Annotated in this window: 56 protein-coding genes (1 of these 56 only partly in view); 25 read left to right on the forward strand and 31 right to left on the reverse strand. The window is 71.2% G+C overall.

The window, feature by feature from the left end:
* Window positions 1-347: 347 nt before the first annotated feature.
* Window positions 348-998 (reverse strand): DNA-3-methyladenine glycosylase, encoded by a 651-nt coding sequence (locus ABZ642_RS12405; protein ID WP_360481350.1) that lies wholly within the window; start codon window positions 996-998, stop codon window positions 348-350.
* Window positions 999-1134: 136 nt separating this feature from the next.
* Between ABZ642_RS12405 and ABZ642_RS12410 the strand changes: the two genes are divergently transcribed.
* From ABZ642_RS12410 to ABZ642_RS12420, 3 genes are all read left to right on the forward strand, one after another.
* Window positions 1135-1917: a sporulation protein gene (locus tag ABZ642_RS12410; RefSeq protein ID WP_360481352.1), complete on the forward strand. Its 783-nt coding sequence runs from the start codon at window positions 1135-1137 to the stop codon at window positions 1915-1917.
* Between the two features lie 65 nt (window positions 1918-1982).
* On the forward strand, window positions 1983-2522 hold the full coding sequence (locus tag ABZ642_RS12415; protein WP_360481355.1) for a YbhB/YbcL family Raf kinase inhibitor-like protein: 540 nt from the start codon (window positions 1983-1985) through the stop codon (window positions 2520-2522).
* 167 nt (window positions 2523-2689) lie between these two features.
* Complete coding sequence (locus ABZ642_RS12420) at window positions 2690-3199, forward strand: HNH endonuclease (protein ID WP_360481358.1); 510 nt, start codon at window positions 2690-2692, stop codon at window positions 3197-3199.
* A 111-nt stretch (window positions 3200-3310) separates the two neighbouring features.
* Here the strand turns inward: ABZ642_RS12420 and ABZ642_RS12425 are convergent, their stop codons facing one another.
* From ABZ642_RS12425 to ABZ642_RS12435, 3 genes are all read right to left on the reverse strand, one after another.
* Complete coding sequence (locus ABZ642_RS12425; RefSeq protein WP_360481361.1) at window positions 3311-4267, reverse strand: SPFH domain-containing protein; 957 nt, start codon at window positions 4265-4267, stop codon at window positions 3311-3313.
* A 130-nt stretch (window positions 4268-4397) separates the two neighbouring features.
* On the reverse strand, window positions 4398-4829 hold the full coding sequence (locus ABZ642_RS12430; protein WP_360481364.1) for an NfeD family protein: 432 nt from the start codon (window positions 4827-4829) through the stop codon (window positions 4398-4400).
* 73 nt (window positions 4830-4902) lie between these two features.
* Window positions 4903-5694 carry an ABC transporter ATP-binding protein gene (locus ABZ642_RS12435; RefSeq protein WP_360481367.1) on the reverse strand — a complete coding sequence of 264 codons (792 nt, stop codon included), beginning with the start codon at window positions 5692-5694 and terminating at the stop codon, window positions 4903-4905.
* 150 nt (window positions 5695-5844) lie between these two features.
* On the opposite strand from ABZ642_RS12435, the gene ABZ642_RS12440 reads away from it, so the two are divergent.
* Window positions 5845-6630, forward strand: coding sequence for a hypothetical protein (locus ABZ642_RS12440; RefSeq protein ID WP_360481370.1), 786 nt, complete (start codon window positions 5845-5847; stop codon window positions 6628-6630).
* A gap of 50 nt (window positions 6631-6680) precedes the next feature.
* On the opposite strand, the gene ABZ642_RS12445 is transcribed toward ABZ642_RS12440, so the two are convergent.
* From ABZ642_RS12445 to ABZ642_RS12460, 4 genes are all read right to left on the reverse strand, one after another.
* Entirely contained in the window at window positions 6681-6920 is a 240-nt protein-coding gene (locus ABZ642_RS12445) for a chaplin (RefSeq protein ID WP_360481373.1), read from the reverse strand.
* A 270-nt stretch (window positions 6921-7190) separates the two neighbouring features.
* A complete protein-coding gene (locus ABZ642_RS12450; protein ID WP_351694577.1) occupies window positions 7191-7439 on the reverse strand; it encodes a chaplin in 249 nt (82 codons plus the stop codon).
* A 170-nt stretch (window positions 7440-7609) separates the two neighbouring features.
* Entirely contained in the window at window positions 7610-8251 is a 642-nt protein-coding gene (locus tag ABZ642_RS12455; protein ID WP_360481376.1) for a response regulator transcription factor, read from the reverse strand.
* On the reverse strand, window positions 8244-9422 hold the full coding sequence (locus ABZ642_RS12460; protein WP_360481379.1) for a GAF domain-containing sensor histidine kinase: 1179 nt from the start codon (window positions 9420-9422) through the stop codon (window positions 8244-8246). The genes ABZ642_RS12455 and ABZ642_RS12460 overlap by 8 nt, the downstream gene beginning before the upstream one ends.
* 225 nt (window positions 9423-9647) lie before the next feature.
* Between ABZ642_RS12460 and ABZ642_RS12465 the strand changes: the two genes are divergently transcribed.
* From ABZ642_RS12465 to ABZ642_RS12475, 3 genes are all read left to right on the forward strand, one after another.
* On the forward strand, window positions 9648-10343 hold the full coding sequence (locus tag ABZ642_RS12465) for an SDR family NAD(P)-dependent oxidoreductase (RefSeq protein ID WP_360481382.1): 696 nt from the start codon (window positions 9648-9650) through the stop codon (window positions 10341-10343).
* The gene (locus ABZ642_RS12470; RefSeq protein WP_360481385.1) at window positions 10340-11422 is read left to right on the forward strand and encodes an S-adenosylmethionine:tRNA ribosyltransferase-isomerase; all 1083 of its coding nucleotides are present in this window, start codon (window positions 10340-10342) and stop codon (window positions 11420-11422) included. The genes ABZ642_RS12465 and ABZ642_RS12470 overlap by 4 nt, the downstream gene beginning before the upstream one ends.
* A 298-nt stretch (window positions 11423-11720) precedes the next feature.
* Window positions 11721-12545: a transglycosylase SLT domain-containing protein gene (locus ABZ642_RS12475; protein ID WP_360481388.1), complete on the forward strand. Its 825-nt coding sequence runs from the start codon at window positions 11721-11723 to the stop codon at window positions 12543-12545.
* An 82-nt stretch (window positions 12546-12627) separates the two neighbouring features.
* Here ABZ642_RS12475 and ABZ642_RS12480 read toward each other — a convergent pair whose 3' ends face one another.
* Complete coding sequence (locus ABZ642_RS12480; protein WP_360481391.1) at window positions 12628-15159, reverse strand: FHA domain-containing protein; 2532 nt, start codon at window positions 15157-15159, stop codon at window positions 12628-12630.
* A 232-nt stretch (window positions 15160-15391) separates the two neighbouring features.
* Between ABZ642_RS12480 and ABZ642_RS12485 the strand changes: the two genes are divergently transcribed.
* Together ABZ642_RS12485 and serB are read left to right on the forward strand one after the other, a co-directional pair.
* On the forward strand, window positions 15392-17620 hold the full coding sequence (locus tag ABZ642_RS12485) for a streptophobe family protein (protein WP_360481394.1): 2229 nt from the start codon (window positions 15392-15394) through the stop codon (window positions 17618-17620).
* A gap of 249 nt (window positions 17621-17869) precedes the next feature.
* Window positions 17870-19078: a phosphoserine phosphatase SerB gene (serB, locus tag ABZ642_RS12490; RefSeq protein ID WP_360481397.1), complete on the forward strand. Its 1209-nt coding sequence runs from the start codon at window positions 17870-17872 to the stop codon at window positions 19076-19078.
* A gap of 107 nt (window positions 19079-19185) precedes the next feature.
* On the opposite strand, the gene ABZ642_RS12495 is transcribed toward serB, so the two are convergent.
* The 4 genes from ABZ642_RS12495 to ABZ642_RS12510 form a co-directional block, all read right to left on the reverse strand.
* A complete protein-coding gene (locus ABZ642_RS12495; protein ID WP_360481400.1) occupies window positions 19186-19704 on the reverse strand; it encodes a histidine phosphatase family protein in 519 nt (172 codons plus the stop codon).
* A gap of 79 nt (window positions 19705-19783) precedes the next feature.
* Window positions 19784-19990: a hypothetical protein gene (locus tag ABZ642_RS12500; protein WP_351733264.1), complete on the reverse strand. Its 207-nt coding sequence runs from the start codon at window positions 19988-19990 to the stop codon at window positions 19784-19786.
* 166 nt (window positions 19991-20156) lie between these two features.
* On the reverse strand, window positions 20157-20273 hold the full coding sequence (locus tag ABZ642_RS12505; RefSeq protein ID WP_089107830.1) for an SGM_5486 family transporter-associated protein: 117 nt from the start codon (window positions 20271-20273) through the stop codon (window positions 20157-20159).
* Window positions 20274-20409: 136 nt separating this feature from the next.
* Window positions 20410-21702 carry a CynX/NimT family MFS transporter gene (locus ABZ642_RS12510; RefSeq protein WP_360481404.1) on the reverse strand — a complete coding sequence of 431 codons (1293 nt, stop codon included), beginning with the start codon at window positions 21700-21702 and terminating at the stop codon, window positions 20410-20412.
* 91 nt (window positions 21703-21793) lie between these two features.
* Between ABZ642_RS12510 and ABZ642_RS12515 the strand changes: the two genes are divergently transcribed.
* Window positions 21794-22486 (forward strand): FCD domain-containing protein, encoded by a 693-nt coding sequence (locus ABZ642_RS12515; RefSeq protein ID WP_360481407.1) that lies wholly within the window; start codon window positions 21794-21796, stop codon window positions 22484-22486.
* On the opposite strand, the gene ABZ642_RS12520 is transcribed toward ABZ642_RS12515, so the two are convergent.
* From ABZ642_RS12520 to fabG, 3 genes are all read right to left on the reverse strand, one after another.
* Entirely contained in the window at window positions 22464-22814 is a 351-nt protein-coding gene (locus ABZ642_RS12520; RefSeq protein ID WP_360481410.1) for a hypothetical protein, read from the reverse strand. The genes ABZ642_RS12515 and ABZ642_RS12520 overlap by 23 nt on opposite strands.
* Window positions 22815-23024: 210 nt before the next feature.
* Complete coding sequence (gene fabI, locus ABZ642_RS12525) at window positions 23025-23792, reverse strand: enoyl-ACP reductase FabI (RefSeq protein ID WP_360481413.1); 768 nt, start codon at window positions 23790-23792, stop codon at window positions 23025-23027.
* A 5-nt stretch (window positions 23793-23797) separates the two neighbouring features.
* On the reverse strand, window positions 23798-24517 hold the full coding sequence (gene fabG / locus ABZ642_RS12530) for a 3-oxoacyl-[acyl-carrier-protein] reductase (protein ID WP_360481416.1): 720 nt from the start codon (window positions 24515-24517) through the stop codon (window positions 23798-23800).
* Between the two features lie 236 nt (window positions 24518-24753).
* Here fabG and ABZ642_RS12535 point away from each other — a divergent pair, with 236 nt between their 5' ends.
* The 3 genes from ABZ642_RS12535 to tyrS all read left to right on the forward strand — a co-directional run bounded on the left by ABZ642_RS12535 (window position 24754) and on the right by tyrS (window position 29015).
* Window positions 24754-26277, forward strand: a complete 1524-nt coding sequence (locus ABZ642_RS12535; RefSeq protein ID WP_360481419.1) for a TldD/PmbA family protein — start codon at window positions 24754-24756, stop codon at window positions 26275-26277.
* A complete protein-coding gene (locus tag ABZ642_RS12540; protein ID WP_360481422.1) occupies window positions 26274-27668 on the forward strand; it encodes a metallopeptidase TldD-related protein in 1395 nt (464 codons plus the stop codon). Before ABZ642_RS12535 ends, ABZ642_RS12540 begins: the two co-directional genes overlap by 4 nt.
* A gap of 78 nt (window positions 27669-27746) precedes the next feature.
* Entirely contained in the window at window positions 27747-29015 is a 1269-nt protein-coding gene (gene tyrS, locus ABZ642_RS12545) for a tyrosine--tRNA ligase (protein WP_360481425.1), read from the forward strand.
* Between the two features lie 56 nt (window positions 29016-29071).
* Here the strand turns inward: tyrS and ABZ642_RS12550 are convergent, their stop codons facing one another.
* Window positions 29072-29350, reverse strand: a complete 279-nt coding sequence (locus ABZ642_RS12550; protein WP_360481428.1) for a GlsB/YeaQ/YmgE family stress response membrane protein — start codon at window positions 29348-29350, stop codon at window positions 29072-29074.
* Window positions 29351-29595: 245 nt separating this feature from the next.
* Here ABZ642_RS12550 and ABZ642_RS12555 point away from each other — a divergent pair, with 245 nt between their 5' ends.
* Both ABZ642_RS12555 and ABZ642_RS12560 read left to right on the forward strand, forming a co-directional pair.
* Window positions 29596-29994, forward strand: a complete 399-nt coding sequence (locus ABZ642_RS12555; RefSeq protein ID WP_360481431.1) for a DUF3099 domain-containing protein — start codon at window positions 29596-29598, stop codon at window positions 29992-29994.
* 216 nt (window positions 29995-30210) lie between these two features.
* Window positions 30211-30432, forward strand: a complete 222-nt coding sequence (locus tag ABZ642_RS12560; RefSeq protein WP_360481434.1) for a hypothetical protein — start codon at window positions 30211-30213, stop codon at window positions 30430-30432.
* A 28-nt stretch (window positions 30433-30460) separates the two neighbouring features.
* On the opposite strand, the gene moaA is transcribed toward ABZ642_RS12560, so the two are convergent.
* From moaA to ABZ642_RS12575, 3 genes are all read right to left on the reverse strand, one after another.
* Complete coding sequence (gene moaA / locus ABZ642_RS12565; protein WP_360481437.1) at window positions 30461-31450, reverse strand: GTP 3',8-cyclase MoaA; 990 nt, start codon at window positions 31448-31450, stop codon at window positions 30461-30463.
* 154 nt (window positions 31451-31604) lie between these two features.
* On the reverse strand, window positions 31605-33224 hold the full coding sequence (locus ABZ642_RS12570) for a cation acetate symporter (RefSeq protein ID WP_360481440.1): 1620 nt from the start codon (window positions 33222-33224) through the stop codon (window positions 31605-31607).
* On the reverse strand, window positions 33221-33577 hold the full coding sequence (locus ABZ642_RS12575) for a DUF485 domain-containing protein (protein WP_360481442.1): 357 nt from the start codon (window positions 33575-33577) through the stop codon (window positions 33221-33223). The genes ABZ642_RS12570 and ABZ642_RS12575 overlap by 4 nt, the downstream gene beginning before the upstream one ends.
* A 335-nt stretch (window positions 33578-33912) precedes the next feature.
* On the opposite strand from ABZ642_RS12575, the gene ABZ642_RS12580 reads away from it, so the two are divergent.
* The 4 genes from ABZ642_RS12580 to ABZ642_RS12595 all read left to right on the forward strand — a co-directional run bounded on the left by ABZ642_RS12580 (window position 33913) and on the right by ABZ642_RS12595 (window position 39587).
* Window positions 33913-35439 carry a S8 family serine peptidase gene (locus tag ABZ642_RS12580; protein WP_360481445.1) on the forward strand — a complete coding sequence of 509 codons (1527 nt, stop codon included), beginning with the start codon at window positions 33913-33915 and terminating at the stop codon, window positions 35437-35439.
* Window positions 35440-35504: 65 nt separating this feature from the next.
* Window positions 35505-37055: a S8 family serine peptidase gene (locus ABZ642_RS12585; protein ID WP_360481448.1), complete on the forward strand. Its 1551-nt coding sequence runs from the start codon at window positions 35505-35507 to the stop codon at window positions 37053-37055.
* Between the two features lie 39 nt (window positions 37056-37094).
* On the forward strand, window positions 37095-38471 hold the full coding sequence (locus ABZ642_RS12590; RefSeq protein ID WP_360481451.1) for a CoA transferase: 1377 nt from the start codon (window positions 37095-37097) through the stop codon (window positions 38469-38471).
* 105 nt (window positions 38472-38576) lie between these two features.
* Window positions 38577-39587 carry a CopD family protein gene (locus tag ABZ642_RS12595; protein WP_360481453.1) on the forward strand — a complete coding sequence of 337 codons (1011 nt, stop codon included), beginning with the start codon at window positions 38577-38579 and terminating at the stop codon, window positions 39585-39587.
* Window positions 39588-39680: 93 nt separating this feature from the next.
* Here the strand turns inward: ABZ642_RS12595 and ABZ642_RS12600 are convergent, their stop codons facing one another.
* The 8 genes from ABZ642_RS12600 to ABZ642_RS12635 all read right to left on the reverse strand — a co-directional run bounded on the left by ABZ642_RS12600 (window position 39681) and on the right by ABZ642_RS12635 (window position 47456).
* Window positions 39681-40727 carry a zinc-dependent alcohol dehydrogenase family protein gene (locus ABZ642_RS12600; RefSeq protein WP_360481456.1) on the reverse strand — a complete coding sequence of 349 codons (1047 nt, stop codon included), beginning with the start codon at window positions 40725-40727 and terminating at the stop codon, window positions 39681-39683.
* Between the two features lie 36 nt (window positions 40728-40763).
* Window positions 40764-41429 carry a lysoplasmalogenase gene (locus tag ABZ642_RS12605; protein WP_360481459.1) on the reverse strand — a complete coding sequence of 222 codons (666 nt, stop codon included), beginning with the start codon at window positions 41427-41429 and terminating at the stop codon, window positions 40764-40766.
* Window positions 41426-42292 (reverse strand): sterol desaturase family protein, encoded by an 867-nt coding sequence (locus ABZ642_RS12610; RefSeq protein WP_360481462.1) that lies wholly within the window; start codon window positions 42290-42292, stop codon window positions 41426-41428. The genes ABZ642_RS12605 and ABZ642_RS12610 overlap by 4 nt, the downstream gene beginning before the upstream one ends.
* Window positions 42293-42402: 110 nt before the next feature.
* A complete protein-coding gene (locus tag ABZ642_RS12615; protein ID WP_360481465.1) occupies window positions 42403-43116 on the reverse strand; it encodes a VIT family protein in 714 nt (237 codons plus the stop codon).
* Between the two features lie 45 nt (window positions 43117-43161).
* On the reverse strand, window positions 43162-44391 hold the full coding sequence (locus ABZ642_RS12620) for an amidohydrolase family protein (RefSeq protein WP_360481468.1): 1230 nt from the start codon (window positions 44389-44391) through the stop codon (window positions 43162-43164).
* The gene (locus ABZ642_RS12625; protein WP_360481471.1) at window positions 44388-45674 is read right to left on the reverse strand and encodes an amidohydrolase family protein; all 1287 of its coding nucleotides are present in this window, start codon (window positions 45672-45674) and stop codon (window positions 44388-44390) included. The genes ABZ642_RS12620 and ABZ642_RS12625 overlap by 4 nt, the downstream gene beginning before the upstream one ends.
* 103 nt (window positions 45675-45777) lie before the next feature.
* Window positions 45778-46662, reverse strand: a complete 885-nt coding sequence (locus tag ABZ642_RS12630; RefSeq protein ID WP_360481474.1) for an SDR family NAD(P)-dependent oxidoreductase — start codon at window positions 46660-46662, stop codon at window positions 45778-45780.
* Complete coding sequence (locus ABZ642_RS12635) at window positions 46662-47456, reverse strand: acetoacetate decarboxylase family protein (RefSeq protein ID WP_360481477.1); 795 nt, start codon at window positions 47454-47456, stop codon at window positions 46662-46664. The genes ABZ642_RS12630 and ABZ642_RS12635 overlap by 1 nt, the downstream gene beginning before the upstream one ends.
* Before the next feature lie 206 nt (window positions 47457-47662).
* Between ABZ642_RS12635 and ABZ642_RS12640 the strand changes: the two genes are divergently transcribed.
* The 6 genes from ABZ642_RS12640 (at window position 47663) to ABZ642_RS12665 (ending at window position 53336) form a co-directional block, all read left to right on the forward strand.
* Window positions 47663-48658 carry a DEDDh family exonuclease gene (locus ABZ642_RS12640; protein WP_360481480.1) on the forward strand — a complete coding sequence of 332 codons (996 nt, stop codon included), beginning with the start codon at window positions 47663-47665 and terminating at the stop codon, window positions 48656-48658.
* A gap of 92 nt (window positions 48659-48750) precedes the next feature.
* A complete protein-coding gene (locus tag ABZ642_RS12645) occupies window positions 48751-48984 on the forward strand; it encodes a hypothetical protein (RefSeq protein WP_351326105.1) in 234 nt (77 codons plus the stop codon).
* A 48-nt stretch (window positions 48985-49032) separates the two neighbouring features.
* Window positions 49033-49830: an SURF1 family protein gene (locus ABZ642_RS12650; protein WP_360481483.1), complete on the forward strand. Its 798-nt coding sequence runs from the start codon at window positions 49033-49035 to the stop codon at window positions 49828-49830.
* A 65-nt stretch (window positions 49831-49895) separates the two neighbouring features.
* Complete coding sequence (locus tag ABZ642_RS12655; protein ID WP_360481486.1) at window positions 49896-51680, forward strand: glycoside hydrolase family 15 protein; 1785 nt, start codon at window positions 49896-49898, stop codon at window positions 51678-51680.
* A 5-nt stretch (window positions 51681-51685) separates the two neighbouring features.
* Window positions 51686-52441, forward strand: coding sequence for an SDR family oxidoreductase (locus tag ABZ642_RS12660; RefSeq protein ID WP_360481489.1), 756 nt, complete (start codon window positions 51686-51688; stop codon window positions 52439-52441).
* A gap of 118 nt (window positions 52442-52559) precedes the next feature.
* On the forward strand, window positions 52560-53336 hold the full coding sequence (locus tag ABZ642_RS12665; RefSeq protein ID WP_360481491.1) for an SDR family oxidoreductase: 777 nt from the start codon (window positions 52560-52562) through the stop codon (window positions 53334-53336).
* Window positions 53337-53449: 113 nt separating this feature from the next.
* On the opposite strand, the gene ABZ642_RS12670 is transcribed toward ABZ642_RS12665, so the two are convergent.
* The 3 genes from ABZ642_RS12670 to ABZ642_RS12680 all read right to left on the reverse strand — a co-directional run.
* Complete coding sequence (locus ABZ642_RS12670; RefSeq protein WP_360481494.1) at window positions 53450-54346, reverse strand: LysR family transcriptional regulator; 897 nt, start codon at window positions 54344-54346, stop codon at window positions 53450-53452.
* 138 nt (window positions 54347-54484) lie between these two features.
* Entirely contained in the window at window positions 54485-55063 is a 579-nt protein-coding gene (gene amaP, locus ABZ642_RS12675; protein ID WP_360481497.1) for an alkaline shock response membrane anchor protein AmaP, read from the reverse strand.
* Window positions 55064-55066: 3 nt separating this feature from the next.
* Window positions 55067-55104 carry the 3' portion of a DUF6286 domain-containing protein gene (locus ABZ642_RS12680; RefSeq protein ID WP_360481500.1) on the reverse strand. It continues 568 nt past the right edge of the window, so only the last 38 of its 606 coding nucleotides appear in the window; its start codon lies beyond the right edge, outside the window; its stop codon occupies window positions 55067-55069.

A 55104-nucleotide genomic window follows, 5' to 3' on the forward strand; every position in this document is an offset into this window, starting at 1 on the left:
TCTTTTTCCGATCCGATTTCCTCGGTGCTTTCCAGGTTCTCGCTCTCGCGTTTCCCTTTCCGGCGGTTCCGACTCTATCAGATCCTTTCGGCGTCCGATTCCCGGTCGGCGGGATTGTCTGGGGCTTTCCGGCTTTCGCCTGTCGGCCTTTCGACATTCACTACGCTAGCCGATTCCTGTCGAGACTCATAATCGAGTTCCGCGAGTTCGAATTCGGGCATGCAGGCATGACGAATCCGACCCCGCCAAGGGAAGTCGTAGGTAGTGGGTGGCCGCTTCCGGCTGCTGGCGAATGCCGTACCCGGTTCAAGCGGCTCGGGCTACGTTACGCACCTTCCAGGGACGCGTCAACTTGAGCGGCGCCGGGGTACATGGACCCGATACGGGCTGACTGTCGGGTCATCTGCAATCCAGTAACGCCAGGGATGGACCTCACCGTTGCCGCCCTCGCCGGCGACTCCCGTGCGCGGACCGTTGCGTACCTGGTCGGAGGGGACGGGGGAACCGGTCAGCATCCGCAGCGGTGTCTCGCCGGCGGCACACGCGTCCGTGCCGTCCAGGGCCCGGTCGACGCCCAGGGCGGTGGCCAGGCGGGCCGGGCCTTTGGCCAGTTCTCTGTCGTATCGGGCCGAAAGTCGACGTTTGCGTGCGAGGTCGACGCCCTCGACGATCTCGCCGGCGCGGAGCAGGACCGCGCTCGCGGTGCCGACCGGCCCGCAGACGAGGTTCATGCAGAACCACATGCCGTAGGTGAAGTAGACGTACACATGTCCGGGCGGACCGAACATCACCTCGTTGCGGGGTGTGGGCCCGCGATAGGCGTGCGACCCGGGATCGTTCGGGCCGTCGTACGCCTCCACCTCTGTGACGCGGACCGCGATCGGACCGTCCGGGGTGGTGCGCAGGAGGATGCGGCCGAGGAGGTCGGGGGCGACCTCCAGTACAGGGCGGTCGAAGAAGTCCCTGGGGAGTGACATACGGTCCGGGGGCGCGATCATGGCGTCCGAGCCTAGTCCAGGCCGAGGATGCCAAGGGGTGGTCAAGGATTCGTCTCCTTGCCAGGGTGTGGGCCGGAACCGGTCGCGGCCGGATCGCGTTTCTAGGGATCAAGGGTCCGTACGTAAAGGGAGAGTCATGGGGTTCAAGAAGCTGCTCGCGAGCCTGGGGGCCGGTGGGGCTTCCGTGGAGACGGTGCTCACCGAGATCAACGTCGTGCCGGGTGGCGTCGTCCAGGGTGAGGTGCGGATCCAGGGCGGGTCGGTGAGCCAGGAGATCCAGGGGCTGTCCGTGGGTCTCCAGGCGCGGGTCGAGGTGGAGAGCGGCGACGAGGAGTACAAGCAGAACATCGACTTCGGCAAGGTGCGCCTCGGCGGTGCCTTCGAGCTGCAGGCCGGGGCGGTGCACGCGGTGCCGTTCGGGCTGGAGATCCCCTGGGAGACGCCGGTCACGATGATCGACGGGCAGGCGCTGCGTGGAATGCACATCGGGGTGACCACCGAGCTGGAGATCGCGCGTGCCGTGGACTCCGGTGACCTGGACCCGATCAACGTGCACCCGCTGCCGGCGCAGAAGGCGATCCTGGACGCCTTCATCCAGCTGGGTTTCCGCTTCAAGAACGCGGACCTGGAGCGCGGCCACATCCGGGGCACCCGGCAGACGCTGCCGTTCTACCAGGAGGTGGAGTTCCACCCGCCGTCCCAGTACCGGGGGCTGAACCAGGTCGAGCTGAGCTTCGTGGCGGACGCGCACGCCATGGACGTCATCCTCGAAATGGACAAGAAGCCCGGGCTGTTCAGCGAGGGCAGTGACACCTTCCGGTCGTTCCAGGTGGGTCTGCACGACTTCCACGGGACCGACTGGGCGGCTTATCTCAACCAGTGGCTGTCCGAGGTCGGCAGCAAGCGCAACTGGTTCTAGGCTCGGGAACCGCGGAGTCCGTAACGGATTCCGTAAGCGATCAGTATCGATCAGGAGGTACCGAGGTGACCGAGCTCAAGCGGCGGCCGCTCCCCCATGACTTCCACCCGCCCGTCCCCTCGTTCACGGTGACGAGCGACGACGTCGAGGAAGGGGCGACGCTCAAGGACGCTCAGGTCTACGCGAAGGGCAACACCTCGCCGCAGCTGCGGTGGGAGGGCTTCCCGGCCGGGACCAAGAGCTTCGCCGTGACCTGCTACGACCCGGACGCCCCGACGGGCAGCGGGTTCTGGCACTGGTCCGTGTTCGACATTCCGGCCTCGGTGACCGAGCTGCCGGAGGGTGCGGGCAGCGGCAAGTTCGAGGGCCTGCCCGAGGGCGCCGTACAGGTGCGCAACGACTACGGGTCGAAGGACTTCGGCGGTGCCGCGCCGCCGCCCGGGGACGGACCGCACCGGTACGTCTTCACGGTGTACGCGGTGGACCAGGAGAAGCTCGGTCCGGACGCCGATGTGTCGCCTGCCGTCGTCGGGTTCAACCTGCGGTTCCACGCGATCGCCCGCGCGCAGTTGATCGGCGAGTACGAGAACCCCGAGAAGGGCTGACGCACCTCGCGAAATCAGCCAAGCGTTCACTGAACGTTTGCCCGTCCCTGGTCTTGGAAGTGATCAGGGGCGGGCAGTTTTTATTGCGTTGTCCATCTCGGCGCGCCCGTCCAGAGTTGATCCAAGCCCGCCGGGGGTGGGCACGGTGCACATGGGAGGTGGGCTGGATGCGTGACACGCTGGTGCTGAACGCGAGCTTCGAGCCGCTGTCTACGGTGACTTTGAATCGAGCCGTCGTCCTGGTGCTCCAGGACAAGGCCGTCGTCGAGCAGGCCCACCCCGAACTGCGCATGCGCGGTGCGGATGTGGACATACCCGCGCCCCGGGTGATCAGGCTGTGCCGTTATGTACGGGTGCCGTTCCGGAGACAGGCGCCCTGGTCGAGGCGGGGGGTGTTGGTCAGGGACCGGCACCGCTGCGCGTACTGCGGGCGGCGGGCGACGACCGTCGACCACGTGGTGCCTCGGGCCCAGGGCGGTCAGGACTCCTGGTTGAACACGGTGGCCTCGTGCGCGGAGGACAACCATCGCAAGGCGGACCGGACGCCCGAGCAGGCGGGGATGCCGTTGCTGCAGCGGCCGTTCGAGCCTTCGCCGCAGGACGCGATGCTGTTGGCGATGGGGGCCGAGGACTTGGCCGCGCTTCCTGAGTGGCTGTCCGGAGATGTTGCGGCCTAGTCGTCCGCCTGGCTGAGTCAGGCCGGCGGCCTCAGGTCGTTCATGGCTGTTCGCGCAGTTCCCCGCGCCCCCGAAAAGGCGGGCACGGGGAACGTTCGTCTTCAGGAACCGTCAGTCGATGTTCGGCTTCTCGCGGCGTTCCTGGGCCGGGACGCTGCCACTGCCACTGCCACTGCCACCCGAACCGCCGCCCAGGTTGCCGAAGTTGCCCATCGCGCCGGACAGGCCCTTGAGGGCGTCGCCGATTTCGCTGGGGACGATCCAGAGCTTGTTGGCGTCGCCCTCGGCGATCTTCGGGAGCATCTGGAGGTACTGGTAGGAGAGGAGCTTCTGGTCCGGGTCGCCCGCGTGGATCGCCTCGAAGACCGTGCGGACCGCCTGGGCCTCGCCCTCGGCGCGCAGGGCGGCCGCCTTGGCCTCACCCTCGGCGCGCAGGATCTGGGACTGCTTCTCACCTTCGGCGGTGAGGATCGCGGCCTGCCGCGTACCTTCCGCGGTGAGGATCGCGGCGCGCTTGTCACGGTCGGCGCGCATCTGCTTCTCCATCGAGTCCTGGATGGAGGTCGGCGGCTCGATCGCCTTCAGCTCGACTCGGTTGACGCGGATGCCCCACTTGCCGGTGGCCTCGTCGAGGACGCCGCGCAGGGCCGCGTTGATCTCCTCGCGGGAGGTCAGGGTGCGCTCCAGGTCCATGCCGCCGATGATGTTGCGGAGCGTGGTGACCGTGAGCTGTTCGATGGCCTGGATGTAGCTGGCGACCTCGTAGGTGGCCGCTCGCGCGTCGGTGACCTGGTAGTAGATGACCGTGTCGATGTTCACAACCAGGTTGTCCTGGGTGATCACCGGCTGGGGCGGGAACGGTACGACCTGTTCACGCAGGTCGATGCGGTTGCGGATGGTGTCTATGAACGGAACCACGATGTTCAGGCCCGCGTTCAGGGTCCGCGTGTAGCGGCCGAAGCGCTCCACGATGGCGGCGCTCGCCTGTGGGATGACTTGGATCGTCTTGATCAAGGCGATGAAGACCAACACCACCAGAATGACCAGGACGATGATGACCGGTTCCATCGTCGCTCCCCGTACCCTTCTCCGCCTCGGCGCTTCGGCAGATCTTATGGTTGTTGAAGATCTTGCTGGACGAGTCTGACAGACCCTCGCCCAACTCGGGAGTCCTTCCGCTGAGTTGCGTCGTACGAGGTCAGATGACGATGGCCGTGGCCCCCTCGATCTCCACGACATCGACTTCCGCTCCGGCTTCGTAGGCGCGCCCGGTGTCGAGCGAGCGTGCCGACCAGACCTCGCCGGCCAGCTTGATCCGTCCGCCGGAGCCGTCGACGCGTTCCAGTACGACGGCCTGCTTGCCCTTCAACGCGTCTACGCCCGTGGCGAGTTGGGGTCGCTGGGCGGCGTGCCGGGCGGCGATGGGCCGTACGACGGCGATCAGGGCGACGGAGACGACGACGAAGACGAGTACCTGGATGACGACGCCCGCACCGAGTCCGGCGGTGGCCGCGGCGGCCAGCGCGCCGACCGCGAACATGCCGAACTCCGGCATCGCGGTCACCACGAGCGGGATTCCGAGCGCCGCCGCGCCGACGAGCCACCACACCCATGCGTCGATGCTGTTCACATTGTCATGGTAGGGCCGCGGGTGCCGAACCCGACAGGGTGCTTTCCTGGGGCGGAACGCCCGTCAGGAGCCGTCAGGACAGGGGGAGTCCGTGGGCCGTCCAGCGGTCGCCGAGCTGCTCGACGACGAGCGGGAGGCCGAAGCACAGGGAGAGGTTGCGGGAGGAGAGTTCGAGTTCCAGCGGCCCGGCGGCGAGGACCTTGCCCTGGCGGATCATCAGGACGTGGGTGAAGCCGGGGGCGATCTCCTCGACATGGTGGGTGACCATGATCATGGAGGGGGCGATCGGGTCCCGGGCGAGCCGGCCGAGGCGGCGGACCAGGTCCTCGCGGCCGCCGAGGTCGAGACCGGCGGCGGGCTCGTCGAGCAGCAGCAGCTCGGGGTCGGTCATCAGGGCGCGGGCGATCAGGGTGCGCTTGCGCTCGCCCTCGGAGAGGGTGCCGAACTTCCGGTCCACGTAGTCGGTCATGCCGAGGCGGTCGAGGAAGGCGCGGGCGCGCTGCTCGTCGACCTCGTCGTACTCCTCCTGCCAGTGGGCGGTCATGCCGTAGGCGGCGGTGAGCACGGTCTCCAGGACGGTCTGGCGCTTGGGGAGCTTCTCGGCCATGGCGATGCCGGCCACACCGATGCGGGGGCGCAGGTCGAAGACGTCGACCCTGCCGAGGGTGTCGCCGAGGATGGTGGCGGTGCCCTTGCTGGGGAAGAGGTAGCTGGAGGCGATGTTCAGGAGGGTGGTCTTGCCGGCGCCGTTGGGGCCGAGGATGACCCAGCGCTCGCCCTCCTTCACCGACCAGGAGACCTGGTCCACCAGAGCCCGGCCCTCCCGGACCACGGATACGTCCTGAAGCTCCAGAACATCGCTCATGAGCGCGTTGTCTCCCCTTGCAGTGTGGCCTGTCTCGGCTGGCGCGTACGCCTGTGGCTCGGGCGGCGGCGTCGGTGGGCGCAGCCCTCATGAAATCTACGCCACGAGTGCGGCGCTCCATTCCATCGGTCCGGTCCTTAGGGTGGAGGCATGCTTTCGGAACCGCGCTCAGGACGCCTCGCCGCCTGGGGAAATGCCCTATTGGCCGGAGTTGTCTCTCCGGATGACGCCGTGCTCGCCATCGTCGGCGAGGACGCGGTGCATCGGGTGGAGGGGCTGCCCGGGGAGTCCGCTCCGGTCGGGCTCACGCTGGCGCTCGGGCGGCTGCGGACGCTCGGGGCGACCGGGCTGCGGGTCGCGCTGCCGGCGCCGGGGCATCCGCTGGGGCTGAGCGGTCCGCCGGAGTTCAACGCGCGGGCCCTGGAGACCGAGGAGGCGGTGCTCTGTCACAGCACCGCGTTGGGGCTGGTGCCGGAGGTGTCCGAGGCCGGTCCCGCCGGTGATGTGCATGTCGAGGTGGTCTGGCATGTGCTGCCGGTGCGGGAGGCGCCGCCCGCGGACGTGCCGTCGCTGGGCGAGGCCGAGCGGGAGCTGGCGGAGGCGCTCAGGGACGCGACCGAGATTCTGGCGAAGCTGGACGTCGCCGGGTCGGGTCCGGTGGCGGAGGCGGCGATCGACGCCTACCGGGCGCGGGCCGAGCGGGGGCGGGAGGTACTGGCCCCCGGGTATCCCCCTCGGGCGGTGCGGGTCCTTGAGCTGGCGCAGCGGGTCGGGATGCTGATCTCGCTGGCGCACGAGAACGGGCACGGGGGCGCGGTGAGCGCGTCGGAGATGGCGGCGCGGTCGCTGGCCCTGCGGCCGGTGGAGCGGACGGCCCGGCGGGCGCAGGTGGCGGCGTACAACTCGGTGGTGGAGGAGCGCGAGCGGGGGCGCTAGAGCGCTCGGGGGCTACGCCGGACGGCGTAGCCCCCTGCGGTGGTGCCGTCCTACTTGTTGGCCGCGGTGTTGCCGAACGCGGGGTTCAGGAGGCCGACCACGTTGGCGGAGAGACCGCTGACGTTGACCGGGACGTTGAGCGGGATCTGGGCGACCAGGCCGGAGGCAACGCCCGGGGAGGCGACAGCGCCGCCGTCGGCAACCGCGTCGGCGATGGCGGAACCGGCGGAGGCGCCCGCTGCGATACCGGCGACGGTGAGGGCGACGGCGGCCTTCTTGGCGATGTTCATGGGAAGGGTTCCTCCTGCGTGTGCGTATCCGACCCGGCCGTGGGTCGTGCGCTGATCAACGCCGGAGGGGTCCTGGGTGGTACGGGGCGTCCGGCCGTGACTGCCCGTTCGGATCATTGGGCGTAAGAGTCACTGGACGTAAGAGTCATTGGACCTAAGACCCGTTGGGCCCAAGAGTCGTTGGCCGTAAAAGCCGTTGGGAGTAAAAGCCGACCGGCCTTCCGGGGGCGCCCGGAAGGCCGGAGGTCGATGCCGCCGTGCGGCGCGGTCTCAGTGGTTGAGGCCGAGGTTGCCGAAGGCGGGGTTCAGCACGCCGATGACGTTGACGCTGTTGCCGACGGCGTTGACCGGGATGTGCACCGGGGCCTGGATGACGTTGCCCGAGACGACGCCCGGAGAGCCCTGGGCCTGGCCGTCGGCGTGCGAGCCACCGGTGTGGGCGGAGGCCATCCCCGCGCCCGCGGCCATGATCCCGCCGGCCACCATCGTCACGGCCGCTGCCTTCTTCAGGTTCTTCACTTCTTGAGCCCTCCTTGGCGATCGCCGCGGCGGTCGCCGCGGCACGCACTGAAGAACGCCGGCGGCCGGGAGAGGATGCGCCGTCCGGGTGACATTCCCACGACGGTATGAATCTCAGCCCGTAGGACGACCCTTCATGTTGCCGTCGGTAAAGCGTTACGGAGGGCGTTTCACCCGGTCACGCCATGGCGTACGGCCCACAGGGCGGCCTGGGTGCGGTCGGCGAGGTCGAGTTTCATCAGGATGTTCGAGACATGCGTCTTGACGGTCTTCTCGGAGAGCACCAGGGCGCGTGCTATCTCGCGGTTGGAGCGGCCGTCGGCGATCAGCCCGAGCACCTCGCGCTCCCGCTCGGTGAGCGACCCTCCCCGGCCCTGGCCGGAGTTGGCCTCCTCCTGGGAGAGCAGGGCGCCGGCCACCTCGGGCTGCAGCAGGACGTGCCCGGCGTACACCGAGCGGATGGCGGTGGCGAGCGCGTCGGGATCGACGTCCTTGTAGACGTATCCGGCGGCGCCGGCGCGCAGGGCCGGGACCACCGTGCGCTGCTCGGTGAAGCTGGTGACGATGAGCACGCGCGCGGGGTTGTCGAGTTCGCGGAGCTTGCGCAGCGCCTCCACGCCGTCCATGCCGGGCATCTTGACGTCCATGAGGACGACGTCGGGGCTCAGCTCCTGGGCGCGCTCGACCCCTTCGGCGCCGTCGGCGGCCTCGCCGACGACCTCTATGTCGTCCTGGACCTCCAGGAAGGTACGCAGGCCCCGGCGGACGACCTGGTGGTCGTCGACCAGCAGGACCCTGATCGCGTCAGCCACCGGGGACCTCCATCTCGATCGTGGTGCCCTTGCCGGGCGCCGATTCCACGGTCAGCGTGCCGCCGGCCCCGCTCGCCCGGTCCCGCATGGAGACCAGGCCGAGGTGGCGTCCGGCACTGCGGGTGAGGTGCGGGTCGAAGCCGCTGCCGTCGTCCGTGACCCGCAGCACCGCCCCGCCGCCGCGCCGGTTCACGGTCACGTCGACGTGCTCGGCGCCGGAGTGCCGCAGGGCGTTGTGCAGGGCTTCCTGGGCCACCCGGAGCAGCGCCTCCTCCTGGGCGGCGGGCAGGGCGCGGACGCCGCCGGCGGCGAAGGTCACGCGTGCGGCGTGGGCGCGGTCGAGGACCTGGATCTGGGTGCGGAGGGTGGCGACCAGGCCGTCCTCGTCGAGGGCGGCGGGGCGCAGCTCCACGACGGCCGCGCGCAGTTCGTCGGTGGCCTCGGCGGCGAGCGCGGCCACCTGCTGCATCTCGCCCTTGGCGCGGGAGGGGTCGCGGTCGACCAGGGCGGCTGCGGCCTGGGCGGTCAGGCGCAGGGAGAACAGTTTCTGGCTCACCGCGTCGTGCAGCTCGTGGGCGAGCCGGGAGCGTTCCTCGGCGATGGTCAGCTCGCGGCTGCGCTCGTAGAGGCGGGCGTTGGTGAGGGCGATCGCGGCGTGCTGGGCGAGGATGGAGAGCAGTTCCTCGTCCTCGGCGGTGAACCCGCAGCCGCCTTCCGGTTTGGGGCACGGGGGGTGTGGGGGGTTTCCCTCTGCCGGGCGCACCTTGTTGGCCAGGAACAACGCGCCGATGATCTCGTCGCCGTCCCGGATCGGCAGGCCCAGGAAGTCGGACATGTCGGGGTGTGCCGACGGCCAGCCCTCGAAGCGGGGGTCCTTGCGGACGTCGGCGAGCCGCTCGACCTTCGCCTCGTGGAGCATCGCGGCGAGGATGCCGTGCTGGCGCGGGAGCGGGCCGATGGCCTTCCACTGGGCGTCGGTGACACCGTCGACGACGAACTGGGCGAAGCCGCCGTGGTCGTCGGGGACCCCGAGCGCGGCGTACTGCGCGTCGAGCAGCTCACGGGCGGAGGCGACGATCGTCTTGAGGACGTCGCGCACCTCCAGGTGTCTGCTCATGGCCAGCAGCGCGGAGCTGACCGCGGCGAGGCCGGACCGGGGACCTTGACTCATGCCCTCACGGTACCGGCGGGGTGTGACACCGCGGATCGGCCGATGGTGGCGGGGCCCGGGCCGTTGGCCCTAGGACCCGGGTCCTAGGGCGCAGGCCCCGGACCGGCGGCGTAGTCCGAAGGGCCCCACCGGATTGCGCCCCGCGTCCGAGGCGGCCGGGGCGGTGCCGTTCCTAGGTTGAGGTCACCGCCGACGGAGGCGGACGGAGCCGAGGGGACGGTTGTCATGCCGGTAGCGATCATCACGGGGGCGTCGAAGGGACTGGGGCGTGCGCTGGCGGAGGCGCTGGCCGCGCGGGGCTGGGACCTGGTGCTGGACGCCAGGGGTGCGGGGGCGCTGAAAGAGGCGGCGGAGGCCGTCGCGGGGGCCGGGACGCGGGTGGCGGCGCTGCCCGGCGACGTCACGGACGCCGGGCACCGGGCCGAGCTGGTGGCCGCCGCGCGCCGGCTGGGCGGGCTGGACCTGCTGGTGAGCAACGCCAGCGCGCTGGGTGCCGAGCCGCTGGTGCGCCTCGGCGAGCTGCCGCTGGCGGGGCTGCGCCGGGCGCTGGAGGTGAATGTGGTGGCCGCGCTGGGCCTGGCTCAGGAGGCGCTGCCGCTGCTGCGGGAGTCGGCGGCGGGGGCGGTGATCGCGGTCAGCTCGGACGCGGGCGCGGAGGCGTACGAGACCTGGGGCGGGTACGGCGCCTCGAAGGCTGCCCTGGACCAGCTGGCGGCGGTGCTCGGTGTGGAGGAGCCGGGGCTGCGGGTGTGGGCGGTGGATCCCGGGGACATGGCGACCGGCCTGTACGCGGCGGCCGTACCGGACGACGACGATCCACGGCCGGCACCGGAGAGCGTCGTACCGGCGTTCCTGCGGTTGCTCGACGAGCGGCCGGCGAGCGGCCGCTACGGGGCGCCGGCTCTGGTGGCGGGACGATGACGACCGCTCTGCGGGTGCCGGAGGAGTTGTCCGCGCGGGTGCCGGCCGAGCAGCGCGGGCCGGGGCTGGAGCGGGATGCCGTACGGCTGCTGGTGTCGCGCGGAACGGCGGTGTCGCATCACGCCTTCGCCGAGCTGCCGGTGCTGCTGCGGGCCGGGGACCTGCTGGTGGTGAACACCTCGCCGACGCTGGCGGCCGCCGTGGACGGGCGGATCGGGCACGCGCGCGTGGTGGTGCACTTCTCCACCCGCGGGGACGACGGGCGGTGGGCGGTCGAGCTGCGGGAGCCGGACGGCAGGGGGACGACACGCGCGCGTGCGGGCGCGTCCGCGGGAAGTGAGGTGCGGCTGCCCGGGGGCGGCCGGCTGGTTCTGGTGGAGCCGCTCAGTGCGCGGGGCGAGCGGCTGTGGTGGGCGCGGGCCTCGGGGGACGTGCCGGGGATGCTGCGGGAGCACGGGCGGCCCATTCGTTACTCCTATACGGAGCGGGACCAGCCGCTGTCCGTCTACCAGACGGTGTTCGCGCTGCCCTCGGCCGACGGGGCCGGGAGTGCGGAGATGCCGAGTGCGGCGCGGCCCTTCACCGCGCGGCTGGTGGCGGAGCTGGTGAGCCGGGGCGTGCAGTTCGCGCCGATCACGTTGCACACGGGGGTGTCGTCGGCGGAGGCGCACGAGCCGCCGTACCCGGAACGTTTCGCCGTTCCGGCGGCGTCGGCGCGGCTGATCAACGCGGCCAGGGCGGGTGGCAGGCGGGTCGTCGCCGTCGGGACGACCGCAGTGCGGGCCGTGGAGTCGGCGGCGGGCGCCGACGGGGTGGTGCGGGCGGCCGAGGGGTGGACGGAGCTCGTCGTGACGCCCGGGCGCGGGGTGCGGGTGGTGGACGGCCTGCTGACCGGGCTGCACGAACCGGAGGCCTCACATCTGCTGATGCTGGAGGCGGTCGCGGGGCGGGCCGCGGTCGACCGCAGCTACGAGGAGGCGTTGCGCGGGCTCTACCTGTGGCACGAGTTCGGCGATGTGCACCTCATCCTCCCGGAGGAGGGCCCTCACACAGAGCATTGCGAGAGCAACTCCTGGTGAGATTCACGTGCGGCCGATGTGAGGCCGCACATAGGGCGCACATCACGTACGAACGGACATAGGAGATAAAGGGTCCCGCAGTGAACGGGACAGACGACCCAGTCTGTCCCGTTTTGCCCTTCCGGGCTGTACTACCCGGGATCGTACGTCACACCTTTGCCAGGGAATTTTGCGGCCGCTAAGAATTGCTCTCGTCGCTCAGCACCGCGGGTTCCCCCCGCGGTGTTCGTGCAGGAGGAGCCGGTCTCCCCCCGCGGACAACGAGCGACCTCCGCGCTATTCGAAGAGGTCCACTGCTATGCCCAAGCACGCCCACAGTCCCACGCTGACCAAGCATCACAAGATCGCGCTCGCCGGTGTCGCCACGCTCGGCGCCGCCGCCCTCGCCTTCTCCGCCGTGCCCAGCAGCGCGGAGACCGTCGTGACCGGGTCCCCCCAGGCCGCGGCCCAGGTTGCCTACGGCACGGAGCAGATCAAGGACGTCAAGGGCACGGTCACCGACCAGCTCGCGTTCCAGAACGTCAAGGTCGAGGCGATCGCCGCCAAGAAGAAGGCGGCCACGCCCCACACCCGGCACCTGGCCCACGTGAAGAAGGCCCACGCCCTGCACGTGGCGCACGTGAAGAAGGCCCACGCGGCCCACACCGCCAAGGTCAAGGCCGCCCACACCGCCCACGTGAAGCACGTCGAGGCCGCCGCCAAGCAGGCCGCCCACGCCGCCCACGTGAAGCACGCCGCCAAGCAGGCCGCGAGCCGGTCCGCGCAGCGCCCGCAGATCCAGCAGGTCGCCGCGAAGACCTACTCGAACACCCTCGACGGCTGGATCCGCCAGGCCCTCGACATCATGAACACCAAGGGCATCCCGGGCTCGTACAACGGCCTGCACCGCAACATCATGCGGGAGTCCTCCGGCAACCCCAACGCCATCAACAACTGGGACATCAACGCCATCAACGGCATCCCCTCCAAGGGTCTGCTGCAGGTCATCCCGCCGACCTTCGCGACGTACCACGTCAACGGCACGTCCTGGAACATCTACGACCCGGTGGCCAACATCACCGCCGCCGCCAACTACGCGGCGCACCGGTACGGCTCGATCGACAACGTCAACAGCGCGTACTGAGGCCTGCGCGGACCTCTTCACGCACACGCCGAAGGGCGGCACCCCCACTGCGGGGTGCCGCCCTTCGGCGTCGTACGGGCGGCTACTTGCGCATGACCTCGGGCTCGTGGCGGCGCAGGAAGCGGGCCACCAGGAAGCCGCAGATCACACCGAGGACGATCAGCGCGGCCATGTCCATGGTCCAGGCGCCGGCCGTGTGGTTCCACAGCGGATCCGTCTTGGTCGGGTCGTCGACGTTGGGCGCGATGTTGTTGAAGTCCAGCGTGGCACCGGCCGCGCCCACCGCCCAGCGGGAGGGCATCAGGAACGAGACCTGGTTCACGCCGACCGCGCCGTTCAGGGTGAACAGGCAGCCGGTGAACACGACCTGGATGATCGCGAACATCACCAGCAGCGGCATGGTCTTCTCGGACGTCTTGACCAGCGAGGAGATGACCAGGCCGAACATCATCGAGGTGAAGCCGAGCCCCATGATCGGGATGCACAGCTCGAAGAGGGTGGAGTGGCCGAGGACCACGCCCTGGTCGGGGATCTCGCGGCTGGAGAAGCCGATCAGGCCGACCATCAGACCCTGCAACACGGTGATCACGCCGAGCACGACCACCTTGGACATCAGGTACGCCGACCGGGACAGGCCGACCGCGCGCTCCCGCTCGTAGATGACCCGTTCCTTGATCAGCTCACGCACGGAGTTCGCGGCGCCCGCGAAACAGGCGCCGACGGCGAGGATCAGCAGGACGGTGGTCGCCGTGCCGTTCGGGACCGGCACCCCCGTCTTCGAGTTGATCGGGTTCACCAGCAGACCCTTGTCGCTGTCGATCAGCAGGCTGACCGCGCCGAGCACGGCCGGCAGGATCACCGTCAGCGCCAGGAAGCCCTTGTCGGAGGCGATGACCGACACGTACCGGCGCACCAGGGTCAGCAGCTGCGACCCCCAGCTCTGCGGCTTCTTCGGCCGCATCGCCTGCATCGCGGGGATCTGTACGGACTGCGGGGCGATCGCGTCGATGTCCGCGGCGTACATCTGGTAGTGCTGCGAGCCCTTCCAGCGGCCCGCCCAGTCGTAGTCGCGGTAGTTCTCGAAGGCGGAGAAGACATCGGCCCAGGTGTCGTAGCCGAAGAAGTTCAGCGCCTCCTCGGGCGGCCCGAAGTAGGCGACCGCACCGCCCGGCGCCATCACCAGGAGCTTGTCGCACAGCGCCAGCTCGGCCACCGAGTGGGTGACGACGAGGACCGTACGGCCGTCGTCGGCGAGGCCGCGCAGCAGCTGCATGACATCGCGGTCCATGCCCGGGTCGAGACCCGAGGTGGGCTCGTCGAGGAAGATCAGCGACGGCTTGGTGAGCAGCTCCAGGGCCACCGAGACCCGCTTGCGCTGGCCGCCCGAGAGGGACGTGACCTTCTTGTCCTTGTGGATGTCGAGCTTCAGCTCGCGCAGCACCTCGTCGATGCGGTCGTCGCGCTCCTGCCCGGTGGTGTCGGCCGGGAAGCGCAGCTTGGCCGCGTACTTGAGGGCCTTCTTGACGGTCAGCTCCTTGTGCAGGATGTCGTCCTGCGGGACCAGACCGATGCGCTGGCGCAACTCGGCGAACTGCTTGTACAGGTTGCGGTTGTCGTACAGCACCTCGCCCTCGTTGGCCGGGCGGTAGCCGGTGAGCGCCTTGAGCAGGGTCGACTTGCCGGATCCCGACGGGCCGATGACCGCGATCACGGACTTCTCCGGGACGCCGAAGGACACGTCCTTGAGGATCTGCTTGCCGCCGTCGACCGTGACCGTCAAATGCCGTGCGGAGAAGGAGACTTCACCGGTGTCGACGAACTCCTCCAGCCGGTCGCCGACGGTCCGGAAGGTGGAGTGGCCGACGCCGACGATGTCGTTCGGGCCGAGCAGCGCGGTGCCGCCCTTGGCGATCGCGACACCGTTGACGTACGTGCCGTTGTGCGAGCCCAGGTCGCGGATCTCCATACGGCCGCCCGGCGTGGAGTGGAACTCCGCGTGGTGGCGCGAGACCTGCAGGTCGGACACGACCAGCTCGTTCTCCAGGGCACGGCCGATGCGCATCACACGGCCGATGGAGAACTGGTGGAACGTGGTCGGGCTGCGGTCGCCGTACACCGGCGGCGCCCCCGCGCCACCACCGGAGGCCATGGCCGGGGCGCCCTGCTGCTGCGGGATCGCCGACGAGGCCTGCTGCCAGTCCTGCTGCGGAGCCGCCGGCTGCGCGGCCGGCGGCTGGGACCAGCCCGCGCCGCCCGCGCCCTGCGCCGCGTACGGCTGCTGCTGAGGCTGGGCCCGGGCCACGGCGGCCGCGGAGCCGGACAGGCTCAGCCGCGGTCCGTCGTTCGCGTTGCCCAGGTGCACGGCCGAGCCCGGGCCGATCTCGGTCCGCTGGACCCGCTGGCTCTGCACGAAGGTGCCGTTGGTACTGCCGTGGTCCTCGATGACCCAACTGCGGCCGTCGAAGCTGATCGTGGCGTGCCGCCAGGAGACCCTGGCGTCGTCGAACACGAGGTCCCCCTGCGGATCGCGTCCGAGGGTGTATGACCTGGACGGGTCGAGCGTCCAGGTGCGTCCGTCTGATTCCAGTACGAGTTCCGGCACTCCAAGCCCCATGAGTAGTCCCCCGAGTTACCCCCATCACAGGGAGTCTAGGGATGTCGAACATCGTCGGGAACTATTTCAGGCTCGGCCCTCTGACCGAAAGTCGGGCCTTGTGGAGGCCTCCTACGAGCGCTTCAACTCTTTCCGTTGACGGGGTTGAAACCGGGCCGGAGAGTGGTAATCCACGCGAGGGGGACAAGCGCGGCGGAGCGGCCCGGCGCGTCTGCGGATCGGGGGGTCGGCGATGGGTTCTGGCACGTCCGGCACGGGAGTCGAGAACACGAGGCACGGCGCGCGGCTGCCGTGGGGCGACATCCTGCTGTCCGCGATCGCCGCGGTGAGCTGGGCGTTGATCGGCATGGCGGGTACCGCGGCGCTGGGTCTGCATCTGCTGCGGGCCGACGCGGCGGGCTCACTGGGCCCGATGACAGCGGCGGTTGTGGCACTCGGGGCAGGTGGTTCGGTCACGCCGAACGGAGATCTGTCTGCATTCGGGCTGAAAGGGGCGCAGGCCACCACGGCCATCGAGATCACGCCACTGGGTGTGAGCCTGGTGGGAGCCCTGCTCCTGTCCTGGTTCTTCTTACGGTCCCTGCGCACGGCCGGAGTTGTGATCGCACCGGCCGAACTGCTGGCCCGCGCGGGCTCGGTGGTGGTGCTGTTCGTGGCGATGCTGGGCGGACTGGCCTGGGCCGGGCACTCTGTCGTGACCATCGACGGCGGTGCGCTGGGGCTGGACAAGCTGCCGGGTACCGGCGGCGGTGGCGGTGGGGGGCTCAGGATTCCCGGCATCGGGGATGTCGGCGGGCTGCTGCCGGACCACCTCGGCGACCTCGTGCACGCGAACGCGGCGGTCGGCTTCAGCGTGGACACGGCCGCGACCCTGCTCGGCGGCCTCGGCTGGTCGGTCGGGATCCTGCTGATCGCCCTGCTGGCCTCACGCCGCACTCCGCTGCCAGGCGGCTGGGAGGCCGTACACCGGGTGGTACGGCCGGCGGTCTCGGCGCTGGTGACGGTCCTGCTGGTGGCGGTCGCGGCGGGCTGGGCGGCGGCGGCCTTCGCGGCGGTCGGCGACCCGCACCCGGCCCGGATCATGGGCGCGGCGCTGCTCGGCGCCCCGAACGGCGTCTGGCTCGGCATCCCGATCGGCCTCTTCGTTCCCTTCGACGGCAGGGCGACGGGCATCCTCACCATGTTCCTGCCGCACCCCCTGGACGACCTCCTGAACTCACCGTCCGACCAGTCGGTGACCCTGGGCCACCTGGCCGACCTGGACGGACGGGTATGGCTGCTGGGCATCGCCGCGGCCCTGCTGATGCTGCTGGCCGGGGTGTTCACGGCGGTACGGACGCCGGTGCCCGGCCGTGGCGTCGGTGCCGGTGCTGGTGTCGGTACTGGTGCCGGTGTCGGTGGGGCGGAGGCGCTGCGGGGCTCGCGTCCCGGCGCGCTCGGTTTCGCCGGGCGGTGCGCGGTGCGGCTGGGCATCGCGACCGCGCTCACGCTGCCGTTGCTGGCCTGGCTGACGGACGTGTCCGTGGACGCCTCCCTGTCGGTGCTGGGCTTCGACGCCTTCGGCGCCGGCGTCCAACTGCACGGACAGCTGGGCATGGCCCTGCTCCTCGGCGCGGCGTGGGGTGCGGCGGCGGGGGCGGCGGGCGCGCTGCTGGCATGGGCGACCGGCGCCGCCGGCACCCGCACGGCGCGCCTGGCACGGGGTGACGCGGGCAGCGGGCCGGTGGGGCCACAACTCGGAAGCGGCGGGGCGGAGGGGCCTTACGCACCGGCGCCCGCGTACCGCCCGCCGAATCCGCACACCAATCCCTACCTCCGGGTACCGGCCGAACTACAGGAGCCAGGGAGCGGCGACCGGGAACGCCGGCCCGGGACGCCGGGGGAACGGCAGCGCCCGGGACCGTACGACGAACAGCCGCCCTGGCCCGAGAGGCCGGGGGAACGACAGACCCCGAGGCGATACGACGGACAGGCCCCCCGGCCCGACGCGCCGCAACAACCCCAGGCCCCGGGACCCTACGGCGCACGGGACCCCTGGCCCGACGCGCCCCGGGGCTCCGGGGCCGGGGGCGGACGGGGCGGTCGACCCGGGGGTGCGTGGGAACCGCGGGATTCCCGGCCGGGAGACGGTCGGGGCCACTGGTCCGAGGGACCGCAGGAATCTCGGGATCCGGCGGCGCCGTACGACGGTCCGGGGCCGGCGGACGGCCGGGCTGCCGGCGGTCCGGGGGCGTCGGACGAACGGCCGCGCGAGGGCGGTGGTGACCCCTCTGGCGCACCGCCCGGTGCCGGTGATGTGTACAGCGCTCCCACCATGGCCCGGCCGGTCGACCCGCCGCCACGCTCTCCGCGGCGCGGACCAGGGGTGCGGCGGCCGGACGGACCGGACACGGGCCCGCCTCCCCCTCCTCCTCCGCCTCCCCCTCCTCCCCCGCCGCCGCCCAGGCGGCCCCATCGGTGAGGCCGCTGACCGCCGAGGCGAGGCTCGGCGGTGTCGCCCATGGCGTGCGGACCGTGTGTGGAGCGGCGCTGAACTGTGTGAGACGGCGCGGGCCGGGAGTACACCGCTCCCGGTCACCGGCATCGCACGCACGTTCGCCCGTAGCGCGGAAGCAAGGCCTCCGACACCGACCCGACACTTGTTGTTCCGTGTCCGTCAGGCGGACCGCCTGCGCCGCAGGCACTGCGTGCCGGTTACGGTGGTCACACCATGAGCGATCCTCAGACCTCCGAGGTCCCCACTCTCCTCGTCAAGATCTTCGGCAAGGACAGGCCGGGCATCACGGCCGGCCTCTTCGACACCCTTGCCGCGTACATGGTCGACGTGGTCGACATCGAGCAGGTCGTCACGCGAGGCCGGCTGGTGCTGTGCGCGCTCGTGACCCAGCCCCCGGCGGGGCTCGAGGGCGACCTCAGGGCGACCGTGCACAGCTGGGCCGAGTCGATGAAGATGCAGGCGGAGATCATCTCCGGCCACGGCGACAACCGCCCGCGCGGCCTGGGCCGTTCCCTGGTCACCGTCCTCGGCCACCCCCTGACCGCCGAGTCGACGGCCGCCATCGCCGCCCGGATCGCCAAGGCGGGCGGCAACATCGACCGTATCTTCCGGCTCGCCAAGTACCCGGTGACGGCGGTGGAGTTCGCGGTGTCCGGCGTGGGGACCGAGGCACTGCGCACCGCCCTGGTCTCGGAAGCGGCGGAACTCGGCGTGGATATCGCGGTCGTCGCGGCCGGCCTGCACCGGCGGGCCCAGCGTCTGGTCGTCATGGACGTGGACTCGACGCTCATCCAGGACGAGGTGATCGAGCTCTTCGCCGCGCACGCCGGCTGCGAGGACCGGGTCGCCGAGGTGACGGCGGCCGCGATGCGCGGGGAGCTGGACTTCGAGCAGTCGCTGCACGCGCGCGTCGCGTTGCTGAAGGGGCTGGACGAGTCGGTCGTGCAGAAGGTGCGGGCCGAGGTGCGGCTGACGCCGGGCGCCCGGACCCTGATCCGCACGCTGAAGCGGCTCGGCTACCAAGTCGGCGTCGTCTCCGGCGGTTTCACCCAGGTCACCGACGATCTGCAGGAGCGGCTCGGGCTGGACTTCGCCCAGGCCAACACGCTGGAGATCGTCGACGGCAAGCTGACCGGCCGGGTGACCGGCGAGATCGTGGACCGTGCGGGCAAGGCACGGCTGCTGCGCCGGTTCGCCGCCGAGGCGGGCGTACCGCTGTCACAGACGGTGGCGATCGGTGACGGCGCCAACGACCTGGACATGCTGAACGCGGCCGGTCTCGGTGTCGCCTTCAACGCGAAGCCGGTGGTCCGCAAGGCCGCGCACACCGCGGTGAACTTCCCCTTCCTGGACACGGTGCTGTATCTGCTGGGCGTCACCCGCGAAGAGGTCGAGGCGGCGGACACTCACGACGAGAGCTGAACCGCCCGGCGGTCCTGTCACAAGGGGCCCGGCACCGACGAGATCGGTGCCGGGCCCCTTGCCGTCCCGTGCCGGAGAGCGGTGGCCGTACGGTGGTGCCGGTCGGCTCAGTCGGAGGGGGCCCAGTAGTCCACGAGCGTGGTCACACCGGGTTCCAGGCTCTTCCAGGTGCCCTCGAAGGTCACGACGGCGAAGGCTGCGGCGGGAAAGCCCCGGCTGTTCATCCAGTCGCGGGCGTCGCCCTCGGAGCTGCCGATCAGGATCTCGGTCACGCCGTGCACGCCGGGGTTGTGGCCGATGAGGATAACGTCCTGCGCGTCGTCGGGCACCTCGTTGAGCACGGCGATCAGCTCGCCCGGAGAGGCCTCGTACACCCGCTCCTCGTAGACTGTTTTCGGCCGGTGCGCGAGCTCATGGACGGCAAGCTTCCAGGTCTCCCGGGTGCGCACGGAAGTGGAGCACACGGCCAGGTCGAAGGTGATGCCGCTGTCCGCCAGCTTGCGTCCGGCGACGGCGGCTTCCATCCGGCCCCGATCAGCGAGCGGTCGCTCGTGGTCGGTCACCTGTGGCCAGTCGGCTTTCGCATGGCGGAAGAAGACGATCCTGCGGGATTCTGCGACGCTCATGTCACCCAGCTTCGCATGAAACAGGCCATCGGGCGCAGGGAGTTGACATGCGGCTTCGCCCGTCCGGAGGGCGGTGGGGCTAACGCGTGACGATCTGCTGGACCCGCTCGACGAGATGGGTGACGGCAGGGTCACCCGTGGTCGCGTGAGCGTCCGCCGGGTTCAGTATCAGCACCAGCAGGGCGACGAAGGCGAGCGCGGGCAGGGCGAGGGCCCACCAGGGCAGCCGGACGTCGACACTGCCCGGGGTGGCGGGGTGGGGCAGGGTGTGCGTACGGGCCGGCATGATCGCCTCCGCTGGTCTCCGGGCTCGGCGACCGCCCTTCGCGGCCACAACTCGAAACTACGGAATCCGCGGCCGCCGACCCATCCGGTGATCCACCCACTTCACCCTGACCCTCACCCCCTAGGGGATGGGGGGCTAGCCCCACCACGGGCCGCCGGGACGGTGGTCAGGGTGACGCGAGGGTCGCGATGACGGCGATGACGATGAAGATGGCGAAGAACGAGCCGAAGACGATCAGCATCTTCTTCTGACCGTTCTGGGGGTTCGGGTCGAGCACTGGCATGCGCCCAGTCTGGCACCCCGCACAGGGGACGGATCGGTCGGGGTGGTGCAACACGCCGACGGGTGCCGACCGGGCCGGACCGCCTCGCCGGGGCACCGCCGGCGCCGGGCCGGTGCCCGCACGCCCCGTGTCGGTGTCAGGCGGCCGCCGCCTCGTCCTCGACCGTGCGATCGCGGCCCGCCAGGACGCCGACGGCCATCTGCGGGATCATCAGGCCGGCCATCAGGGCGATCGGCAGGCCCCAGCCGCCGCTGTGCTGGTAGAGCACGCCCACCAGCAGCGGGCCCGGGATGGAGATGAGGTAGCCGACGCTCTGGGCGAAGGCGGAGAGCTGCACGACGCCCGCGCCGGTCCGGGACCGCATCCCGACCATGGTGAGGGCCAGCGGGAAGGCACAGTTGGAGACGCCGAGCAGCAGGGCCCAGGCCCAGGCGCCGCCGGCGGGGGCGGCCCACAGGCCGGCGTATCCGGCGAGGCCGCAGACGCCGAGCGCGATCACGATCGGACCCTGGTGCGGCAGCCGGGTGGCCACGCGCGGGATGACGAAGGCCAGCGGTACGCCCATCACCATCGTGACGGCCAGCAGCAGTCCGGCGGTGCCCGCGGGCACGCCCGCGTCCCGGAAGATCTGCGCCATCCAGCCCATGGTGATGTAGGCGGCGGTGGCCTGGAGCCCGAAGAAGACGGCCAGCGCCCAGGCGGTCCGGCTACGGGTGATCCGCAGGGCGGGCGGCTGCCGGTCCGCACGCGCGCGTGCCTCGGCCACGGGCGCCGGTCCCCGGTCCCGGGCCAGCGGAAGCCACGGCAGCACCGCGGCCGCCGCCGGCCCTGCCCACACGGCGAGCCCGGACTGCCAGCCACCACCCAGCGCGTCGGTCACGGGCACGGTCACCGCGGCGGCGATCGAGGTGCCGGCGGCGAGTGCCATCGAGTACAGGCCGGTCATGGAGCCGACCCGGTCGGGGAACCAGCGCTTGACGATGACCGGCATCAGCACGTTGCTGACGGCGATGCCCATCAGCGCGAGCGCGCTGCCGGCGAGGAATCCGGCCGTACCGCCGACGTAGGGGCGTATCAGCAGGCCGGCCGTGATGGCGACCATGCCGGCGCACACCACCGCCGGCGGCCCGAAGCGGCGAGCCAGGCGGGGGGCCATGACGCCGAAGACGGCGAAGCAGAGCGGCGGCACGGACGTGAGCAGTCCGGCCACGCTGCCGCTCATGCCGAGCCCGTCGCGGACCTCCTCCAGGAGCGCGCCGAGGCTGGTGATGGCGGGCCTGAGGTTGACGGCGGCCAGCAGGATGCCGACGACGAAGAGCCGTGTCGTCCACGCGCGCGTGCCGTTCACCGGGCCCCCGCCGGGTTCCGTCGGACGTGCCGTCGTCGATGTCGTCGTGGTGGTTTCCTCGGCTCCCATGACGCCCATCATAGAATCATGGGATGATTGGTTGTCCAGTCCCGGGCGGCGACCACGGCTGACCCCGCCGCCGCTGCCCGGCCCTCGCGTGCGAAGGTGTGTCATGCCTCTGAGCCACCCGCGCCGCTCGGCGCTGTCCGAGCAGGTCATCGCCGAGCTGCGGAACCAGATCGCCTCCGGCGAATGGCCGGTCGGCTCGCGCATCCCCACCGAGCCGGAACTGGTCGAGCAGCTCGGGGTGGCCCGCAACACCGTCCGGGAGGCCGTCCGCGCGCTGGCGCACAACGGCCTGCTGGACATCCGGCAGGGCTCCGGCACCTACGTCGTCGCGACCAGTGAGCTGGCCGGCGTGATGCACCGCCGGTTCGCCGGGGCCGACCCCCGGCACATCGCCGAGCTGCGCTCCACGCTGGAGTCCTCGGCGGCCCGCTTGGCCGCGGCCCGGCGCACGGTGAAGGACCTCAGACAGCTCGACGCGATTCTGGCCCACCGCGAGCGGGCCTGGGAGTCGGGCGAGGCGGAGGCCTTCGTGACGGCGGACGCGACCTTCCACCTGGCCGTGGTGGCCGCCTCGCACAACGACGTGATGACGGCGATGTACGCCGACCTGGGCGAGGTGCTGCGGGACTGGCTGCGCGCGGACGTCGGCGCCGAGCTGACACCGGAGACGTACATGGACCATGCCCGCCTGGTCGACGCGATCCGTGCGGGCGACGCGGACGCGGCCGCCAAGGAGGCGGCCAGTTACCCCTACCTGTGCCGTCCGGGCAGGTTCAGCTCACCTTCTGGTGACTGATCCACACCGAGCGGACGTCCTGCCAGCAGCGGCCGGTGAGCCGTACGGTCAGCGCGGGTCCGGTGTCGACCGGGGAGCCGTCGGTGTCGATGTCCCACCACTCGGCGCACTCGATGTGCAGCCGCACCCGGTCGGTGTCCACATAGGGGTTGTGGCAGTAGGCCACCACATGGGAGCCGCGGACGGTCGTCCGGCACGACGCGCCGAACAGTTGCGGGGCGGGCCGGTGACCGCCACCCACGCGCGCGTGGGACACGGCGTCGTACGGCAGGGCCAGCACGAGGGCGAGGGCCACGGTCACAGGGGCCAGGCTGCGGGACAGGCGCACAAGGGGACCTCCTCGGCCGGGCTGGGGAGGGAATCGCACGGTGAACGCGTGATCCGACGCGTAGTCCCAGGGTGCGCCGCCCGGGCGGCGACGGCCCGGCCGGTGGGCCGAACGGGTGAGGCCCGCACCCCTTGCGGGATACGGGCCTCGGAGACTCCGTGTGGACGAGGTCCGGGCGGAGGGTGTCCGTGCGGACGAGGTCCTTGCGGGTCAGGCGCCGATGGCGTGCAGGCCGCCGTCCACGTGGATGATCTCGCCGGTGGTCTTCGGGAACCAGTCGCTCAGCAGGGCGACGATGCCCTTGCCGGCCGGCTCGGGGTCCTTGAGGTCCCACTCCAGGGGGGAGCGGTGGTCCCAGACCGAGGCCAGCTCGGTGAAGCCCGGGATGGACTTCGCGGCCATCGAACCGATGGGGCCGGCGGAGATGAGGTTGCAGCGGATGTTCTGCTTGCCGAGGTCGCGGGCGAGGTAACGGCTGGTGGCCTCCAGGGCGGCCTTGGCCGGGCCCATCCAGTCGTACTGCGGCCAGGCGTACTGGGCGTCGAAGGTGAGGCCGACGACCGAGCCGCCGTTCTGCATCAGCGGCAGGCAGGCCATGGTCAGCGACTTCAGGGAGTACGCCGAGACGTGCATGGCGGTCGCGACGGACTCGAAGGGGGTGTTGAGGAAGTTGCCGCCGAGCGCGTCCTGGGGGGCGAAGCCGATGGAGTGCACGACGCCGTCGAGCCCGCCCAGCTCCTCGCCGACGAGGTCGGCCAGTCGCCCGAGGTGCTCGTCGTTGGTGACGTCCAGCTCGATGACCTTGGTGGGCTTGGGGAGCTTCTTGGCGATGCGCTCGGTCAGCGTGGGCCGCGGGAACGCGGTGAGGATGATCTCGGCGCCCTGCTCCTGGGCCAGCTTGGCCGCGTGGAAGGCGATGGAGGACTCCATCAGCACACCCGTGATCAGGATGCGCTTGCCCTCGAGGATTCCACTCATGGTGATCAGTGACCCATTCCCAGTCCGCCGTCAACGGGGATGACGGCTCCAGTGATGTACGAGGCGTCGTCCGAGGCGAGGAACCGCACCGTCGCGGCGACCTCCTCGGGCTCCGCGTACCGGCCGAGCGGCACCTGCGACACGATGGTGGCGCGCTGCTCGTCGCTGAGCACCTTGGTCATGTCGGTGTCGACGAAGCCGGGCGCGACGACGTTGAAGGTGATGTTGCGCGAACCCAGCTCACGGGCGAGGGACCGCGCGAAGCCGACCAGGCCGGCCTTGGAGGCCGCGTAGTTGGCCTGACCGGGACCACCGTAGAGGCCGACGACCGACGAGATGAGGACGACACGGCCCTTCTTGGCGCGCAGCATGCCGCGGTTGGCGCGCTTGACCACGCGGAAGGTGCCGGTGAGGTTGGTGTCGACGACCGAGGTGAAGTCCTCCTCGGACATACGCATCAGAAGCGTGTCCTTGGTGATGCCGGCGTTGGCGATCAGGACCTCCACCGGGCCGTGGGCGTCCTCGATCTCCTTGTAGGCCTGCTCCACCTGCTCGGTGTCGGTGATGTCGCACTTGACGGCGAGGCAGCCCAGTTCCTTGAGGACGGCAGGCGGCTCACCCGAGCGGTATGTGATGGCAACCTTGTCGCCGTTGTCGGCGAATGCGCGGGCGATGGCGAGGCCGATGCCCCGGTTGCCTCCAGTGACGAGAACCGAGCGGCTCAACGGATCACCCTTTCGTTCGGTCTGACCACCGGCCGGAACAGCTGGCACGACAGGCGGCTTCATCGAAAACCTATCGGTCCCGTCGGCACGGCGAGCAAGCGGGCACCGACAGTGGCTCAGGGGTGTCGCTGTCGGGTCCCTACAGAAAGGCCCGGCGCCGGGCCGAAACCTGTGGTCCGTACACCCGCGGGCGCGACATGATCGGACGGACAGGCCACGACAGCAGGGAGACCTCCGTGCCTCATTCCATCGACGAAGCCTTCACGGCGCTTCCGCTACGGGCCCTTGCCGACGCCGCGCTGGCACGCGCGCGTGCGCTGGGGGCCCAGCACGCGGACTTCCGGTTCGAGCGGGTGCGCAGCGCGTCCTGGAGCCTCAGGGACGCCAAGCCCGCCGGATCGTCGGACACCACCGACCTCGGATACGCGGTCCGGGTCGTGCACGGCGGTACCTGGGGCTTCGCCTCCGGCGTGGACCTGAGCCTGGACGCCGCCGCCAAGGTCGCCTCCCAGGCGGTGGCGATGGCGAAGCTCTCGGCGCAGGTGATCAAGGCTGCCGGCTCCGAGGAGCGGGTCGAGCTGGCCGGCGAGCCGGTGCACGAGGAACGGACGTGGATCTCGTCGTACGAGATCGATCCGTTCGCCGTGCCCGACGAGGAGAAGGCCGCGCTGCTCGCGGACTGGAGCGCCCGGCTGCTGGCGGCGAACGGCGTCGACCATGTCGACGCCTCGCTGCTCACCGTGCACGAGAACAAGTTCTACGCCGACACGGCCGGGACCGTGACCACCCAGCAGCGGGTGCGGCTGCACCCCCAGCTGACCGCCGTGTCGGTGGACGAGTCGAGCGGCGAGTTCGACTCGATGCGGACCATCGCGCCGCCGGTCGGCCGCGGCTGGGAGTACCTCACCGGCACCGGCTGGGACTGGGACTCCGAACTGGAGCAGATCCCGGTGCTGCTCGCCGAGAAGATGCGGGCGCCGAGCGTCGAGGCGGGGCTGTACGACCTGGTGGTCGACCCGTCCAACCTGTGGCTGACCATCCACGAGTCCATCGGTCACGCCACCGAGCTGGACCGCGCGCTCGGCTACGAGGCCGCCTACGCCGGCACCTCCTTCGCCACCTTCGACCAGCTCGGCAAGCTCAGGTACGGCTCCGAACTGATGAACGTCACCGGCGACCGCACCGCCGAGCACGGCCTGGCGACCGTCGGCTACGACGACGAGGGGGTCGAGGCCCAGTCCTGGGACCTGGTGAAGGACGGCACGCTCGTCGGCTACCAGCTGGACCGCAGGATCGCGAAGCTGACCGGCTTCGAGCGCTCCAACGGGTGCGCGTACGCCGACTCCCCCGGGCATGTGCCCGTGCAGCGCATGGCCAACGTCTCGCTCCAGCCCGATCCGGCCGGGCTGTCGACCGAGGACCTGATCGGCGGGGTCGACCGCGGGATCTATGTCGTCGGCGACCGTTCCTGGTCGATCGATATGCAGCGCTACAACTTCCAGTTCACCGGCCAGCGGTTCTTCAGGATCGAGAACGGGCGGATCACCGGGCAGCTCCGGGATGTCGCCTACCAGGCGACGACCACCGACTTCTGGGGCTCCATGGCGGCCGTCGGCGGCCCGGGGACCTACGTCCTGGGCGGCGCCTTCAACTGCGGCAAGGCCCAGCCGGGACAGGTCGCCGCCGTGTCCCACGGCTGCCCCTCGGCCCTCTTCAAGGGCGTCAACATCCTCAACACCACGCAGGAGGCCGGTCGATGAGCGCCCGTGACAACAAGCCGCACGAGATCGTCGAGCGTGCGCTGGAACTCTCCCGCGCCGACGGCTGTGTGGTCATCGCCGACGAGCATTCCACCGCCAACCTGCGCTGGGCCGGCAACGCGCTCACCACGAACGGCGTCACGCGCGGCCGCTCGCTCACCGTCGTCGCGACCGTCGACGGCAAGAAGGGCACCGCCTCCGGTGTCGTGTCCCGGTCGGCGGTGACCGCAGACGACCTGGAGCCGCTGGTACGGGCCGCCGAGGCCGCCGCGCGCGGCGCCGGTCCCGCCGAGGACGCGCAGCCGCTGGTCACCGGCGTGCCGGAGGCGCAGGACTTCACGGACGCGCCCGCCGAGACCTCCTCGGCCGTGTTCGCCGACTTCGCCCCGGCGCTCGGCGAGGCCTTCGCACGCGCGCGTGCCGGTGGCCGCGAGCTGTACGGCTTCGCCAACCACGAGCTGGTCTCCACGTACGTCGGCACCTCGACCGGGCTGCGGCTGCGCCACGACCAGCCCACCGGCACCCTTGAGCTGAACGCCAAGTCGCCGGACCGTACCCGGTCGGCCTGGGCCGGGCGCTCCACCCGGGACTTCAAGGACGTCGACCCGGGCGCCCTCGACGCCGAGCTGGCCGTGCGGCTGGGCTGGGCGGAGCGCCGGGTGGAGCTGCCTGCGGGCCGGTACGAGACGCTGCTGCCGCCGACCGCCGTGGCCGACCTGCTGATCTACCAGCTGTGGTCGGCGTCCGGGCGGGACGCGGCCGAGGGGCGGACGGTGTTCTCCAAGCCGGGCGGCGGCACCCGCGTCGGCGAGCGGCTGACCGAGCTGCCGCTGACCCTGCGCAGCGACCCGAACGAGCCGGGCCTGGAGTCCGCGCCGTTCGTCGTGGCGCACTCCTCCGGCGGTGACCAGTCGGTCTTCGACAACGGACTGCCGGTCGGCGCCACCGAGTGGGTCGCGGGCGGCGAGCTGAAGCACCTGACCACCACCCGGCACACGGCCGGTCTGACCGGACTGCCGGTCGCCCCGGCGGGCGGGAACCTGATCCTGGACGGCGGCGACGACCGCTCCCTGGACGAGATGGTCGCCGCCACCGAACGCGGGTTGCTGCTGACCTGCCTCTGGTACATCCGCGAGGTCGACCCGGCGACGCTGCTGCTCACCGGCCTGACCCGGGACGGTGTGTACCTGGTGGAGAACGGCCAGGTCACCGGGCAGGTGAACAACTTCCGGTTCAACGAGTCGCCGGTGGACCTGCTGGGGCGGGCCACCGAGGCCGGGCGCACGGAAAAGACGCTGCCGAGGGAGTGGAGCGACTGGTTCACTAGGGCTGCGATGCCCGCGCTGCGCGTGCCCGACTTCAATATGAGCTCTGTCAGTCAGGGCGTATAACCTCGTAGCCGGTGGTCGCACGACCGCCCCGAGATCATCTGAAGATCATCCGAGATCGCCCAAGGAGATACGAGAACCGTGACGGACATCGTCGACGAGCTGAAGTGGCGGGGGCTCATCGCCCTCTCCACGGACGAGGACGCATTGCGCAAGGCGTTCGCGGACGGTCCTGTCACGTTCTATTGCGGCTTCGACCCGACCGCGCCCAGTCTGCACCTCGGCAACCTCGTGCAGATCCTGACGATGCGCCGGATCCAGCAGGCGGGCAACCGCCCGCTGGGCCTGGTCGGGGGTGCCACGGGCCTGATCGGCGACCCGAAGCCGAATGCCGAGCGCACGCTGAACGCGCCCGAGGTCGTCGCCCAGTGGGTCGAGCGGCTGCGCGCGCAGATCGCCCCCCTGCTGGACTTCGAGGGGCCGAACGCGGCGGTCATGGTCAACAACCTGGACTGGACCCAGGGCATGTCCGCCATCGAGTTCCTGCGTGACGTCGGCAAGCACTTCCGCGTGAACAAGATGATCGCGAAGGAGGCCGTCGCCCGGCGTCTGGAGTCCCAGGAGGGCATCAGCTACACCGAGTTCAGCTACCAGATCCTCCAGGGGATGGACTTCCTGGAGCTGTACCGGCGGTACGGCTGCACGCTGCAGACCGGCGGCAGCGACCAGTGGGGCAACCTCACCTCGGGCACCGACCTGATCCACAAGGTCGAGCCCGACGCCGAGGTGCACGCGCTGGGCACGCCGCTGATCACGAAGGCCGACGGCACCAAGTTCGGCAAGACGGAGTCCGGCACGGTCTGGCTCGACCCGGAGATGACCACGCCGTACGCCTTCTACCAGTTCTGGCTGAACGCGGACGACCGGGACGTCTCCAAGTTCCTGCGGATCTTCAGCTTCAGGTCGCACGAGGAGATCGAGGACCTGGAGAAGCAGACCGAGGAGCGTCCGCAGGCGCGGGCGGCCCACCGGGCGCTGGCCGAGGAGCTGACGACGCTGGTGCACGGCGCCGAGCAGACGGCCGCGGTGATCGCCGCGAGCCGTGCGCTCTTCGGGCAGGGGGAGCTGGCGGAGCTGGACGAGAAGACTCTGGCCGCGTCGCTCTCCGAGGTGCCGCACATCCAGGTCGCCGAACTGGGACCGGTGGTCGACCTGTTCGCCGAGGTCGGGCTGGTGGCGAGCAAGTCCGCCGCGCGGCGGACCGTGAAGGAGGGCGGGGCCTACGTGAACAACGTCAAGGTGACCGCCGAGGACGCGGTACCCGTCGCGGACGAGTTGCTGCACGGGCGGTGGCTGGTGCTGCGGAGGGGCAAGAAGAATCTGGCGGCTGTGGAGGTCGTCGGTTCGTAGGCGCCGTGCGGGGTGCGGGGATCGCGGCACGATCCCCGCACCCCGCACGCGGCGTTTCAGACCCGGTGCTTCCGCCTGCCCAGCGTCGCCATGTACAGCATGTCGCCCAGGAAGACGATGATGATCGCGGCGACCAGCTGGAAGAGGTGGCGGGTCCAGTCGATGCCTCTCGTCTCCGCCACGCCCAACGCGCGGGCGATCGCGTTGCCGGCGATCGCGCCCAGGATGCCGAAGATGGTCGTCAGCCAGAGCGGGCTGTGCTGCTTGCCCGGGATGACCGCCTTCGCGATCAGGCCCAGCACGAATCCCACGATGATCGCCCACAACCATCCCATGGCTGCCTCCTCGTACGGCTCGACGTGAGCATTACGCCAAGTTTCGGCCTGTCCGCCGTACGGCGCATGTCGGTACGCCCGTACGCGGTACGGCGCAGAACGTTCACGCAGGCGGGCGGGCGACCCGGTCTCGATGGCGGCGCAGGCGCGGCGTAACGTGGGAGACGTCCTGGCCCGGTTCCCCGTACGGGTTCGGGCAGGGTAGGGGCCGGGGAGAGTCCGATGCGGGCGGATGGTGGAATGTGATGCGGAAGCAGCGCGGCGGCGGCAGCGTCCAGGTGTTCCGGATCACCGGGGCCCGCACCGGCCTTGCCGAGGACGTACGCGGCCGGCAACGGCGGTATGTCATCTCGATGTCCGTCCGGACCGTGTCGGTGATCCTCGCGGCCACGTTGTGGAACGTCGAACGCTATGTCGCCGTCGTGGCGTTGGTGCTCGGGGCACTGCTCCCCTATGTCGCGGTCGTGCTCGCCAACGCGGGCCGGGAGCGGCCGTCCTCGCTCCCGTCGACGTTCGGAGTCGCCCCGACCCGGCTGATGATCGCGCCGCCGCGCGCGGAGGAACCGCACCCGGAACCCGTCCCGGAGGACGTGGTGGCCGATCCGGTGGCGGGGGTGCGCGGTGAGCGGCCGGAGTCGGTCTGACCACCGGGGACGCGGCGCGAGCGGACGACGGCCGCGCACAAAGCTCAAGAAAAGCTCAGATCAATCGTGCTGTTCCGGTGCCGGGCGGAGGGTGACCCATGACATACTGCGTACGCGCTCCGCATCCCCCGTCGGAGCGACGGACCGACGCCGGGCAGCTCCCCCCGTGGCTGCTCGGCGTCGCCTTGTTCGGGGCCCTTTTTGCAGGACGACGCAGTGCGGGACGAAGCAGTGAGTGACGTTATCTGTTCAGCGAAGGGTTGCCGGGCCGACGCGGTGTGGGTGCTGGCGTGGAACAACCCGAAGATTCACACGCCGGAGCGGCGGAAGACCTGGCTCGCGTGTGAGGAGCACCGGGAGCATCTCTCGCAGTTCCTCGGGGTGCGGGGGTTTTTGAAGGATGTCGTGTTGTTGAAGGAGTGGGAGCCGTCCGCGTAGGGCTCCCACCGGGCTCCGCCGGGCGGCGCTAGCCCCCGATCGCGGACATCGGCCGGTCCGGCTGGACGAACAAGGGATCGTCCAGACCCGCGCCCGCCTTCTTCCCCCACATCGCCAGTCGCCAGATGCGGGCGATCTCCTCGTCGGACCCGCCCGAGCGGAGCGCGGCGCGCAGGTCTGTCTCTTCCCTCGCGAACAGGCAGTTGCGTATCTGGCCGTCGGCCGTGAGGCGGGTGCGGTCGCAGGCCGCGCAGAACGGGCGGGTGACCGAGGCGATGACGCCGACGCGGTACGGGCCGCCGTTCACCAGCCAGCGCTCCGCCGGGGCGGCACCTCGCTCGTCCGCGTCCTCGGGGGTGAGGTCGAAGCGGGTGCGGAGCGAGGCGAGGATGTCCCCCGCCGTCACCATGCTGTCGCGCTTCCAGCCGTGCTGGGCGTCCAGCGGCATCTGCTCGATGAAGCGCAGCTCGTAGTCGTGCTCCACGGCCCAGGCCAGCAGGTCGGGGGCCTCGTCCGCGTTCAGGCCGGGCATCAGGACCGTGTTGACCTTGACGGGGGTGAGGCCGGCGTCGCGGGCGGCCCGGAGGCCGTCGAGGACGTCCTGGTGGCGGTCGCGACGGGTGAGGATCTTGAAGACGGCCGGGCGGAGGGTGTCGAGGGAGACGTTGACCCGGTCCAGACCGGCCGCCTTGAGGGCCGTGGCGGTGCGCCGCAGGCCGATGCCGTTGGTCGTCAGGGACGTCCGGGGGCGGGGGGCCAGCGCCGCGACCCGCTCCACGATGGAGACCAGGCCGGGGCGCAGCAGGGGCTCGCCGCCGGTGAAGCGGACCTCCTCGACGCCCAGCAGGCGGACGGCGATGTCGATCAGGCGGACGATCTCGTCGTCCGTGAGCAGGTCGGACTTGGTCAGCCACTGCAGGCCCTCCTCGGGCATGCAGTACGTGCAGCGCAGATTGCACCGGTCGGTCAGCGAGACCCTCAGGTCGGTGGCCACCCGGCCGTAGGTATCGATGAGCACGTGGGCCCCCTCCCTCGTTACGGATCGGTTCTCTTCCGTCACCTGCGAGCCTACGTGACGGCGCTGACATCGCGAGGGGGCCGATGCCACGAGGTACGACGGGGCCGCGTCGTAGGACCCTACGATCCTCCCGACGCGGCCGGTCGTACGAAGGTCAGTGCGCTCCGGTGCCGGTCAGGGACCGCACCTCCAGTTCCGCGTACTTCGCGGCGTCCGGGACCTCCTTGGACAGGTAGGTGCCCACGACGCCGAGGAGGAAGCCGACCGGGATCGAGATGATGCCGGGGTTCTCCAGCGGGAACCAGTGGAAGTCGACGCCCGGGAACATCGACGTCTCCTTGCCGGACACCACCGGCGAGAAGAGGACCAGGCCGACCGCGGTGACCAGGCCGCCGTAGATCGACCAGAGGGCGCCCCCGGTGGTGAACCGCTTCCAGAAGAGGCTGTAGAGGATGGTCGGCAGGTTCGCGGAGGCGGCGACCGCGAAGGCGAGCGCGACCAGGCCTGCGACGTTGAGGTCGCGGGCCAGGGCGCCGAGCACGATCGACACCGCGCCGATGCCGACGGTGGCGTAGCGGGCCGCGTTGATCTCCTGCTTCTCGGAGGCCTGGCCCTTCTTGATCACGTTGGCGTAGATGTCGTGCGCGAAGGACGAGGACGAGGCCAGGGTGAGGCCCGCGACCACGGCGAGGATCGTCGCGAAGGCCACCGCCGAGATGGTGGCCAGCAGGATCGCGCCCCAGTTGGAGTCGACGCCGCCGAGATGCAGGGCGAGCAGGGGGGCCGCGGTGTTGCCCGACTTGTTGGAGGCGATGATCTCGTCCGGTTTGATCAGCGCGGCGGCGCCGAAGCCGAGGGCGAGGGTCATCAGGTAGAAGGCGCCGATCAGGCCGATCGCCCAGAGCACCGACTTACGGGCGGCCTTCGCGGTGGGCACGGTGTAGAAGCGGATCAGGATGTGCGGCAGGCCGGCGGTGCCGAGGACCAGGGCGATGCCGAGGGAGAGGAAGTCCAGCTTGCTGGTGCCGGTGGCGCCGTACTTCAGGCCGGGCTCCAGGAAGGCGGTGCCCTTGCCGCTGTTGTCGGCGGCCTTGCCGAGCAGGTCGGAGATGTTGAAGTGGAACTTGGCCAGGACCATGAAGGTCAGCAGCAGGGCGCCCGCGATGAGCAGCACGGCCTTGACCATCTGCACCCAGGTGGTGCCCTTCATGCCGCCGATGGTGACGTAGACGATCATCAGGACGCCGACCAGGGCGACGATGCCGATCTTGCCGCCGTCGCTGGTGATGCCGAGCAGGAGGGAGACGAGGACGCCCGCCCCCGCCATCTGGGCCAGCAGGTAGAAGATCGACACCACGATCGTCGAGGTGCCGGCCGCGGTGCGGACCGGGCGCTGGCGCATCCGGTAGGCGAGTACGTCGCCCATGGTGTAGCGGCCGGAGTTGCGCAGCGGCTCGGCGACCAGGAGCAGGGCGACGAGCCAGGCGACCAGGAAGCCGATGGAGTAGAGGAAGCCGTCGTAGCCGAAGAGGGCGATGGCGCCGGCGATGCCGAGGAAGGACGCGGCGGACATGTAGTCGCCGGAGACGGCGAGGCCGTTCTGGAAGCCGGTGAACTGGCGGCCGCCCGCGTAGAAGTCGGCGGCGTCCTTGGTCTGCCGGCCGGCCCAGATGGTGATGACGAGGGTCGCGGCGACGAACACCGCGAACAGGGTGATGATCAGTGTCCGGTGCTCGCTGGCCTCGCCGGCCGCCATGGTGATCGCGGGGTTCATGCGCCGCCCTCCATCCGGGACTTGATGGCCTCGGCCTTGGGGTCGAGCTTGGCCGCGGCGTGGTGCGCGTACCACCAGGCGATGAGGAACGTGGTGAGGAACTGGGCGAGCCCGAGGACCAGGGCCACGTTGATGTTGCCGACGACCTTGGTGCCCATGAAGTCGCCCGCGTAGTTGGAGAGCAGGACGTACAGCAGGTACCAGGCGATGAAGCCGACGGTCAGCGGGAAGGCGAAGGAGCGGTAGGAGTGCCGCAGTTCGGCGAACTCCGGGCTCTGCTGCACCTCGGCGAACTCCTCGCTGGAGGGGAGCCGGGTCTGCGTGTTCGAGGGCGGTGGTGTCTCGGTAGCCACGGAGTCTCCTCGCGATACGGACATGCGGATTCTGACCTCACAGACACTTGGATCGCCTACCCGGAGTGATGGGGCGACTCCGTCAGGTGATTCCGACAGGGGGCCTCGATCCTGCTGTGGCTCCCTCCTCAAGGTCACGGCGCCACGCGTGGACAGGTTCAACTCGCCCGAGTTCTTTCGGAAGTCGCCGGTGCGAGTCGCCTCCGGTCATTGCTGGCCGGTGAGTGCGGGAGATAGCTTCGCCCTGCACCACCCGTCATGTACCTGCCCAAGCGGCAACTCGCGGCTCGGGCGGGCCCGTTTTCGGATGATGTTCCGGATGATGTGGAGACCCCATGGCTCATCTGCGTTCCAGACGCTTGCTGGCGCTCGCCGTACCGGTTGCCCTGTCACTGACCGCCTCGCTCGGCCTGCTGCCGGCGGCGGCTTCGGCGGCACCGCTGACGGCCTCGGCGACGCCGGCGGCGGACGGGCCGAACCTGGCCTATGTCGTCAACACCAGGACGGACCACCGCACGATCGAGTCGGTGCAGCGGGCGATCGCCCGCAACGGCGGCACGATCGTCGAGTCGTACGACAGGATCGGTGTGATCGTCGTGCACTCGGCGAACCCGGACTTCGGCGCCGCGATGCGCGCGGTGCGCGGGGTGCGGTCGGCGGGAGCGACGCGGACGGCTCCGCTGAGCGCGGCGGGGACCACGGCCGAGGGCGCCGTGCAGGTCCTGTCGAAGGCGGACGCCGCGAAGGTCGAGAAGAGGGCGGCGGCCGGCCAGGAGCCCTTGGAGGCCGACCAGTGGGACCTGCGGGCCATAGGCGCCGACAAGGCCGCCGCGGTCGACCCGGGGAGCCGCTCGGTGACGGTCGGCATCATCGACACCGGCGTCGACGACACCCATCCGGACATCGCCCCCAACTTCTCAGCCGCGCAGTCCGCCAACTGTGTGAGCGGCAAGGCCGACACGACGTACGGCGCCTGGCGGCCGGTGGACGCCGACCACTACCACGGCACGCATGTCGCGGGTGAGATAGCCGCCGCCCGCAACGGCATCGGCGTGGCGGGCGTGGCACCAGGGGTGAAGGTCGCGAGCATCACCGTGGCCCAGCCCGACTCGACGCAGCTGTTCTACCCGGAGAGCGTCGTCTGCGCCTTCGTGTTCGCCGCCGACCACGGCGTGGAGATCACCAACAACAGCTACTACGTTGATCCATGGCTGTACAACTGCATGGACGACCCGGATCAACGTGCCATCGTTGACGCGGTCAACAGGGCTCAGCTGTACGCCCGGAGCAAGGGCACGCTCAATGTGGCTTCGGCGGGCAACTCGAACGACGACCTCGACGCGAACGCCCTCACGGACGCCTCCAGCCCCGACGACTCGACGGCCACGACCCGCACGGTCGACCCGCACGAGTGCTTCGACGTGCCGACCCAGCTGCCCGGTGTGGTCACCGTGAGCGCGGTCGGTGTCAAGAACGCCAAGTCCTACTACTCCAGCTACGGACAGGGTGTCGTCGACGTGGCGGGCCCGGGCGGCGACAAGTACCAGATCCCGGACACGCCGTCACAGAACGGCCGCATCCTGTCCACCCTGCCGAACGACCAGTACGGCTTCCTCCAGGGCACCTCGATGGCGTCCCCGCACGTGGCGGCCGTCGCCGCACTGCTGAAGTCGACCCACCCGCACGCCTCCCCGGCCCGGCTCCTGGCCCTGCTGAAGGCCGAGGCGGACAACCCGGGCTGCCCGACGGACCCCTACGACGGGGACGGCGACGGCGTCGTGGACGCCACCTGTGTGGGCGGGAAACACGTCAACGGCTTCTACGGCTCGGGGGTCGTGAACGCGCTCCGCGCGGTCAAGTGACCACCCCGCAGCAGGACTTCCCGCACGGCATGCTCGTTTCGCGAACGAACCGGAGGCTCACCCACATGACAGCGCCCCAGTCGCGCCACCGCCGCGCGCTCGCCATCCCGCTCGGCATGGCCATGGCCACGGCCCTCGCGTTCCTGCCCAACGTCTCGGCGTCCGCCGCCGACACCACGGCCACGACCACGGCCACGGTCACGGGCGCCTCGGACGCGAGTGACGCGACGTCCCTCAGCTATGTCGTCAACGTCCGCCCCGGACACGACACCTCGCGGCGCGTCCAGCGGGCGATCGGCCGGGCCGGCGGTTCGGTGGTGATCGCGTACGACGAGATCGGCGTGATCGTGGTCCACTCGTCGAACCCCGACTTCGCCAAGACCCTGCGCAAGGTGCCCGGCGTGGACTCGGCGGGCGCCACCCGCAACGCGCCGCTGCCCGCCCAGTCGACCACCGACGTCGGCACGCCCCAGGTGCTCAGCTCCGAGCAGGTCGCGGAGGCGGACGCGCAAACGGCCGACGGGCAGGACCCGCTGGAGCCGCTGCAGTGGGACCTGCCCGCCATCAAGGCCGACAAGGCGCACGAGAAGACCCTCGGCAGTTCGAAGGTCACCGTCGCCGTCATCGACACCGGCGTCGACGACACCCACCCGGACATCGCCCCCAACTTCTCCGCCGCACAGTCCACCAACTGTGTGTCGGGCAAGCCGGACACGACGTACGGGGCCTGGCGGCCCAGCGCCGCCGAGAGCCCGCACGGCACCCATGTGGCGGGTGAGATCGCGGGCGCCAGGAACGGGATCGGCATCACCGGTGTGGCGCCGGGCGTCAAGGTGGCGGGCATCAAGGTCGCCACCACCGCCGGGTACTTCTACACCGAGGCCGTGGTCTGCGGTTTCGTGTGGGCGGCCGAGCACCACATCGACGTCACCAACAACAGCTATTACACCGACCCCTGGTACTTCAACTGCACCACCGACCCGGACCAGAAGGCGCTCGTCGACGCCATCACCCGGGCCTCCCGGTTCGCGGAGCGGAAGGGCACCGTCAACGTGGCGGCGGCCGGCAACGAGAGCTACGACCTGGCCTCCGACTCGATCACCGACCCGGTCTCGCCGAACGACGGCACGCCCAGCGACCGGGTGATCGACCCGCACACGTGCTACGACATACCGACCCAGCTGCCGGGCGTCGTCACGGTCGCCGCCACCGGCGCGAAGGGCCTCAAGTCGTCCTTCTCCAACTACGGCCTCGGAGTGATCGACGTCGCCGCGCCCGGCGGCGACTCGACCGCCTACCAGGCGCCGGCGCCCCCGGCGACCAGCGGCCTGATCCTGGGCCCGCTGCCGGGCGGCACCTGGGGCTACATGGCCGGTACGTCGATGGCGACCCCGCACGTCGTCGGTGTCGCCGCGTTGATCAAGTCAACCCATCCGCACGCCTCCCCCGCCCTGGTGAAGGTCCTGCTGTACGCCGAGGCCAGCGCCACGCCGTGCACCGACCCGTACGACATCAACGGTGACGGCAAGGTCGACGCGGTGTGCGAGGGCTCCAAGAACCACAACGGTTTCTACGGCTGGGGCACGGTGGACGCACTGGCGGCGGTGACCCGGTAGGTGCATATATTGATTGAGTCAATACTGCATAGTGCAGTCATGACTGCAATCAACTACGCGTGGTCCGCGCTGGGTGGCGATCCGTCGTTGCCCGCGCGGATCACGACCGTGGCACGCGCGGACACGCTCCCGTCACGCCTTCCTGTACGACGGCTGGCCCGCGCGTGTGTCGGCGCGTGCGCGCTGGCCGCCGCCGAGCTGGGGGCGCGCCGGACCGGTTCCGCCCAGGTGCCGGGCGTTCGGGTGGACGACGGGGCGGTGGCGACGGCGTTCACCAGCGAGCGGCGGCTCCTGGTCGACGGGCGGGCTTCCGTGCAGTTCGCCCCGCTGTCGCGGTTCTGGCGCGCGGCCGACGGATGGGTGCGTACCCACGCCAACTACCCGCACCACCGGACCCGGCTGCTGACCGCGCTGGGGCTGCCGGAGGGGGCCGCGGCCGAGGACGTGGCGGCCCGGATCGCGGAGCAGCCCGCCTCGGCGGTCGAGACCGCCGTCTACGGCGCCGGCGGGCTCGCCGTGGCGCTGCGCTCGCCCGGGGAGTGGGCCGCGCACGAGCAGGCGGCCGAGGTGGCCGCACGCCCCCTCGTCGAGCGAGGCCGTCTGGACACGGCCCAGGCGCGCGTGCTCCCGCCGCTCGACGCCGGCGCCTCTGCCCTGCTGCCCGCCGCCGGGCTGCGCGTCCTGGACCTGACCCGGGTCCTGGCCGGCCCGGTGGCCACCCGCACCCTGGCGCTGCTGGGCGCGGACGTTCTGCGCCTGGACGCACCCTGGCTGCCCGAACTCCCCGACCAGCACGCCGACACGGGCTTCGGGAAGCGCTCGGCGACGCTCGACCTCACGAGCGGCCGGGCGGCCTTCGAGGAGCTGCTGGCCTCGGCGGACGTCGTGGTCACCGGCTACCGGCCGGGCGCCCTGGACCGGTTCGGGCTCTCCCCCGAGGCACTGGCCGAACGGCGGCCGGGGCTGGTCGTGGCCCAGGTGTCCGCGTGGGGCGGGTACGGGCCGTGGGGCGGCCGGCGCGGCTTCGACAGCCTGGTGCAGGTCGCCACCGGTATCGCGGAGACCGAGGGCTCGGCGGACCGGCCGGGCGCGCTGCCCGCACAGGCGCTCGACCACGGCACGGGCTATCTGCTGGCGGCGGGAGTGCTGCGAGCGCTGACCGAGCAGTCGTACGAGGGCGGGAGCAGGTTCGTACGGCTGGCGCTGGCGCGCACCGCGCGGTGGCTCACGGCGGAGGTGGAGCAGGGGCCCGAGGGCGGTGAGCCGTACCAGGGGCCGGACGCCTGGCTCGCCGAGACGGACAGCGCGCTGGGGCGGCTGCGGTACGCACGGCCACCGGTGTCCTTCGCGGGCGGCCCGGCCGACTGGGCGCGGCCTCCGGTGCCGTGGGGATCGGATCCGGCCAAGTGGGCGTGACCGCACCCACCGGGTGGCCGGAAACTTACGAATAGACGGAATGACGCTCCGTCAGTTGTTTTCCGGCACTTGCCCGGTTCTGTCACGGCTGGCGAAGATCGTGGGGTGACGGCGACAGGACCGACCACCGAAGCGGCCGACGCGAGCGGCCCCGCGAGACGCGCCGGTGCCGGCCGGGCCGTCGCCGTCCTGCTCCTGGTGGCGCTGGCCGCGCTGGTGCCGCTGCTCGGGCCGTCCGCCGCGTTGCACGACACCGGGGAGGCCGCGGCGCCGGGAGTGGGCGGCATCGCTCTGTTGCGGGGGGTGCTGTTCGCCGCCCTGTGCGTGCCGCTGGGCGAGCTGTTCGTGGACCGGCTGGCCCGCCGGCTGCCGGACGCGCCGCCGGAACGGCCGTCCAGCTGGGCGGTGTTCGCGGCCGCGGCCGGTTTCGTCGCCGCGCTGGCGCTCGCGTCGGTCGTGTCGACGGGCAACCTGGTGCCGCGCTCTCTCGCCGACATCGACGTGGGCGGCCTGTACCGGTCACGTGACGGCAAGTTGGCGCTGATCGAGGTCAACGCCTTTGTGCTGGCCGGTCTGTGCGCCCGCGCGCGCCGCCCGGCGATCCAGGTGTGGCCGCTCGCCGCGGTGGTCGTCGCCGAGGCGCTGCGCGCCCATCCCGCGCCCGAGCACAGCCCGTTGCTCGGCTCGGCGCTGACCCTGGTGCATCTGACGTGCGCGACGCTGTGGGCGGGCGGTCTGCTGCACGCGCTGCGCCTGCTGCGCCGGTGGCGCGGCCGGGAGGCCGGAGCGGCACTGCTCGGTCTCTACGCGCGCGTGGCCGCCGTACTGCTCGCGGCCATCACCGCGACGGGCGTGTGGAGTTCGCTGCGGCGGATGCCCGCGGGCACGATCCTGGACCAGCTGACGACGACGGCGTACGGGCGCACCCTGCTGGCCAAGGTGGTCCTCGTCGCCGCCGTCGCCGCGCTCGCACTGTGGGCACGGTTCCGGCTGCGCCGGGCGGCCGACCCGCTCACCGCGTACGTCCCCGCGCGGGCCGAGGTGGCCGTGCTGGCGCTGGTGGTCGCGGTGTCGGGCGTGCTGACGGCGCTGCCGGTACCGATCAGATGGACTTGACCGGGTCGCTCGATCAGGTCGACCCGGTCAAGCGCGCTCCATCGGATGCGCTCCATCAAGTGGACCTGATCAACCATGGACCGGGATGTTGATTCAGCCGTTGGTGACGAGCACCTTCAGGGCGGTGCGCTCGTCCATCGCCTTGTAGCCGTCGGGCACGCCCTCGATGCCGACGGTCAGGTCGAAGACCGGCGAGGGGTCGATGGTGCCGGCGAGGACGTCGGGCAGCAGGTCGGGGATGTAGGCGCGGACCGGGGCAACCCCGCCGCGCAGGGCGATGTTCCGGTCGAACATGACGGAGAGGTCGAGGCCGGTGCCGCTGCCGTGCGGGACGCCGACGAAGCCGATCGCCCCGCCGTCCCGGGTGATCTCGACGGCCGTCCGCATGGACTGCTCGGTGCCCACGGCCTCCACGACGGAGTGCGCGCCCTGGCCCCGGGTGAGCTCGCGTACGGCGGCCACCGCCGCCTCCCCGCGCTCGGCGACGACGTCGGTGGCGCCGAAGCGGCGCGCGATGTCGGTGCGGACCTCGTGCCGGCCGAGCGCGATGATCCGCTCGGCGCCCAGCCGCTTGGCGGCCAGCACGGCGCACAGGCCGACCGCGCCGTCCCCGACGACGGCGACCGTGGCACCGGGACGGGCACCCGCGCCGAGGGCCGCGTGGTGGCCGGTGCCGAGGACGTCGGAGAGGGTCAGCAGGGCGGTCAGCAGGTGGTCGTCGGAGGCCGCGTCCTTGGGCAGCTGGACCAGGGTGCCGTCGGCGAACGGGACCCGCACGGCCTCGCCCTGGCCGCCGTCGTATCCCACCGAGCCCCAGAAGCCGCCGTGCTCGCAGGAGGTCGTCAGGCCCTCCCGGCAGTAGTCGCAGACGCCGTCGGACCACATGAAGGGGGCCACCACCAGGTCGCCGCGCCGGACGGTGCCCACCTCGGAGCCGGTCTCCTCGACGACGCCCAGGAACTCGTGCCCGATGCGCTGCCCCGGCTGCCGGGCCGCCTCGCCCCGGTAGGCCCACAGGTCGCTGCCGCAGATACAGGCGCGCAGCACGCGTACGACGGCGTCGGTGGGCAGTTGCACCACCGGCTCGGGCACGTCCTCCACGCGCATGTCGTACGGGGCGTGGATGGTGGTGGCGCGCATGGCGAGGATCCCTCTCGTGCGGTGTCGTGGGTGCGCTCAGGGGGTGGTCGGGCGCACTTCACGGTACGCCGTCGCCGGTGCGGGCCGCGCGTCGAGGGTGCCCCGGACCAGCAGGAACTGCCCGACCGCGTAGGTGAGCATGATCCAGAAGTCGGGTCTCGGCAGCTGCGGCCAGTCGGCGACGCCGGTCGCGATGAGGGTGTCGGAGAGCATGAAGAGCGCGCCGCCGAGCCCGGCGACCGGGCCGAGCCGGGTGACCGCCGTGTACGCCATGGCGGTGAGCAGGGTGCTGTAGCCGGCGACGGGGACGCGGAGACCGGCGGGCAGGTCCGGCCAGAGCAGGGCGACCAGGGTGACGAGGGCGGCGGCGTAGGCGACGGCGAGAACGCGGGCACGCGCGTGGGCCGGTCCGTGGCGGCGGAACAGGACGAGATAGCAGACGTGCCCGGCGGCGAAGCAGGCCATCCCCGCCATGAAGGCGGGGTCGGCGTCGGAGAGGAGCAGCACATCGCCGCCCCAGCCGCACAGCAGGGCGGCGACGAGCAGCCGCGGGCCGCCCGCGCGGGCGGTCCAGGCGGCCAGCAGCGGCATCAGGAGCACCTTGGCGACGACGTGCCCGGCGTGGCAGCCGGCCGCGAGGCAGCCGAGGTCGGCCGCGAGGGCCAGGGCGAAGGCGGCGAGCAGCGCCCGGGACGCTCTCACGCGGCCACGGACTCCTCGTTCTGCTCCACGGCGGCCGCCGGCGCCCAGCCGGGCCCCCCGAACACCCGCCCGGCCCGCTCCCGCCAACTGCGGGCGGCCTTCAGGTCCCTGCCGATGGCCAGGTACTCATGGGTGGCCACCTTGATCGGGTTGAACGTGTTGATGTTCTTGGTCAACCCGTACACCGGCCGCTCGACCTCCGGCACCCACGACCCGAACAGCCGGTCCCAGATGATGAGGATCCCGCCGAAGTTGCGGTCCAGGTAGCCGCCCTGGGAGGCGTGGTGCACGCGGTGGTGGGACGGCGTGTTGAAGACGAACTCGAACCACCGGGGCATCTTGTCGATGCGTTCGGTGTGGATCCAGAACTGGTAGACGAGGTTCGCGGAGGAGAGGAAGGCGAGCGTGGCCGGGTGCACGCCGACGGCGATGAGCGGGAGGTAGAACGGCCAGACGGTCAGCGACGTCCAGGGCTGGCGCAGCGCGGTGGTGAGGTTGAACTTCTTGCTGGAGTGGTGGACGACGTGGCAGGCCCACAGGATGCGGATGACGTGGTGGCCGCGGTGGGACCAGTAGTAGAAGAAGTCCTGCGCGAGCAGCATCAGCGGGACGGTCCACCACAGGACCGGAATCCGCAGCGGGGTGAGTGCGTAGACCGCCGAGTAGATCCCGACGATCGGGATCTTCCAGAGGAAGTCGAAGACGAGCGAGCCGAGCCCCATGCCGACGCTGGTGGCCGCGTCCTTGGTCTCGTACCCGTCGGCGTCGTCGTCGGGATGGATCCGGTAGCTGATCACCTCGATCACGGTGAGCAGCACGAAGGCGGGTATCGACCACAGCACGACATTGGGCAGGTTCGGCATGGGGGCACCGTAGAACCGCTGGTCGCCCGCGGCTAGACGTTGTTACCCACAAGTATTCCCTACGGTATGCGCTTGTTTGTTGGCGATCTCCACCAACGGGCGGGCGGCCGTCACACCCCCACCGCCCCCAGCAGGCTCCCCGCCGCGTAGGTCACGCCCATGGCCAGCGCGCCGCCCACCACGTTCCGCACCATCGCCGGACCCACCGCGGCCGCCCCCAGCCGCGCGCTGCTCCATCCCGTCAGGACCAGCGCGGCCAGCACCGACCCCACGGTCACCGGAAGCCGCCACTCGGCGGGCGGCAGCACGATCGCTAGCAGCGGCAGCAGCGCCCCGACGGTGAACGCCAGGAAGCTCGCCAGCGCCGCGTTCCACGGGTTGGTCAGCTCGTCCGGATCGATGCCCAGCTCCACGCTCGCGTGGGCCTTCAGCGCGTCCCGCTCCGTCAGCTGGACCGCTGCCTCACGCGCCACGTCCCGGGACAGCCCGCGCCGCTCCAGCAGCTCGGTCAGCTCCTCCAGTTCCGCCTCGGGCTGCTCCTTGAGTTCCCGCCTCTCCAGCGCGAGGGCGGCCAGTTCCGAGTCGCGTTGGGTGGACACCGACACGTACTCCCCCGCCGCCATCGACATCGACCCGGCGAGCAGCCCCGCCAGGCCGGCCGTCAGCAGGGCGCTGCGGTCCCCGGTCGCGCCCGCGACGCCGACCACGATGCCCGCCGTCGACACGATGCCGTCGTTGGCGCCCAGTACCGCCGCCCGCAGCCAGTTCAGCCGGGAGCCGAGCGCGCCCCCGTGGGCCTCGTTGTCGTGCGTCTGTTCCGTCACGACACGGAGGATCGCACTCCGGCCCCGGCGAGGGGAGTACCGACGTCACCAGACCCGTACCGAGGCCCCCCGAGCGAACACCGGACTCGTGGCGTCCGCCGGCGGCTCCGGCAGCGGCTCGGAGATCTCCGCGACCGTCGGTCCCACCTCGGCCGCGATCGGGTCCAGGAGGTCGAGGTCGAAGCCGTAGACGCGGGCCGCGTTCCCGCCGAGCATCGCCGCGACCTCCTCGCGCGGGACGCCCGCGTAGGCGAAGCGCAGGCCCTCACGGGTGTAGGGGTAGGTGCCCTCGTCGTGCGGGTAGTCGCTGCCCCACATGATCTTGTCGAGGCCGATGCGGTCGCGCAGCGGCACCTCGTGCGGGCGCATGAAGCTGGCGCCGACGAAGCAGTTCGAGCGCCACACCTCGGACGGCGACCTGCCCATGCCCTCGGCCAGGCCCGCCCCGAACCTCGCCTCCGCGGTCGTCGCCGTCGAGGCCGCGGCCAGCAGGCGTCCGTGGTAGTAGTCCAGCATGGCCAGGACCCCGGGGATCCAGCCGGAGCCCTGCTCGGTCAGGACGAGCCTCAGGTCCGGGTGGCGGCGGAAGGCGCCGCCGAAGACCAGGTGCCACAGCGCCCGGTGCGAGAACCAGGTCGTCTCGACCATGAAGACCGCGCGGGCGGCCGGTTCGTCGCCGAGCGGCGGGGACGCCGAGCCCGCGTGGTGGTTGACGGGGACGCCGAGCTCCGCGCAGACGGCCCAGATCGGGTCGTACGCGCGCGCGTGCAGTTCGGGCAGACCCGAGTTCGGTGGGGTGCCGGGCAGCATGAGGCCGCCCTTCAGGCCGGCGGCCGCCGCCCGGCGGATCTCTTTCACGGCCTCGCCGACGTCGTTGAGGAGGATCTGGAAGACACCTGCCCGGCGGCCGGGCGCGGCGGCGCAGAAGTCGGCCAGCCAGCGGTTGTGGGCGCGCAGGCCCGCCCAGCGCAGCTCGGCCTCCGCACCCGTCGGCGCGGGGGCCATCAGGGAACCGGACGGGAAGAACGGCGGGATGGTGTTCGGGAAGATCACCTCCGCGACGATCCCGTCCTGCTCCAGCTCCGCGAGCCGCCGAGCGGAGTTCCAGTTCCGGTCGGCGGAGTCGGAGAGCAGGTCCTCGTACGGGTTGACGTACGTAGCCGCCCAGTCGTCGAAGTCGTCGTGGTACCGCTTCTCCAGGTACGGCTTGTAGTCGAGGAGGTCGGCGCCCGCGTGGCAGTCGGCGGAGATCACCGTGTAGCGCTCACCGTTCATGAACTCACCCCCAGAGCCGGGAAGTCGTTGTCCGTCAGCCAGTGGCGGCCCACCTCGCGCGAGCGCGCCCAGGAGGCCGCCACGGCCGTCTGGTCGGCCGGCTGGCCCAGGTCGGCGGGGGTGGGGCCGATACGGCGGGCCAGCGGCGTCAGGCGCGCCACGTCGAATCCGAAGACCTCGGCGGCCGCCAGACCCAGCATCCGGCGGGTCTCGGCCACCGGGATGTCGTGGAAGGTACGGCGCAGCCACGCGCGCGTGTCGGGCCAGGTGCCCTCCGGGTGCGGGAAGTCGCTGCCCCACAGGATGTTGTCGACGCCGATCTCGTAGCGCTGGGCGAGTTCACGGCGTTTGGTGTTGGTGGCGCAGACGAAGACCTGCCGGTCCAGGTACTCGTGCGGCGGGCGCTTCAGCTCCTCGAAGGGCGACAGCTTCTTGCCGCCGTGCGCGCCGAGGTAGAGGCGGTCCATGAACCAGAGCAGGTTGGGCAGCCACCAGCAGCCGGACTCCGCGACGCCGAACCTGAGCCCGGGGTGGCGTTCGAAGACCCCCGACCAGAGCAGGAACCACAGCGGCCGGGCCGGCCACCAGGTCACCTCGCTGACGTAGATGCCGAGATGGTCGCCGTACTCGTGGCGCGGGGCGGCGCCGGAGTGGGTGAGGACCGGCATCCCGCACTCGGCGGCCGCCGCCCACACCGGGTCGTAACGGCGGTCGTGGTACGGCTCCTTGTCGACCCACATGGCGGGGATCATCAGCGCGCCGAGGCCGGACTCCTTGGCGCGGTGCACCTCCGCGACGACGCGGTCCACCGGGGCCGTGACCGGCAACAGGGCGACCCCGCAGTGCCGTTCGGGGTGCTCGGAGACGAAGTCGGCCAGCCAGCGGTTATGGGCCTGCGCGCCCGCCATGCCCAGCTCCGGGTCGTGGTCGCCGGACAGGCCGAGGCCCACCCCGAAAGGTGCGGCCGTCCGGCTGTCGACCGCGTCGGCGTCCGGGAAGACCACCTCCGCGGCCACCCCGTCGCCGTCCAGCTCCTTCAGCCGCTGCGCGCTGTCCCAACCCCCGCGCAGCCCTTCCTCGTTGTCCTGGAACCACTTGCTCGCGAACGCCTCGTTGCGGATGCCGAGCCGGGTCATCTCCTCCCTGCGGCGGTCCCGCCCGGCGAGGAACTCGTCGAAGTCCTGGTGGAACCGGGCGTCCAGATAGGGCCGGTACTCCTCGGTGGGCAGACCGGCGTGGCAGTCGGAGGAGATGATCAGATACGGATCGTCGAACGAGGTCACGACAGCCCCCTGTCGGTCCAGGTGCTCAGTCCAGGTGCTCAGTCCAGGTGCTCAGTCCAGGTGCTCAGTCCAGGTGCTCAGTCCAGGTGCTCAGTCCAGGTGCTCAGTCCAGGATGAAACTTTCGAGGTACGACGGGTTCGCCCGGTCCAGCATCGAGCGCGCCCGCGCCCGGATCTGGGCGTCGCTGCGCTCGCTCTCCGGCAGCAGCCAGAAGCGGTCCGCGCGGATGCCCGCCACGACGAACTCGGCGACCTCCTCGACGGGTGTGAAGGCGACCTCCTCACCCGCCGCGCGCATCGCCGCCTCCCACTGGTCGAGGCTGCGGTACGGCGTCCTGCGCGGCCGCTGTTTGGCGTAGCGCCCGGGCCGGTTGCGGTGCGACTCCCACAGGCCCGTGCGCAGCATGTGCGGCCCGGGGAAGAGCACCGAGGCGCCCACGCGCGCGTGCTCCGCCCTGAGATGCGCGTACAGCGACTCGGTGAGCGTGACGACGGCCGCCTTGGTGACCGCGTACACGGAGGCCGTCGGCAGCGGCGCGATACCGCCGTCGCCGGAGGATGTATTGACCACATGACCGGGTTGACCCGCCTTGATCATCCTCGGCAGGAAAGCCTGTACACCGTGGAAGACACCCCACACATTGACCTCGAACGCCCACTTCCAGTCGTTGGGTTCGTGCTCCCACATGCGACCCTCGGCGCCCGAGCCGACCCCGGCGTTGTTGCACAGGACGTGCACCGCGCCGTAGGTGTCGTAGGCCGACTCGGCGAGTTCCAGGACCTGTTCGCGCACCCCGACGTCGACCACGCGCGCGTGCACGTCGGCACCGGCCGCGCGGAGGTCCGCCGCGGCCTTCTCCAGGGCGGCCGGCTCCACGTCGGCGAGGACCACCCGCAGACCCTCGGCGGCGAACCGCCGGGCCATCGCGAGCCCGATCCCGCTCGCCGCGCCGGTGACGACGGCGACCTGTCCGGCACGGAGTTCCATCAGGCCCCGCTCCCTTCCGGGGGCGCGTCGACGATCTGCCGGGGGTCGTCGTAGCGCTGGTGGACGTAGGGCGACAGGGCCTGGGGATCGACCCGTTCGGCGACCCGGCCGCGCTGGTCGCTGGTCTTCTCGCCGAGGGTGATGTCCAGCAGGCGCAGGACGGGGAGGTCCGCGACCGGGTCGTACGCCGACTCACGGAGGATCACCTCCCCCGTCACGCGCTCCAGTCGGCGGACCCGCTCCTCGCGGACGCAGTGCACCAGCAGCGGGTCACCGTCGAAGCCCGAACCGTCCACCGCCGGGAGGAACTTGAAGTAGAAGTCGGTCTTCGGCGCGGGTTCCGGCAGTGGCAGCGGGCCGTCGACCGTGCCGCGCACCTCCACGAAGACGACGCCGTGCCGGGCCAGTACCGCGCGGACCTGGTCGCCCTCGCGCCCGACGGTCACCTCGCCGAGCTTCTTGGGCTCGCCGAAGACCTCACGGCCGCCGGTGAGGGCGCGTTCGTGGGTCATCGGCATCACCAGCGGATACCAGCCCTCGGCCGTGCCGTGCGCGGCGGCGACCGCGAACGAGCCCGCTCCCAGCGGGTATCCGGGCAGCTGGACCTGGCTGATGTTGACGCGGACCAGGGGGCGGCCGGTGGGCTTGAGCGGGGGCGGCAGCACCGCCGCGACCGCGTCCGGGTCGCTCTCCCAGACGGCCACCACGCCGGTGGACCAGACGTCCGCAAGTCTCGTGGTGCGCGCGGCCGCGATCTCCGCCTCGGTCCGAGCGCCGTACCGTACGCGTGCCATCCGCCGTACCGCCCTTCCGTCGACCGTCCGAGCGCCGCGCCGCCGCGGAGTCGTCGCCGCGTCAGCGCCGGGCGGGGTGCACGGTGGCACCGGGCGGCGAAAAGGTCCATAGCCACGCGAAGGGCAATCAGGACATGCGAACGGGCGGTGGCGGCGGGTGACCTGACGGACCGGACTGTCGGTCGGGGCCCGTATCCTCAATGACCATGCTCGAAGACCAGACGACCGCAGTCTCCGCCGGCACCCCGTGGCCGGCCGCGTATCCCGAGGGGTACGCGGTCGTCGACGTGGAGACCACCGGACTGGCCCGCGACGACCGGATAATCTCCGCCGCCGTCTACCGGCTGGACGGGCGCGGCGAGGTCGAGGACCACTGGTACACGCTGGTCAATCCCGAACGCGACCCGGGCCCGGTGTGGATCCACGGTCTGACGAGCGAGGTGCTCGAAGGGGCGCCGCTCTTCACCGACATCGCCGAGGAGTTCGCGGCCCGGCTCGACGGCCGGGTGCTGGTCGCGCACAACGCGGTCTTCGACTGGCAGATGATCGCGCGCGAGTACGCGCGCGCGAAGAGCGAGCCCCCGGTGAAGCAGCGGCTGTGCACGATCGCGCTCTCCAAGGAGCTGGGGCTGCCGCTGCCCAACCACAAGCTGGAGACCCTGGCCGCGCACTTCGGTGTCGTACAGCGGCGGGCCCACCACGCGCTGGACGACGCGCGCGTGCTGGCGGAGGCGTTCCGGCCCAGTCTGCGGGCCGCGGCGGCGGGCAGCGTACGGCTGCCGTTGCTCGAGTGCCGGCCGCTGACCGAGTGGTCGCAGACGCCCCGGATCGGGCAGCAGGCGAGCGGCGGCGGCTACCGTCCGACCAGCTGGCGGCCGGCCCGCAAGCGGCCGGCCTGTCCGTATCCGAACCCGGGGCGGTACGAGGACGGCAAGCCGCTCAGGCAGGGCATGCGGGTGGCGTTCTCCGGGGACACCTCCATCGAGCGGGAGCTCCTGGAGGACCGGGCCGTCGAGGCCGGTCTGCATGTGTCGACGAGCGTCTCGCGCCTCACCAGCCTGCTCGTCACCAACGACCCGGACTCGGGCACCTCGAAGGTGCTCAAGGCACGCCAGTTCGGCACGCCGGTCGTCGACGAGGCGGCCTTCGGACAGTTGCTGCGGGACGTGGCGCCGGCATCGGCACCGGCAGCGGGGAAGTGACCGCGCGGCGGGGCCGTACGGACGGGTGATTGCCGTGCGACTCGCCCGGCGCCCACTCGCCCGCGCGGGGACGACCGCCCACCCTGAGGCTCATGGCGAAATGCGAAGTCTGCGGCAATGACTACGGAATGACCTTCGAGGTGCACGCGCAGGGCGCGGTCCACGTCTTCGACTGCTTCTCCTGCGCGATCCACCGCATGGCCCCCGTCTGCGAGCACTGCAAGGTCTCGATCATCGGGCAGGGCGTCGAGGCCGAGAACCAGTGGTACTGCGGCGCCCACTGCGCCCGCGAGGCCGGGAAGGCGGGCATCGTCGACCGCGTGTGACCGGTACCCGCCCGATCGCGCCCCACGACCGAGTTGTACGGTCGTGGGGTGTACCGCTTCCTCTTGACCCGGCAGTGGGTGATCCTCACCCTGATCTCCCTGCTTCTGATCCCCACGATGATCCGCCTGGGGTTCTGGCAGAAGCACCGGTACGAGGAGCGCAGCGCCCGCAACGCACTGGTGGCCCAGGCGCTCGGCGCCAAGCCGGTGCCGGTGGAGCAGGTGACCGAGCCGGGGCACGCGGTGACCCGCAAGGAGCGGTACCACACCGTCACCGCGACCGGCACCTTCGACACCGCCCACGAGGTCGTCGTCCGGCGCCGTACCAACGAAGACGACGAGGTCGGCTACCACGTCCTCACCCCCTTCGTGCTGGCCGACGGCAAGGTGCTGCTGGTCAACCGGGGCTGGATCGCCTCGGACGGCCCGAGCCAGACCGCGTTCCCCAAGGTTCCGGCCCCGCCCGGCGGCCGGGTCACCATCCAGGGCCGGCTGATGCCCGACGAGACCACCGCGGCGAGCGGCATCAAGGACATCAAGGGCCTGCCCGACCGGCAGATCATGCTGATCAACAGCGAGGAGCAGGCGCGCCGGCTCGGCAGGCAGGTGCTGGGCGGCTACATCCAGCAGACCGCGCCGGAGCCCAAGGGCGACACCCCGGAGCAGATCTCGGACCCGGGCAAGGAAGACGCCCCGCTGAACTACGCGTACATGATCCAGTGGTGGCTGTTCGCCGCGGGCGTCCCCTACGGCTGGTTCGTGCTGGTCCGCCGCGAGGCCCGCGCCCGCGAGGAGGCCGCGAAGGCCGAGCCCGCGGCCGAACCGGAACCGGCGGCCGCCGTCTGAGCACGGTGTCACTCCCCCGGCCCATCCCCTGATTGGCCCACCGGCCCGACGGGAAACCGGAACCCGTGGACCGACGCATCGAGGACTACGCCCTCATCGGCGATGAACAGACCGCGGCCCTGGTCGGCCGGGACGGCTCCATCGACTGGCTGTGCGTGCCCCGGTTCGACTCGGCGGCCTGCTTCGCCAGGCTCCTGGGCGACGAGGACAACGGCCACTGGCGGATCGCCCCCAAGGACGCCACCACCTGCACCCGGCGCGCGTACCGGCCCGACACGCTGGTCCTGGACACCGAGTGGGAGACCCCCGAGGGCACGGTCCGGGTCACCGACCTGATGCCCCAGCGCGACCACGCCCCCGATGTGGTTCGCATCGTCGAGGGCGTCAGCGGCCGTGTCACCGTGCACAGCACGCTCCGCCTCCGCTTCGACTACGGCTCGGTCACCCCCTGGATGCGCCGCTCGGGCGGTCACCGGGTCGCCGTCGCCGGCCCCGACTCGGTGTGGCTGCGCAGCGAACCGTCCGTACGGACCTGGGGCGAGGACTTCGGCACGCACTCGGAGTTCGTCGTCGCGGAAGGTGAGCGGGTCGCGTTCGTGCTCACCTGGCACCCCTCCCACCAGCCGCGGCCGCCGCTCGTGGACCCGTACGAGGCGCTGCGCACCACCGTCAGGGACTGGCGGCGCTGGACCGCCCGCTGCACCTACCAAGGCCCCTACCGGGACGCGGTGGTGCGCTCCCTGATCACCCTCAAGGCGCTCACCTACGCGCCGACCGGCGGCATCGTGGCCGCCGCCACCAGCTCGCTGCCCGAGGAACTGGGCGGGGTGCGCAACTGGGACTACCGCTTCTGCTGGCTGCGCGACTCCAGCCTCACCCTCGGCGCCCTGCTGTCGGCCGGCTACCACAAGGAGGCCGAGGCCTGGCGCGACTGGCTGGTGCGTGCGGTCGCCGGCGACCCGGCGGACCTGCAGATCATGTACGGCCTGGCCGGCGAGCGCCGGCTGCCCGAGTTCGAACTGCCCTGGCTGCCCGGCTTCGTCGGTTCGGCGCCGGTACGCGTCGGCAACGGCGCCGTCGACCAGCTCCAGCTGGACGTGTACGGCGAGGTCATGGACTCCCTTTCGCTGTCCCGCAACGCCGGCCTGTCCACCAAGCCGCACATGTGGGCCATCCAGTGTTCGCTGATGAAGTTCCTGGAGAAGATCTGGCGCCAGCCGGACGAGGGCCTGTGGGAGGTGCGCGGCGGACGCCGGCACTTCGTGCACTCCAAGGTGCTGGTGTGGGTGGCCGCGGACCGCGCGGTACGGACCCTGGAGGAGCACGCGGAGCTGGAGGGCGAACTGGAGCGCTGGCGCGCGCTCCGCGACGAGGTGCACCGGGAGGTGTGCGAGAAGGGGTTCGACCCGAAGCGCAACACCTTCACCCAGTACTACGGCTCGCGCGAACTCGACGCCGCCCTGCTGCTGATCCCCCGCTTCGGTTTCCTGCCGCCGGACGACCCGCGGGTGATCGGCACGGTGGACGCGATCCGCGACGACCTGGGCCGCAGCGGCTTCGTGCGCCGCTACGACACCGACGCGATCGGCGTCGACGGCATGCCGGGCGGCGAAGGCACCTTCCTGGCCTGCTCGTTCTGGCTCGCCGACGCGCTGCACATGACGGGCCGTACCGACGAGGCGAAGGCATTGTTCGAACGGCTGGTGGGACTCGTCAACGACGTGGGGCTGCTGTCCGAGGAGTACGAACCGGAACTCGGACGCCAGCTGGGCAACTTCCCGCAGGCGTTCAGCCACATCGGGCTGGTGAACACGGCCCTCACACTGTTCGGCAGCGACGAGGCAGGATAGGGCTCATGGATCTTGGACTGAAGGACCGGGTGTACGTCGTCACCGGAGCGACCCGCGGGCTGGGCAACGCGACCGCGCGCGAACTGGTCGCCGACGGGGCGAAGGTCGTGGTGACCGGACGGGACGAGAAGGGAGTCGCCGACGCGGTGGCCGAGCTGGGGCCGAACGCGGCCGGCATCGCCGTCGACAACGCGGACGGGGACGCTCCGGAGCGGGTGATCGCGGCGGCGCGTGAGCGGTTCGGGCGCTTCGACGGCATTCTCGTGAGCGTGGGCGGGCCCCCTGCCGGGTTCATCGCCGACAACACGGACGAGCAGTGGCAGACCGCCTACGAGGCGGTGTTCCTGGGGGCCGTGCGGCTCGCGCGCGCGGCCGCGGCCGAGTTGGCGGACGGCGGTGTCATCGGGTTCGTGCTGTCCGGGTCGGTGTACGAGCCGATTCCCGGGCTGACGATCTCGAACGCGCTGCGGCCGGGGCTCGCCGGCTTCGCCAAGTCGCTCGCGGACGAGTTGGGGCCGCGCGGGATCCGGGTGGTGGGGCTGCTGCCGTCGCGGATCGACACGGACCGCGCGCGGGCGCTGGACGCCCTGTCGGCCGACCCCGAGGCCACCCGGATGGAGAACGAGTCGCGGATCCCGCTGCGGCGGTACGGCACGCCGAAGGAGTTCGGCCGGGTGGGCGCGTTCCTGCTCTCGCCGGGGGCGTCCTATCTGACGGGAATCATGGTGCCCGTCGACGGCGGCATGCGGCACGGATTCTGACGGTCGGGCTGCCATAGGGATGCCCTATGGCAGCCGCTGCTATTTCGTCTTTGCCTCTGGTTCTTTTCCCTCCGTACCGTGAACAGCGAACCGAAACGCAGGGGAAAGGACCGGTGGCATGGCCACGTTCGAAAACGGATCGGAAACACGGGAACTCGCCGGAAAGCGGGCCCTCGTCACGGGTGGTTCTCGCGGAATCGGCACGGCTGTGGTGCGCCGATTCCTGGATGCGGGCGCCGAGGTACTCACCACCGCCAGGTCGGCGTCGGGCACGGTGCCGGAAGGGGCCGCCTTCGTGGCGGCCGACGTGCGGACCCGGGCCGGCGCCGAGGCGCTCGCCGAGGCCGCGCGGGAGGTGCTCGGCGGGGTGGACGTCCTGGTCCACAACGTGGGCGGGGCCCGACCGTACGAGGGCACCTCGGCCATCCCCGACGAGGAGTGGCAGGACGCTCTGGACCTGAACTTCCTGGCGTCGGTACGGCTGGACTCGCTGCTGGTACCCGGGATGCGGGAGCGGCGTTCCGGGGTGATCGTGCATGTCTCGTCGGCGGCGGTGCTCGCCCCGGTGGCGCCGTTCCTGCACTACACGGCGGCGAAGGCGGCGCTGGAGAACTACAGCCGGGGACTGGCTTCGGAGCAGGCCCCGTTCGGGATCCGGGTCAACACCGTGACTCCCGGCAGGGTCGCCACTCCCGGCGGTGAGGAAGCACGGGAGCAGTGGGCACGCCTGGACCTGAAGCCGGGCACGGTCAACGCCGGCGACACCGCCCCGCTGGGGCGCGACGGGCGGCCCGACGACATCGCCCACGCGGTGCTGTTCCTCGCCTCCGACCGGGCGAGCTGGCTGACCGGAAGCAATCTCATCGTGGACGGCGGCGAATTCCCCAGGGGCTGACGTCCACGGAATTCCGGAGCTGATTTCCACAGCAGGAATCCGGTGACGTTTCCACAGCGGAATCCGGTGACGCCCGCGCCATTTTCAGCCGTCAGGACATCGGCTTTCGGCCGTCAGGACATCGGTGCGAAGAACGCGGAATCGGACCAGGTCTCCTTGCGCAGGAATTCGAGCAGGGCCGCCTCCGCCGGGCCCGCGCCGGGCCGGAGCACGGCGATGACGGGCCGGGACACGACCGGGAACACCGGGCGTACCAGATGCTCGTGACCGTCGGGGACCGCGGAGGCCGGGACGAGCGTCACCCCGAGCCCCTGGGCGGCCCAGCGCACGGCCGTCGCCGTCTGGGACACCCGGGCGGCCGTGGCCGGGGCCGGTCCGTTGGTCCGCAGCACGTCCAGCAGGACGGCGTCGAGCGCGCTGCCGCGGTCGAAGCGCACCCACGGCTCCCCCGCCAGCTCACGCAAGTCCACGCGGTCCGTGGCGAGTTGCGGGTGCCCGGCGCCCAGCACCACGACGAACTCCTCGTCGCCGAGGTGGTGGGCGTCGGAGGGGGTCCGCTCGCACGCCGCCATCAGGGCGAGGTTCAGCACGCCCTGGCGGCACAGCCGCTCCAGCTCGGCGGAGCCCGGCTCCTCGAAGACGGTGATCTCCAAGCCCGGGTAGCGGTGGCGCAGCCCGCCCAGCGCGCCCGGCAGCTGCCGCGCGCCGAAGCCCATCTGTACGGCGACCACCAGCTCGCCCACCAGTTCGTCGGCACCGCCCCGCGCGGTCGCCCGCGCCCGTCGTGCCGCGCTCACCGCGACCTCCGCCTCCCGCAGGAAGGCACGGCCGACGACGGTGGGCACCAGTCCGGTCGGCGTACGGGCGAACAGTTCCACGCCGAGTTCCCGCTCCAGGGCGCGGATCTGCTGGGACATCGACGGCTGGGCGACGTGCAGCCGCTCCGCGGCCGCGGTCACCGAGCCCTCCTCGGCAACGGCCAGGGCGTACTCGAACTGACGAAGGCTCATCGGCTCCCGTCCCCTCCCGCTGTCCCGAGGTCATCGCTGCAATGGCGGACAACTCGGTTCCGCGGGCGGAGATTCCCGTGGCCGCGGCCGACGCCGACGGCATTCCGGTGTCGTACGACCGGTCTGCCGGACGGTGTCTCAGGTGACCCTCTCCACCCGGTGTTTCACGGACGTCAGCCGGACCTCCGCCGGGAGCCTCTTCAGGGCTGCCGAGTCCCGGGCGTGGGCCAGTGCCTGTGCGGTGAGGTCGTCCAGGGCCTCCCGCGGCGGCACGTCCGGGTCCAGTTGGAGCCAGACCCGTACCTCCGGGGCCGTGCGCCTGCCCCTGAGCACCGCCTGGGCGTGGGCGACACCCTGCTGGTGGGCCGCGTCGGTCGCCAGCACCGTCTCCAGGGCCCTGCCGCGCAGCAGCGCGCCCTCACCGTCCCCGGTGTCCACCAGGACCTCGGTCAGCCGGCGTCGGCGCAGTTGCGCGGTCAGCCACCACAGGGACAGCAGGAGCAGGACCGCCAGGGCGGCCAGGACCGTCGGCCACCACCAGCCCGCGCCACGCCAGTGGGTGCGTTCGGCGGCGGTGAGGAGAACGTCGTGCCGGCCGTCGTGGATCCACCCGGAGGGGGCCGGGGCGCCGAGGCCGACGGCCAGGACCGCGCCGCCGAGGGCGAGGAGCACCAGGCCCGCCAGACCGATCAGTACGCGGTTGATCGCGGTGAGCATCGTTCATCCCTTCCGGCCGGGGCGGACGACGTGCAGGGTCA

Source organism: Streptomyces sp. NPDC007157 (genome assembly GCF_040634235.1).
Taxonomy (GTDB): Bacteria; Actinomycetota; Actinomycetes; order Streptomycetales; family Streptomycetaceae; genus Streptomyces.

Bases quoted from the DNA above. Each gene is read 5' to 3' on its own strand.
- ABZ642_RS12405 (WP_360481350.1), bottom strand. From the start codon at position 998: ATGATCGCGCCCCCGGACCGTATGTCACTCCCCAGGGACTTCTTCGAC.
- ABZ642_RS12410 (WP_360481352.1), top strand. From the start codon at position 1,135: ATGGGGTTCAAGAAGCTGCTCGCGAGCCTGGGGGCCGGTGGGGCTTCC.
- ABZ642_RS12420 (WP_360481358.1), top strand. From the start codon at position 2,690: ATGCGTGACACGCTGGTGCTGAACGCGAGCTTCGAGCCGCTGTCTACG.
- ABZ642_RS12425 (WP_360481361.1), bottom strand. From the start codon at position 4,267: ATGGAACCGGTCATCATCGTCCTGGTCATTCTGGTGGTGTTGGTCTTC.
- ABZ642_RS12435 (WP_360481367.1), bottom strand. From the start codon at position 5,694: ATGAGCGATGTTCTGGAGCTTCAGGACGTATCCGTGGTCCGGGAGGGC.
- ABZ642_RS12440 (WP_360481370.1), top strand. From the start codon at position 5,845: ATGCTTTCGGAACCGCGCTCAGGACGCCTCGCCGCCTGGGGAAATGCC.
- ABZ642_RS12445 (WP_360481373.1), bottom strand. From the start codon at position 6,920: ATGAACATCGCCAAGAAGGCCGCCGTCGCCCTCACCGTCGCCGGTATC.
- ABZ642_RS12460 (WP_360481379.1), bottom strand. From the start codon at position 9,422: ATGAGTCAAGGTCCCCGGTCCGGCCTCGCCGCGGTCAGCTCCGCGCTG.
- ABZ642_RS12465 (WP_360481382.1), top strand. From the start codon at position 9,648: ATGCCGGTAGCGATCATCACGGGGGCGTCGAAGGGACTGGGGCGTGCG.
- ABZ642_RS12470 (WP_360481385.1), top strand. From the start codon at position 10,340: ATGACGACCGCTCTGCGGGTGCCGGAGGAGTTGTCCGCGCGGGTGCCG.
- ABZ642_RS12475 (WP_360481388.1), top strand. From the start codon at position 11,721: ATGCCCAAGCACGCCCACAGTCCCACGCTGACCAAGCATCACAAGATC.
- ABZ642_RS12480 (WP_360481391.1), bottom strand. From the start codon at position 15,159: ATGGGGCTTGGAGTGCCGGAACTCGTACTGGAATCAGACGGACGCACC.
- ABZ642_RS12485 (WP_360481394.1), top strand. From the start codon at position 15,392: ATGGGTTCTGGCACGTCCGGCACGGGAGTCGAGAACACGAGGCACGGC.
- serB (WP_360481397.1), top strand. From the start codon at position 17,870: ATGAGCGATCCTCAGACCTCCGAGGTCCCCACTCTCCTCGTCAAGATC.
- ABZ642_RS12495 (WP_360481400.1), bottom strand. From the start codon at position 19,704: ATGAGCGTCGCAGAATCCCGCAGGATCGTCTTCTTCCGCCATGCGAAA.
- ABZ642_RS12500 (WP_351733264.1), bottom strand. From the start codon at position 19,990: ATGCCGGCCCGTACGCACACCCTGCCCCACCCCGCCACCCCGGGCAGT.
- ABZ642_RS12505 (WP_089107830.1), bottom strand. From the start codon at position 20,273: ATGCCAGTGCTCGACCCGAACCCCCAGAACGGTCAGAAGAAGATGCTG.
- ABZ642_RS12510 (WP_360481404.1), bottom strand. From the start codon at position 21,702: ATGATGGGCGTCATGGGAGCCGAGGAAACCACCACGACGACATCGACG.
- ABZ642_RS12515 (WP_360481407.1), top strand. From the start codon at position 21,794: ATGCCTCTGAGCCACCCGCGCCGCTCGGCGCTGTCCGAGCAGGTCATC.
- fabI (WP_360481413.1), bottom strand. From the start codon at position 23,792: ATGAGTGGAATCCTCGAGGGCAAGCGCATCCTGATCACGGGTGTGCTG.
- ABZ642_RS12540 (WP_360481422.1), top strand. From the start codon at position 26,274: ATGAGCGCCCGTGACAACAAGCCGCACGAGATCGTCGAGCGTGCGCTG.
- ABZ642_RS12550 (WP_360481428.1), bottom strand. From the start codon at position 29,350: ATGGGATGGTTGTGGGCGATCATCGTGGGATTCGTGCTGGGCCTGATC.
- ABZ642_RS12555 (WP_360481431.1), top strand. From the start codon at position 29,596: ATGCGGAAGCAGCGCGGCGGCGGCAGCGTCCAGGTGTTCCGGATCACC.
- ABZ642_RS12570 (WP_360481440.1), bottom strand. From the start codon at position 33,224: ATGAACCCCGCGATCACCATGGCGGCCGGCGAGGCCAGCGAGCACCGG.
- ABZ642_RS12580 (WP_360481445.1), top strand. From the start codon at position 33,913: ATGGCTCATCTGCGTTCCAGACGCTTGCTGGCGCTCGCCGTACCGGTT.
- ABZ642_RS12585 (WP_360481448.1), top strand. From the start codon at position 35,505: ATGACAGCGCCCCAGTCGCGCCACCGCCGCGCGCTCGCCATCCCGCTC.
- ABZ642_RS12590 (WP_360481451.1), top strand. From the start codon at position 37,095: ATGACTGCAATCAACTACGCGTGGTCCGCGCTGGGTGGCGATCCGTCG.
- ABZ642_RS12600 (WP_360481456.1), bottom strand. From the start codon at position 40,727: ATGCGCGCCACCACCATCCACGCCCCGTACGACATGCGCGTGGAGGAC.
- ABZ642_RS12610 (WP_360481462.1), bottom strand. From the start codon at position 42,292: ATGCCGAACCTGCCCAATGTCGTGCTGTGGTCGATACCCGCCTTCGTG.
- ABZ642_RS12620 (WP_360481468.1), bottom strand. From the start codon at position 44,391: ATGAACGGTGAGCGCTACACGGTGATCTCCGCCGACTGCCACGCGGGC.
- ABZ642_RS12630 (WP_360481474.1), bottom strand. From the start codon at position 46,662: ATGGAACTCCGTGCCGGACAGGTCGCCGTCGTCACCGGCGCGGCGAGC.
- ABZ642_RS12635 (WP_360481477.1), bottom strand. From the start codon at position 47,456: ATGGCACGCGTACGGTACGGCGCTCGGACCGAGGCGGAGATCGCGGCC.
- ABZ642_RS12640 (WP_360481480.1), top strand. From the start codon at position 47,663: ATGCTCGAAGACCAGACGACCGCAGTCTCCGCCGGCACCCCGTGGCCG.
- ABZ642_RS12645 (WP_351326105.1), top strand. From the start codon at position 48,751: ATGGCGAAATGCGAAGTCTGCGGCAATGACTACGGAATGACCTTCGAG.
- ABZ642_RS12660 (WP_360481489.1), top strand. From the start codon at position 51,686: ATGGATCTTGGACTGAAGGACCGGGTGTACGTCGTCACCGGAGCGACC.
- ABZ642_RS12665 (WP_360481491.1), top strand. From the start codon at position 52,560: ATGGCCACGTTCGAAAACGGATCGGAAACACGGGAACTCGCCGGAAAG.
- ABZ642_RS12670 (WP_360481494.1), bottom strand. From the start codon at position 54,346: ATGAGCCTTCGTCAGTTCGAGTACGCCCTGGCCGTTGCCGAGGAGGGC.
- amaP (WP_360481497.1), bottom strand. From the start codon at position 55,063: ATGCTCACCGCGATCAACCGCGTACTGATCGGTCTGGCGGGCCTGGTG.